Raw genomic sequence first — 56351 nt, 5'->3', positions numbered from 1 at the left:
ACACGGCGATCGGTGGCTACGTCCGCTGGCGCAACGCCCGTGCCCAACCAAAGACCAGCTTCGCCGCCACTTCACCTATCCGAAGCTGGACCAGTTACCCGGCCAAGGTTGCGTGACGGGCCACTAGCGGAGCGAGATGTGCAGGGCCTCGCCCACCTTCCGGTAGCCGACGCGGGCGTAGACCCGTGCGGCGCCGTCGTCGGCGGGGGTGAGGAACGGCGTCGTGATCCCGGCGTCCATGCCCGCGCGGGTCAGCAGCGCCGTGACCGCCCCCGCGATGCCCCGCCGCCGGTGTGAGGGACGCACCGCGATCCCCGCGACCTCGGCGACCCCCTGATGCGGGCTGCCGATCTGCCCGGCGCCGACCACGTCCCCGGTGGTGGTGTCCACGGCGGCGGCCACGAGCCCGCCGCCGTTCAGGACCCGCCGAAGCCGCGCGACGTCGTGCTCGTTGGCCTCCGGCGCCTCGAACGTCTCGCTCATCACCCGCGCGACGTGCCAGAGGTCGGCGTCATCGGTCACGAGCGCGACCCGGACGGCCGGGTCGACGGGCGCGACCCGGACGGTTGCGCCGATGGGCAGGTCCAGGACGACTGCGTCGACAGGTGCGTCCACCGCCTCGCCCGGCGAGCACACCAGGACCGGGTAGCGGCCCTCCGCCGTGAACCCGGCTTCGAGCAGCGCGTCCTCCACCTTCGGCGCCGCCTGCGGCAGGTACTCCAACCGTGGTGTCCGTGCCCGCTCACGGAACACCGCGACCAGCGCGGCGACCTCATCCGCCGTGGGGGCACTGTGGTCGTCGGGTACGGCGTAGTTGAACGGCAGCGCGTCGTCATGCTCATCGAACCGGATCACGAACGGCCCGGCCCGATGCGCCCGAGCCCCGGCCACCGACCTGAGATAGGCATGTGCGGCGGCGTCCAGCACGTAAGTGTCCTCTCCGCAGAACGATGATCACTACAAGCTAGGGGCGCTGTTGACGTTACGTCCAGTTCGGGAGACGGTCATTGATAAGGCCAGGTGGACCGGAGGCTTGAGGTGCGGTTCGGAATCTTCTACGAGCATCAGCTGCCCCGCCCCTGGGAGCCGGACAGCGAGCAGCGCCTGTACGCCGACGCGCTGGAGCAGGTCGAGATCGCCGACCGGGTGGGGTTCGACTACGTGTGGGAGGTCGAGCACCACTTCCTGGAGGAGTACTCGCACTCGGCGGCGCCTGAGGTGTTCCTCGCCGCCGCCTCGCAGCGCACCAGGAACATCCGGCTCGGCCACGGCATCGTGCAGGTGCCGCCACCGGTCAACCACCCTGCCAGGGTCGCCGAACGGGTCGCCACGCTCGACCTCGTCTCAGGTGGCCGGGTCGACTTCGGCACCGGGGAGGCGAGTTCGGCGGCCGAACTGGGTGGGTTCGGCGTGGACCGGGAGCGTAAGCGGGCCATGTGGCAGGACTCGCTCGACGCGATCACCCGGATGTTCGTCGAGGAGCCGTTCGCCGGGTGGCATTCGCCGTACCTGCGGATGCCGCCGCGCAACGTGATCCCGAAGACCGTCCAGAAACCGCACCCGCCGCTGTGGGTGGCCTGCTCGCGGCGGGAGACGATCCACCTGGCGGCGCGGAACGGGATCGGGGCGCTGTCGTTCGCGTTCGTGCATCCGGAGGACGCGGGGAAGTGGTCGCGGGACTACTACCGGCTGCTGGAGTCGGAGGAGTGTGTGCCGGCGGGGTTCGCGGTCAACGCCAACCTGGCGATCGTGCTGCCGATGATGTGCCACGAGGATCCCGCCGAGGCCCGGCGCCGGGGCGCTCTCGGGGCCGCGTTCTTCGCCTATGCTTTGGCGCATTATTACGGTCCGTCGAAACACACTCCCGGCCACAACAGCATTTGGGGAAATTTCACGAAAGATGGCCCTAAGATGGGGGCGCAAGGGACGGATCCGCTCGCGGGTGCGTTGGGTAGCCCGCAGCAACTCATCGACCTCATTACCCGGTACGAGGCGGCCGGCGTCGATCAAATGATCTTCGTGCTCCAGGCCGGGCCGAATCGCCACGACCATATTTGCGAAAGCCTGGAATTGTTCGGGAAAAAGGTCCTTCCCGCATTCACCGAAGGCCGCGAAGAGCGCGAGCGTGAGAAATCCTCGCGACTCGCCCCGGCCATTGAAGCCGCCCTCTCCAGACGGTCCCCGGCCAGGAGGCTGTCCCAGCCGTACGTGATCGACGAGGACGCGGAACTGTCCCGCCTCACCCACCGCCCGCCCCCAACCCCGGCGGATCTCCTCGCCGCGACCCGCAAACGAGCCCGCCTCATGGGCCGGCACCTCCTGTCCCGCTTGGTCGCGACCCGCTCGGACGAGGACCTGACCCGCTGGCTGACCCCCGGCCGGCAACGCCTCCTGTTCACCCTGATGGCCCGCTCCTTCCAACCGGACAAGGCGTTCGGCTTCCAGGGCACCCTCGAATTCCGCCTCCAACCCCGCTCCACCTGGACCATCGCCATCCGAGGCCCCCGAGCCCGCGCCTTCCCCGGCCCCGCCCGCACCCCGTCCCTCTCGCTCACCCTCCCGGCCGCGGACCTCCTCCGCATCCTCGCGGGCACCGCCAACCCGGCCGCCCTGCTGGTGTCCGGCCGCCTGAAGATAACGGGCGACGTGACACTGGCTTCCCGGGTGGCGGAGATGTTCGGCGGCCCTTCGCCGTACTAGCGGGGGACCTGTGAGCGGGGCCCCAGGGTTGACGTTCAGAAGCCCGCGAGCCCATCCGAGCGCCGCGTCGGCGGGAGCTGGTACGGCGGAACCCGGCGCCTGTCACGCCGCCCAACCCAATCCCGAAGAACACGGCCCATCATGCGCACGTCACGGCGCCCGGCCACCTCCACCGGAGGAGCGTGCCCCTGGACAGTCCCCAGCACCGGTCGGCGGGTGGGGCCCACCGGGCTGGCCGTACAAGATCGAAAAAGTGCTTATCCTAGGAGTTTCCTTGCCGCCTGCTCGATCTCTTCCTCGGACATCAGCACATGGCCGGCCGCGTCCCCCAGCGGAATGAAGCTGTCCGCCGACGTCACCCGCGCCACCTGCCCCGAGAACCCCGCGTCCACCAGCTCGGCCACGATCCCCTCGGACACCCCGCCCGTGTGCCGGGTCTCGTCGGCGATGAGCACCTTGCCCGTCAGCTCCGCCGCCCGTACCAGGTCCTCCACCGGCAGCGGCGCCAGCCACCGCAGGTCCAGCACCCGGCAGCCGAAGCCCTCCTGCGTGAGACGGACGGCGGCCCGCAGGCTCATCCGCAGCCCGTTGCCGAACGTGACGATCGTGAGATCGCGCCCGTCCCCATAGGATCGCGCCCGCCCGATCGGGACGTGCGTCTCGGGCCAGCGCGACGGCGGCGCGTACGGCGCCAGCCAGCCCCCGTCGCCCTCCTCGAACAGGTCGCGCGTGTGATAGAGCGCGATCGGCTCCAGGAACACGCACACGGACCCCTCCGTGCGCGCGGCCGCGAGGCAGGTGCGCAGCATGGCCGAAGCGTCGTCGGGACGCGACGGCGAGGCGATGACCAGGCCGGGGATGTCGCGCAGGGCGCCGACCGCGTTGTCGTTGTGGAAGTGGCCGCCGAACCCCTTCTGGTAGGCGTAACCGGCCACCCGCACCACCATCGGGTTGAGGTAGGCGCCCCGCGAGAAGAACGACAGCGTGGACGCCTCGCCCCTGAGCTGGTCGAGCGCGTTGTGCAGGTACGCCAGATACTGGATCTCGGGCACGGGCAGCAGCTTCGACACCCCCGACCCGAGCGCGAGCCCCAGGATGGACGACTCGTCCAGGTGCGTGTCGAACACCCGCCCGGCGCCGAACCGCTTCTGCAGCCCCCGGGTGACGCCGTAGACGCCGCCCTTCTTGGCGACGTCCTCGCCGAAGACCATCATCTCCGGGTGGACGGCCAGCGCGTCGGTCAGCGTGCGGTTGATGGCCTGGGAGAGCGTCAGCGGCTTCTCGGCCTCGGGCAGCGCGCCGGCGAACGCCCGCTCTCTGACCGACGCCTCGGCCGCCACCGGGCTGATCCTGGCGATCATCTCGGCGCGGCGCGGCGCGAGCGGCTCCATGATCTCCTTGGCCGAGCTGAGGCGCGGGCCGCGGCTGGTCTCCAGGGCGATCCGCAGCACGTGCTCGCGGGACGACTCGTAGTGCGTGAGCAGCTCCTCGGGCGTCGTCAGCCCCGCCTCGACCAGCAGCCGGGCGGTGGTGAGGAGCGGGTCGCGCTCCATGTCGGCGCGGATCTCCCGCTGGGTGCGGTACGCGGACTCGACGTCGGACCCGGCGTGGCCCATGAGCCGGACCGTGCTCAGGTGCAGGAACGCGGGGGAGCGGTTGGCCCGTACGTGCTGGACCGCCCGCGTTGCCGCGTCGTGGGCGTCGGCCAGGTCACAGCCGTCGGCGGCGAAGTATTCGATGCCGGGACGCCGCGCGCTCGCCGCCACCCAGCCCTTGGGCGTGCGGACGCTGATGCCGATGCCGTTGTCCTCGCACACGAACAGGATCGGCAGCGCCTGCCCCTGATGCGTGGCATAGGCGGCGGTGTTGAACCCCGACAGCGCCGTAGCGTGGTTGACGGACGCGTCGCCGAAACTGCACACGGTGATCGCGTCACGCGCCCACGGCGAGGGGACATCCAGCGCGCGGGCCCGCTCGATCGCGAAGGCGACGCCCACCGCGCGTGGCAGGTGGCTGGCGATCGTCGAGGTCTGCGGGATGATCGCCAGGTCGGGATGGCCGAACACCTTGTGCCGGCCGCCCGCGATCGGCTCCTCCGCCGAGGCGGTCAGCCCCATGAGCACGTCGCGGATGCCCTGCTCGGGCAGCCGCCCGGCCTGCTCGGACCTGGTCAGGTAGAAGGCGCCCGAGCGGTAGTGCAGCAGCGCGGGGTCGTCTGCCCGCAGCGCCGCGGCGACCGCCGCGTTGCCTTCGTGGCCGGCCGAGCCGATCGTGTAGAAGCTCTCGTTCTGCTCGCGCAGCCAGCGGGCCGCGATGTCGAGCAGACGGCTGTCGAGCTGGCGCTGGAAGAGGGTGCGGCACTGCTCGCCGGTCAGCGACGTGCCCTCGCGTACGGGCAGGCCGGGATCACGGGCCGCGCCCGTCCTCAGCGTCGTAACCGCTTGGGTGAAATGGGTCTCAACAGTGTCGCGCGCCACAAGGCGATTATGTCGTCCCGATACCGGGTTCGTCTGCCTGTCGGGAGGGACATGTTGTGGACCGGTCCGATTGACCCTGATCCATAACAGATTGTCAGATTGAGCCACTTTGTGGCCAACCTGAATGTTTACTGGGAGCGAATGCGTGGCACCCTCAATGCCGCGTTGAACGCAGGGATCCAGAAAGGAACCCGCATGTTACAACGCATCCGTGTCGCCGCCATCGCGCTCGCGACGGCCGCCGGGCTTCTCGCCCTGGCGCCGTCCGCGTCGGCCGCGGCCAAGGCCCCCTCCATCTCCGATGTGGACCTCAGCCCGGGCTCCCCGGTCGTGGTCTTCGACAAGCCGGTCACGGTGACGTTCACGTTCACCACCGGCGACGCCAAGACGGCCGAGCTCCAGCTCAAGCCGCCCGGCCTGAGCGTCGGCACGCCCGTCGAGCTCAAGCCGGCGCCGTTCGGCCTCCGGACCAAGTGGACCGGTACGAAGAGCTTCGAGGCGAAGGACGCCGGCAAGTGGAGCTTCCTCGCCATCGCCCACGGTGACGGCGAGAAGTCCGTCAGCGGCACCTTCGACATCCAGAAGGCCCTCGTCACCAAGATCGTCGACTTCGGCGCCAGCCCCGGCCAGGTGGACCGCGGCGACCTGATCAGGGTCTCTGGCCGGCTCCAGGCCGACGGCAAGGGATACGCCGGGGCGTCCGTGGCGATCACTTTCCGTGAGAAGGGCGCCGACGCCTACCGCGGTGTCACCTCGGTCACCACTGGCCGCGACGGCTGGTTCGCCACCAAGGTACGGGCCAGGGCCACCGGCTACTGGCGAGCCGAGTTCGCCGGGAACAAGGAGGCCCGGGCCTCGGTCAGCGACAGCGACAGGGTCGACGTCCAGGTCAGGCACGATCGCGACAGCAGGATCACCGGCTTCGACGCCGCACCCGATCCCGTCGACAAGGGCTCCCGGCTGAACTTCACCGGCACCCTGCAGGCCGAAGGCTGGCGGGCACTGCCCGGCCAGCGGGTCTCGATCTTCTTCAAGGCCGATGGGTCGCGCCGGTGGGAGTACGTCACCAGCGACGAGACGAACCGCGACGGCCGCTTCTGGGCCAGCGCGACCGCTGAGTCGTCGGGCTGGTGGCGGGCCGCGTTCGCCGGCACCAGCGGCGTCAGGGGCTCGGTCAGCGACGCCGAGCGGGTCACGGTCGTCGAGCCCACCCCGCCGCCGACGGCGGACAAGTCGGCCAGCCGCGTGATCAAGTTCAACGCCTACCCGGAGCCGGTCAAGCGCGGTAAGTACCTGAAGTTCAGGGGCAAGCTGCAGATCGACGACAGCGGATCCTGGGAGGGGTACGCGGGCAAGGTCGCGCTGTACTTCAAGCCGGTCGGCGCGCACAAGTGGCAGTACGTGAAGACCACGTCGTCGGGTGACAGCGGCAAGCTGTACGCCAGGGTCAAGGCGTGGAAGTCGGGCTCGTGGAAGTTCGTGTTCGGCGGGGATGACGATTTCTATGGCGACAGCAGCCGTAGGGACTATGTCCGCGTGAAGCGGTAACACGTCGGCACCGCTAGCTGAGGCCCGGGGCGATCTGCTCCGGGCCTCACGTGTTGCCGCTAGGACTCGGGAGCTTTGGCTCCGAGGCTGATGAGCATGCTCTTGAGCTCACCGAACCCGCCCTCGAGTCCGCCGAGCCTGCCTTCGAGTCCGTCGAACCTGCCCTTGAGCTCGGCCATGTCCTTGTCGAGGGCCTCGAACCGACGGGCCATGGACAACTCGAGGTTGTCGATCCTGGTGCCTTGCTGATCGAGGCGATGACTGACCTTTGCGATGTCTTGATTGACCCGGTCGAAGCCATCCATCATGTCGATGTTGAGCGTGTAGATCTTCTCGTCGAGCTGCTTTGTCCGGAGATCGATCTTCTGGTTGAGCTCTTTGGTCCGCTTGTCGATCTTGTCGAGGATGTTCTTCCCCATGGCGTCAGCGCGCACATGGTGGACATCGAACCGTTCGGCGATCGTCATGTCAGGCACACCGCTAACTGTACGTTCCTCGAGCACGGAGACCCGGTCCGTGAGCTCCATCACTGCCGCGTGCAAGTCCAACGCTGACGCTCCTTTGAAGGGGGGATTGCGCTTGCATCGGGAAAGCTACCCTCCGTAACGAGCCCGTCGCAGCCGGATACGAAAACCTGTGCGACCTACTCCGCCCGCCTGAACTGCGCGATCCCCACCCCCAGCAGCACCGCCCCCAGAAGAGCCACCACCCCCAGCTCCACCCCCACCGGCACCTGGAAGTCGAACCACCGAACCCCCGGGTTGAGCACCGCGTTCACCTGCGCCGGAACGTCGAGGTGGGAGAAGACCGCCTCCCGCATCGGGTCCACCGCGTACGTCATCGGGTTGATCACCGTCAGCAGGTGCAGCCACGACGGCAGGTTCGCCAGCGGGAACATCGCCCCCGACAGGAACATCATTGGCATGATCGCCATCTGCATCAGCCCGAAGAAGGTCTGCATGTTGCGCATCCGCGCCGCCAGCATCACCCCGAACGCCGTGATCGTGAACGCCGCGAGGAACATCTCCGCCAGCAGCGTGACGATCAGAGCCGGCGAGTACGGTACGCCGACCAACCCGGCCATCGCCAGGATGACGACGCCCTGCCCGGTGGCCACGAGGGCCCCGCCCAGGCACTTGCCGACCACGATCGCCCCACGTGAGACCGGGGCGACGAGCATCTCGCGCAGGAAGCCGAACTCGCGGTCCCACACGATGGACCCGGCCGAGAACATGCCGGTCATGATCACGGTCATCGAGATCATGCCGGGATACATGAAGGTGCGGTAGTCGATGCCCGGGATGGTGCCGCGCACCAGCGAGCCCAGCCCGGTGCCCATCACGAACAGCCACAGCACCGGCTGCAGCAGCATCGACAGCATGCGGGTGCGGTCGTTGACGAACCGCAGCAGCTCCCGGTGCAGGACCACCTTGATCGCCCGGAGATCGTGCCCGGCGCTGTGCACCGGCACCCGGACGCTGATCGCCTCTGTCGCCATGACTATCGCCTCGCCATCGCTCTCATCCACGCCCTGCCGCCTGACTCGGCGCCTTCCTCGGCGTCGCGGATCGTGGAACCGGTGTAGTTCATGAACACGTCGTCGAGGGAGGGCCGTGAGACGCTCACCGACCTGATCGGCATGCCGAGCTCGGCGAACAGCCGGGGCACGAACTCCTCGCCCGAGGCGACGGCGAACGTCACCGCGCCCTCGCGCACGGCCGCGTCCAGGTCGAACTTCTCGCGGAGCGCCTTGATCGCGGCGTCGTCGTCACCCGTCTGGATCTGCACCCGGTCCTTGCCGATGCTGGCCTTCAGCGCCTCCGGCGAGTCGATGACGACGATCTCGCCGTGGTCGATGATCGCGATCCGGTCGCAGTACTCGGCCTCGTCCATGTAGTGGGTGGTCATGAAGATGGTGATGTCCTCCAGGTGCCGGAGCTGGTTGATGTAGCCCCAGATGGCCGAGCGGGTCTGCGGGTCGAGGCCGACCGTGGGCTCGTCCAGGAACAGCACCCGGGGCGAGTGCAGGAGCCCCCGGGCGATCTCCAGCCGCCGCTTCATGCCGCCGGAGAACGTCATGACCTTGGCGTCCTTGCGGTCCCAGAGCGCGACCATCTCCATGACCTGCTTGATCCGGTCGCCGACGATGCTCTTCGGCACGCCGTACAGCTCGGCGTGGAAGCGCAGGTTCTGCTCGGCGCTCAGGTAGCCGTCGAGCGTCGGGTCCTGGAAGACCAGCCCGATGTTCCTGCGTACCTCGTCGCGCTCCCGCACCACGTCGTGCCCGGCGACCGTGGCGCTGCCGCCGGTCGGGTTGACGAGCGTGCAGAGCATGCTGATCGTGGTGGTCTTCCCGGCGCCGTTCGGGCCGAGGAAGCCGAACACCTCGCCAGGTGCCACCTCCAAGTCGACGTTCTTGACGGCCTCGACCTTGCCGTAGGTCTTCTTCAGGCCGTGTACGGCCACCGCCGCCGCTGTCATCGTCAGTCCTCCGCGAGGATCTGGAAAACGGACTTACGTGTCTGCCTGAGCAGCTTCTTGGCCTGGGTGACCTGCTGGTCGTTGGCCGTCCGCGCCAGGTGGCTGAACGCCTCGTTGAGCTGGGCCCACAGCAGCCGCAGCTCGTGCCGGTCCTCGGGCACCGAGCGCGCCACCTCGTCCCAGGGCGGCTCGCCGTCGAGGTGCCGTTCGGCCTGCTCGCGGCCCTGCTCGGTCAGGCGGTAGATGCGGGAGCCGCCGCTCTCGTCGCTGGCGACCAGGCTCTCGTCCTCCAGTTGCTGGAGTGACGGATAGACCGAGCCGGGGCTGGGCCGCCACACGCCGCGGCTGCGCTCCTCTATGTCCTGGATCATCTGGTAGCCGTTCTTCGGCCCCTCGCTGAGCAGGCTCAGCAGCGCGGCCCTGACGTCGCCGCGTCGTACGCGCGGAGCGTCGCCCTCCCAGCCCATCGGCGGCACGCCGGGCAGGCCGCCCATTGGCGGCGGGCCACCCGGGAAGGGCGGCATGCCCGGGCCCATCGGGGGTGGGGGTGCGCCGGGCGGGAACGGTGGTCCCGGCGGTAAGTGGGGATGTGGGGGTTCTGTAGCCGCTTGCAGGATGTCATCCCACAGATTGGGATCACGCATGATGCCTCCAACTATCGAGATATCGTGACGATATATCTAGATAGTTGGCGTGAAAAGCCCATGTTTTGCGGACATGGCGCTCTGTTAGTGAGCGTTAACTGAGGCCGTGATGGCGGCCCTGGCCATCGCGTGCAGGAGGGGGCGCATGGCCTGCGCGGGCAGTTCGCCGGCGCTGTGCGGGGTGGAGTTGAGCAGCCCGAAGACGGCGTGCGTGGCGGCCCGGAGCCGCGGAGGCGGGCACGACGGGTGCAGCTCGGCCAGCACGGTCACCCATTCCTCGACGTACAGCCGCTGCAACCGCCTGATCTGCCGCCGCTCGCGCTCGGGCACGTTGCCCAGCTCCCGGTCGTGCACGGTGATCAGCGCGGGCTGTTCGAGCGCGAAGGTGATCTGCACGTTCAGCAGCGCGTTGAGCGTCTCCTCCGGCCCGCCGGGCGAGGTGACCGCCGCTGCGGCCGACTCGCGCAGCCGCGAGCTGATGCCCAGCAGCATCTCGGCGAGCAGCGCCTCCTTGCCGCTGAAGTGGCGGTAGAGCGCCGGGCCCGAGACGCCGACCGCGCCGCCGATGTCCTCGATCGAGACGCCGTGGAAGCCGCGCGCGGCGAACAGGTTCGCGGCCGCGCCGAGGATCTCCAGGCGCCGGCTGCCACGGCTCCGCGTCGTCGTCACGTCTCACATGGTAGACGGTTACGTTAATGATGACTAACATCTGCCTCATGACGGAAGGGGGCACATGAGCGACTGGCCGGTGCTGAACTCGGCCGCGGACCCCGGCAGCGAGGCGTTCAAGCAGAACGCCGCGCTCAACGAGCGGCTCGCCGCCGACCTGCTGGAGCGGCTCGCCGTGGCCGCCGCGGGCGGCCCCGAGCGGTCGCGGCAGCGTCACGTCGAACGCGGCAAGCTGCTGCCGCGCGACCGCGTCGACGGCCTGCTCGACCCCGGCTCCCGCTTCCTGGAGCTGTCGCCGCTGGCCGCCAACGGCCTCTACGACGACCAGGCGCCGGCCGCCGGGATCATCACCGGCGTCGGCCGGATCGCCGGGCGCGAGTGCGTGGTCGTGGCCAACGACGCCACCGTGAAGGGCGGCACGTACTACCCGATCACCGTCAAGAAGCACCTGCGCGCGCAGGAGGTGGCGCTGCACAACCACCTGCCGTGCGTGTACCTGGTCGACTCCGGCGGCGCGTTCCTCCCCAAACAGGACGAGGTCTTCCCCGACCGGGAGCACTTCGGCCGCATCTTCTACAACCAGGCCACGATGTCCGCGCGCGGCATCCCGCAGATCGCCGCGGTGCTCGGCTCCTGTACGGCGGGCGGCGCGTACGTCCCGGCCATGAGCGACGAGGCCGTCATCGTGCGCGACCAGGGCACCATCTTCCTCGGCGGCCCGCCGCTGGTGAAGGCGGCCACCGGCGAGGAGGTCACGGCCGAGGAGCTGGGCGGCGGCGACCTGCACGCCCGGGTCAGCGGCGTCACCGACCACCTGGCCGAGGACGACGCGCACGCGCTGGCCATCGTCCGCGACATCGTCTCCACGCTGGCCCCGAGAGCCGAGCGGCCCTGGGACCGGGCCGAGCCCGCGGAGCCCCGGCACGACCCGCGCGACCTCTACGGCATCGTGCCCGCCGACACCCGCCGGCCGTACGAGGTGCGGGAGGTCATCGCCCGGCTCGTCGACGGCTCGCGGTTCCTGGAGTTCAAGGCCGAGTACGGCTCGACGCTGGTCACCGGCTTCGCCCACCTGCACGGGCACCCGGTCGGGATCATCGCGAACAACGGCATCCTGTTCAGCGAGTCCGCGCTGAAGGGCGCGCACTTCATCGAGCTGTGCGACCGCAGGCGCATCCCGCTGGTGTTCCTGCAGAACATCAGCGGCTTCATGGTCGGCAAGGCCTATGAGGCGGGCGGCATCGCCAAGCACGGCGCCAAGATGGTCACCGCGGTCTCCTGTGCCAGGGTGCCGAAGTTCACGGTGGTGATCGGCGGCTCGTTCGGCGCGGGCAACTACGCCATGGCCGGGCGGGCGTACTCGCCCAGGTTCCTGTGGATGTGGCCGAACGCCCGCATCTCGGTCATGGGCGGCGAGCAGGCCGCGAACGTGCTCACCACCGTCGGCAACGCCGACGCGGACGCCATCAGGGCCCAGTACGAGCACCAGGGCAATCCCTACTACTCCACGGCCCGGCTGTGGGACGACGGTGTGATCGACCCGCTCGACACCCGCACGGTCCTCGGCCTGGCACTCTCCGCGGCGGCCAACGCCCCGCTCGACCCCGTCGGCTACGGCGTCTTCCGGATGTGACTGTGTCCATGGCCCCACTGCCCAATCGCGTGCTCATCGCCAACCGGGGTGAGATCGCGGTCCGCGTCATCCGTACGCTGCGTGCGCTCGGCATCACGTCGGTGGCCGTTCACACCGCCTCGGACGCGGATGCCCGCCATGTCCGCGAGGCAGACATGGCCCTCCAGGTCCCGAAATATCTGGATATAGAGGCGATCGTGGCGGCGGCCGAAGCGTCCGGCGCGCAGGCCGTCCATCCCGGATACGGGTTCCTCGCGGAGAACGCCGAGTTCGCCCGCCGCTGCGCCGCGGCCGGGCTGGTCTTCATCGGCCCGCCGCCCGAGGCCATCGACGCCATGGGCGACAAGATCCGCGCCAAGGCCACCGTCTCGGCCGCCGGGGTTCCGGTGGTGCCGGGCGGCGCCGAGCCCGGCGACTCGCTGCTGTCCTGGACGGACTTCCCCGCCCTGATCAAGCCGTCGGCGGGCGGCGGTGGCAAGGGCATGGTGCTGGTCCGTTCGGCCGCCGAACTGCCCGACGCGCTGGAGTCGGCCCGCCGTACGGCCCGCGCCGCGTTCGGTGACGAGACCCTGCTGATCGAGCGCTACGTCGAGAACCCCCGCCACATCGAGATCCAGGTCCTGGCCGACACCCACGGCAACGTCGTCCACCTGGGCGAGCGCGAGTGCAGCCTGCAACGCCGCCACCAGAAGATCATCGAAGAGGCCCCGTCGCCCTTCGTCGACGCGGCGATGCGCGAGCGGATGGGCGCCGCGGCGGTGGAGGCCGCCCGCGCGGTGGGTTACGTGAGCGCGGGCACGGTCGAGTTCATCGTCGACGGCACCACCGGCGCGTACCACTTCATGGAGATGAACACCCGCCTCCAGGTGGAGCACCCGGTCACCGAGCTGGTGACCGACCTCGACCTGGTGGAGCTCCAGCTCCGGGTGGCGGCGGGCGAACCGCTGCCCATCGCCCAGGACGAGGTACGGCTCCGCGGCCACGCCGTCGAGGCCCGCGTCTACGCCGAGGACCCGTCGCGCGGCTTCCTGCCCACGGGCGGCCGGGTGCTGCGCCTGGCCGAGCCCGACCGCGTCCGGGTCGACTCCGGGCTGGTCGAGGGCGGTGTCGTGGGCAGTGAGTTCGACCCGATGCTGGCCAAGGTCATCGCCTGGGCCCCCACGCGGGAGGCGGCCTTCGGCCGGCTCGACAAGGCGCTGGCCGAGACCGCCGTGCTGGGCGTGATCACGAACGTGCCGTTCCTGCGGGCGCTCGCGGCGCACCCGGCCGTGCGGGCGGGCGAGCTCGACACGGGGCTGGTCGAGCGGGTCCTGCCCACGTTGGTCCCCGACGCCGGGCCGCCGGACGAGGTGCTGGCCGCCGCCGCGCTGGCCTTCCATGTCGCGCCGGTGGGTTCGGATCCGTGGGAGGTCGCGGACGGCTGGCGGGTCGGCGAGCGCGCGTGGACGTCCTGGCGGCTGGAGTCCCGGGACGGCGTCCACACGATCCAGGTACGCGGCCTGCCGGAAATATCCGCAGAAATCCGGATAAATGAACCAGGCGGCGGTGTGGTCGTCCCGGCCAGGATCCTGGTCAACGACGCCGAGCTGACCGTCACCCTCGACGGCCGTACCTCCCACTACACCCACGCCCGCCACGACGACACCCTCTGGCTGGGCAGAGACGGCCAGTCCTGGGCCCTCACCCGCCACCGCATCGGCGACCCCGGCGACCGCCCCGGCGCCGCGCACGCGGGCGACGGCGTGGTCAGAAGCCCCATGCCCGGCACCGTCCTGGTCGTCAAGGTCCAGCAGGGCGACCAGGTGAGCGCGGGCCAGCCGCTCCTCATCGTGGAGGCCATGAAGATGGAACACACCGTCACCGCCCCCTGCGACGGACAGGTCACCGAGCTGCCCGTACAGGCGGGCCAGCCGGTCGACATGGACGCCGTCCTGGCCGTCGTCACGTCAGGGGAGTCATGATGCGCACGCCGTACCCGATGGAGGGTCTTCCGCGCCAGGTCACCGTCTACGAGGTGGGCCCGCGCGACGGCCTGCAGAACGAGTCCGCGATCGTCCCGGTCGAGGTCAAGGCCGAGTTCATCGACCGGCTCGCCGACGCCGGCCACCGGGTGATCGAGGCCACCAGCTTCGTCCACCCCACGTGGGTGCCGCAGCTCGCCGACGCGCAGGACCTGCTCACCAGGCTCGACCGGCGGCCGGGCGTCCGTTACCCGGTGCTCGTCCCGAACGAGCGCGGCCTGGACCGGGCGCTGGCGCACGACGTCGAGGAGATCGCCATCTTCGCCAGCGCCACCGAGACGTTCGCCGCCAAGAACCTGAACCGCGGCCTGGAGAGCCAGTTCGAGATGTTCGAGCCGGTCGTGGCCAGGGCGCTCGACAACGGCGTCAAGGTACGCGCGTACGTGTCGATGTGCTTCGGCGACCCGTGGGAGGGCCCGACGCCGATCGCGCAGGTCGTCGCGGTCGGCGAGCGGCTGCTCGGCCTGGGCTGCCACGAGCTGTCGCTCGGCGACACGATCGGCGTCGGCACCCCCGGGCACGTCACCGCGCTGATCGAGTCGTTCCGCGATCCCGACCGGCTGGCCGTGCACTTCCACGACACCTACGGCCAGGCCCTGGCCAACACGCTGGCCGCGCTCCGCTCGGGCGTGCACGTCGTCGACGCCTCGACCGGCGGCATCGGCGGCTGCCCCTACGCCGAGTCCGCCACCGGCAACCTCGCCACCGAGGACCTCGTGTGGATGCTGCACGGACTCGGCATCGACACCGGCCTAGACCTCGACAAGCTCGTGGCCACGAGCACCTGGCTGGCCGAACGGCTCGGCCGTCCCAGCCCGTCCCGCGTCGTCCAGGCTCTCGCGAAAGGCTGACCCACCATGCTCACCGACGAATACGAAGAGCTGCGCAAGACCGTCGAGGCGTTCGCCCGCGACGTGGTGGCGCCGGTGATCGGCGACTTCTACGAGCGGGAGGAGTTCCCGTACGACATCGTGCGCCGGATGGGCGCGATGGGCCTGTTCGGCCTGCCGTTCCCCGAGGAGTACGGCGGCATGGGCGGCGACTACTTCGCGCTCTGCCTGGCCCTGGAGGAGCTGGCCCGCGCCGACTCCAGCGTGGCGATCACGCTGGAGGCCGCGGTGTCGCTCGGCGCCATGCCGATCTACCGATTCGGTACGCCCGAGCAGCGGGCGGCCTGGCTGCCGGCGATGGCGGCGGGCGAGACCCTCGGCGCGTTCGGCCTGACCGAGCCCGGCGGCGGCTCCGACGTGCCCGGCGGCATGCGCACCACGGCCACGCTCGACGGCGCCGAATGGGTGATCAACGGGACCAAGGCCTTCATCACCAACTCGGGCACCGACATCACCGGCGTGGTCGGCGTCGCCGCGCTCACCGGCGAGCGGCAGATCTCCACCATCCTCGTGCCGTCGGGGACGCCCGGCTTCACGGTCTCGAAGAAGTACTCCAAGGTCGGCTGGAACGCCTCCGACACCAGGGAGCTGTCCTTCTCCGACTGCCGCGTCCCCGCCGAGAACCTGCTCGGCGAGCGCGGCCGCGGCTACGCCCAGTTCCTGCAGACGCTCGACGAGGGCCGCATCGCCATCGCCGCCGTCGGCGTCGGCCTGGCCCAGGGCTGCGTGGACGAATGCCTGCGCTACGTCAGGGACCGGCGCGCGTTCGGCCACGCGATCGGCCACTACCAGGCCATCCAGTTCAAGATCGCCGACATGGAGGCCCGCGTCCACACCGCCCGCCTGGCCTACTACCACGCGGCCGAGAAGATGCTGGCCGGCGTGCCGTTCAAGAAGGAGGCGGCGATCGCGAAGCTCGTCTCCTCCAACGCCGCCATGGACAACTCCCGCGACGCGACGCAGATCTTCGGCGGGTACGGGTTCATGAACGAGTTCCCGGTGGGCCGCTTCTACCGCGACGCCAAGATCCTGGAGATCGGCGAGGGCACCAGCGAGGTCCAGCGCATGCTGATCGCCCGCCAGCTCGGCCTGGGCGACCTCTAGTTCGACGTGCCGAGTTTCTCGGCGACCGATCTGGCCACGTCCAGGGCGCCCTTGGTCAGCCGGCCCGCCGGGTCCTCGGTGACGTGCCGCTGGTAGGCGACCTGGATCACCGCGTTGCTGACCCGGACGCCGACGGTCGCGGTGGTCGGTCCCTTGCCCGTGTCGCCGGGCAGTGTGTACAGGGTGGTCCAGGAGGCGTCGCCGATGGGCGGCTCGGCGGGGGTGGAGGTTCTGGCGAGCAGGACGGCCTCCTGACGCTGTCCCAGGAACTGCTCCTGCGCCGCCGCCAGATCCCCCGGGAAGACCTTCACGTACACCTCGAGCCGGTACTGCATGTTGCCCGGCATCCCCGAGCCGGGCGCGAGCGTCGACCACACGCACTCCTCGGCCTTGATCTGCGACTTGTCCGGGAACAGCGTCAGCTTCTTGACCAGGTCCTCGTCGGTGACCGCGCAGGGGTCGACGGTCTTGGTGAACGTGGCGGTCCCGGTCGGCGCTGGCTCGCTCGTGGTGGCCTGCTCGGTGGGTGAAGCCTCGGTGGGTGCGGGCTCGGCCGTGCGCGTGGTCGCGACGGCCACGGGCACGGCCGGCTTGTCCGGCTGCCGGGTGAGCAGGAACAGGACGGTGAACAGCATGAGCACGACCACGGCCGACGCCCCGCTCAGGATCGCGGGCGTCACCCGCAGCCCGGGGCGGGACTGCTGGGTGGGAGCGGTGTGCCGCACAGCCGCGGTCGGGAAGTCCTGCTGCTGGTAGTCGTTCATCGCGCCTTCTGGAGGGTGTCGGCCACCGCGCGGGCGGTCCTGAGAGCGGTGTCCCGGAGCTGCGGGGTCACCTTCGTTCGCTTCGGATGGCTGACCGCCACCTGGATGATCACGTTGCTGATCCGCATCCATATGGTGGTGGTCGAGGTGTGGATGATGCCGGCTTCCTTGTCCTGGGCGGCCGCCTCGTCGCCCGCGCTCACCGTTCTGATGCGCGAGGTCGTCACCGTCTGCTCGCTGCCGGCCTCCCCGTCGCGAGCCTGTACGGCCTTCGTGTAGGCGTGTTCGGCGGCCTTGACCTCGCTGGAGTGCTTGACCTTGAGGTTGATGGAGGTGGTCTCGAAGAGCCCGCCGAGCCCGACCGACCAGTAGCACTCGCTCTCGTCGTAGAGGCGGGGCTGCCGGGAGCGAGAGCCGGGCAGGACACGCTGCGCCTGCTCGTCGGTCAGGAGCGAGCACGCCTTCGGCGGGCGGCCGAACGCGCCGTCCCCCCTGGCCGGGCTGGTCGGGGGCGCCGTACCCGTCGTCGTGCTCGTCGTCGTGCTTGTCGTCGGAGAGGGCGCCGCGGTCGAGGCGGGCTGGGCGATCTGGGTGGCCGGCGTCGTGACGGCGGGGGAGCCCCCGGAGCCGCCGGAGCCATTGAGGAGCACGACCGCCGTGACCGCGATGGCCGTGGCCGCCGCCAGGCCGCCCAGCACGTACGGTGTGCGGCGCCGGCGCGCCCGCACCGGGACGGTGGCGGGCGCGGTCTCGCGCGGCCGGACGGGCAGCGGGACCGCCAGCGACTCCAGGTGCGCCCTGATGCCCTGCGGGTGCGGCCGGACCGCCGGGTTCCGGTCGAGCATCGCCAGGAGCAGGCCGCCGAGCGGGCCCGCGTTGACGGGCGGCGGCGGGGGCATCGTGAGCACGGCCGCGACGATCGCCATCGCCGAGTCGCGCTCGAACGGCGCCCGGCCCTCGGCGGCCAGGTACAGGGTGGCGCCGAGCGACCACAGGTCGGCCATCGGGCCCGACGGCTCGCCGCGCAGGTGCTCGGGCGCGATGTAGCCGGGGGAGCCCGCGACGCCGCCGGAGTGCGCCGCGGCGGCTGCCGTACCCGCGCCGGGGACGTCACCCGTATGTGCGGCGATGCCGAAGTCGGTCAGGACGACCTCGCCGAGATCGGTGATCATCACGTTGCCCGGCTTCACGTCCCGGTGCAGGATGCCGCGGCGGTGAGCGGCCTCCAGGGCGTCGAGCACGCGCAGGCCGATCGTGGCGACGTGGCCGGGCGGCAGCGGGCCGCGTTGCTTGACCAGCTCGCCCAGGGATCTGCCCGCGAGCAGGTCCATGATGATCCAGGGCTGGCCGCCCTCGGAGATCACGTCGTGCACGGTGATGATCGACGGGTGGTTCAGCGCCGCCGCCGCCCTGGCCTCGCGCAGCGTGTCGACCAGGGCCCGCTGCTGGTCCTGGCCGGGCGGCAGCCGTACCTCCTTGACCGCGACCTCGCGGTGCAGCAGCTCGTCACGCGCCCGCCACACCGTGCCCGCGCCGCCCGCGCCGAGCGGGGCGAGCAGCTGGTAGCGTCCGGCGATCACGCGCATGGTCAGGAGGACTTGGCGTCGAGGTTCGCGGCGAGGAACTTGGCGGCCTGCGCGGCCTTGTCCCGCAGGGCGGCGTCCTTGGCCACGTCGTGCACGAAGCGGAACTCACCCACCATGTTGCCGGTGCGGAAGAGCACATGCACCTCGACCTCGTGCTTGTTGTTGAACTTCACCCTGGAGATCTCGTACGCGATGGCCTCCTCGCCCGCGCCGGGGATCTCGAAGACCTCGCCCTGCTTCTCGCCGGTGCCGCCCCTGCCCGCCTTGTCCTCGGCCTCCTTCTTCGCCCCGGCGATGTGCTCCTGCGCGAGCGTGGTCTCGTAGCCGTCGCCCTGCGGCGGGTACAGCCAGAGCGTCAGGAAGACGCTCAGCTGCTTGCCCGCCGGCGGGAAGCCCGCGGTCGCCCACGCACACCTGAAGGTCGGGTCGGTCGACGAGGTGAGGAACGTGCCGACGAGCCGGGTGGCCTGCTCCTTGGTGAGCAACTGACAGGGCCGGGGCATCTTGGAGAACTTCCCGGCCGGCAGTGTGGCCGCGGGGGAGGAACTGGTCGAAGGCGAAGCCGACGCGGTCGGTGCCGCGCTGGTCGGGGCCTTGCTGGGCGCCGGTTTCGTGGTACGCGCCGCCACCGGTGTGCTCCGCGGCGACGGCGTGGCGGAGGACCCCGTGGTGAGGATGAGCGTGACCGCGACGACGAACGCCACGACCACGGCCGCCGCCGAGCCGTACGCGGCCCCGCGCGAGACCACCCACGCGGGCGCGGGCGTCCTGACGGTGGCCGCGTGGCCCGCGACCCGCTCCAGCCCCCGGCGCAGCGCGCGCACGTCGGGCCGGTGTGCGGGGTCCTTGGCCAGCAGGCCGAGCAGGAGCGGGGCGAGCTCGCCCGCGCGCTGCGGCGGCCGGGGAGGCTCGGTCATCACCGCGCCGAGCGTGGCCATCGCCGTGTTGCGCTGGAACGGCTGTACGCCCTCCACCGCCGCGTAGATCGTCGCGCCGAGCGAGAACAGGTCGGACGCCGGCCCCGGCGCGACGCCCTCGGTCAGGCATTCGGGCGCGGTGAAGCCGGCCGTGCCCACCGGTACACCGCCCTGCTGGGCGGCCGCACCCGTCGGAGCGGCGATGCCGAAGTCGGACAGCAGGATGCGGCCGTCATCGGCGAGCAGCACGTTGCCTGGTTTGACGTCGCGGTGGAGCAGGCCGCGCGTGTGCGCGGAGGCCAGCGCCGACAGCACGAACAGGCCGATCGAGGCCGCCCAGGCCGCCGACATCGGCCCGCCGGTCTTGACTGCCTGGTCGAGCGAGCGCCCACGGACCAGCTCCATGACGATCCACGGCTGGCCGCCGTCGTCGATCACGTCGTGGATGCCGACCACCGCCGGGTGCCGGATCCCGGCCGCCGCGCGGGCCTCGTACAACGTACGGTCGCGCAGCGCGGCCTGGTCGGCGGGGGAGAGGTTCGGCGGGATCAGCACCTGCTTCACCGCCACCTCGCGGCCGATCATCGTGTCGTGCGCGCGCCAGACGATGCCCATGCCGCCGCGGCCGAGCTGTTCGAGCAGTTGGTAGCGGCCGCCCACGAGTCGCGGTTGGTTCATTGCCTCACTCCTGGCGGTTCAATGCCTCGGCCAGCCGGCGCGCGGCGTCGCGCGCTCCCTTGCGCAGGGCGGCGTTGTTGCCGATCTTGTTGACGTTGACATAACCGATCTCGACGTTCACGTTGCTGAGCCGGAAGATCACGGTGACGTTCTCGGCGTTGCCCTTGGGGCTGACCAGTTCGTAGCCGAACGCCTCGTCGCCGATGCCGTCGATGTCCTGGACGTTCCTGCGCTGCTGTTTGATCGGCTTGGCGAGGCCGATCTCCGGCCAGGACCACGTGATCTCCGCGTCCTGGCCGCGAAGGTTGCGCAGGTTGACGTAGTGTTCCTCGGCGTCCTCCGGAACCGCGCTCCACTTGTCGCTCCCGGCGGAACCGGTCAGCACCGCTGCGGACAGTCCCGTGCCACGGGTGGTCCACTCGCACGAGTCGCCGTCGCGCCTGCCCTTGCCCACGCCGGGCGCGAGCTTGGCGACCTGGGCGGGGGTGAGCAGGGTGCACAGATTCACGGCGGCGGTGAACTTGGGGGTCTTCTCCGGCTCCGGTTCCCTGGTGGGGGTGGGCGTGGGGGTCGAGGCGGCCGACGTGGTCGGCGCCTGCTGCTTCACGGGCTCCGCCACGGGTTTCGCGGGGGTGTCCGCGGGCCGCAGGGCCACGAACGCGACCGCCGCCACCGCCGCCGCGACGACCGCGCCGCCGACGACGATCGGCAGCCGGTTGGCGCGCCTGGCGATCGGCTGCGTGGCCGCCAGCGCCGGCCCGCCCTCCGCGACCCGCCGCAGCAACTGCTCGGCCGCCTGCGGGACGGGTCGCTGGTACGGCTCGCGGGCCAGCATCAGCATCAGCACCGGCCCGAGGTGCCCGGCGCGCTGGGGCGGCCGGGGCGGCAGGGTCAGGGCGTCACGCAGCACCGACATGGGAGAGGTGCCGACATAGGGAGCCTGGCCCTCCACGGCCGCGTAGAGCGTGGCGGCCAGCGACCACAGGTCCGACTCGGGCCCGCCGCGCTCGCCGCGTAACCGCTCCGGGGCGATGAACCCCGGTGACCCGATCAGCAGCCCCGACTCGGTGATCGTCGCCTGGTCCTCCAGCTTGGCGATGCCGAAGTCGGTCAGCACCACCCGGCCGTCCTCGGTCAGGAACACGTTGGCGGGCTTGACGTCGCGATGTTGAATGCCGTGCGCGTGGGCGACGGACAGCGCCTCCAGCACCCGCAGCCCGAGCGCCGCGGTGCGCTCCGGCGACCACGGACCCTCGGCGGCCACCGCGTCCTTCAGGTCGCGACCCCTGAGCAGCTCCATGACGATCCACGGCCGCCCGTCCTCGGACAGCACGTCGTGAATGGTGATGATGCCCGGGTGCCGCACCTGGGCAGCCGCCATCGCCTCGCGCATGGCCCGCTGGAGCGCCTCGGCCCGCTCGGCCGGCGCAAGAGACTGCGGGAGCAGCACTTCCTTGATGGCGACCTGGCGATCGAGCAGCTCGTCGTGAGCGAGCCAGATCGTGCCCATGCCACCCTGACCGAGCGCCCGTAGCACCCGATAGCGGCCTGCGATTTTGGAATCCCCCAGACCAGGCACGCTGGAGACCATAGTGTTCCGCACTTTCGGTTCGCTATATTTCCGTCCCGTACGCGGTAACAGCAGCCCATTTGTAATGATCGTCGAGTTTAGGGGTGGCCATGATCCAGGGCCCGCAGGCACCGCAGGCGCCACCCGTACCTCCGGCCTCGTACTGGCCGGACGGGGGCGGCGAGCGGCCCGTCACGTCGAAGGCGCCAGGCTGGGCCAAGGCCGTCCTGGCGGGGGCCGCGGCGGTGGCGGTGCTGGGCGGGGGGCTCATCGCGGTACGTAACGTCGGCCAGGAGGCCACTCCTGTCGCGCTGCCGTCACCCTCGTTCGACCTTCCGTCCGACCTGCCCTCCACACTCCCGTCCACGCTGCCTTCCACGCTGCCGTCGTCGCTCCCCTCGTCGTCCGGGCTGCCCTCGTCGGCGCCCTCGTCCGACGCGGCGGAGACGCCCGCGGCCACCTCCACCTTCCCGCCGCTGAAGGCGGTGCCCGAGGTGTGCGACCTGCTGCCCGCGAGCCTGACCACGCGGCTGGCGCCCAAGTCGCAGTCCGAGCCGGGCGTCCAGAAGGACGGGTACGGCGCCCTGCGCAAGGGCTGCGAGTGGACGCCGAAGGCCAAGAACATCAAGAACGGCATTCTTGAGTCGCGGACCATCTTCCTGGCGGTCAACGTCTGGCCCAGCGTCGAGGACGCGCGGGAGGACGCCGACTTCAACTTCGACTCGATGAAGGACATGGCGGGCACCAAGGAGGAGAACCCCGGCCTGAAGTACCTGAGCACGTACGGTGAGATGAAGGACCTCGACGGCATCGGCGACGAGACCCACGCCATGTACACCCAGAACCTCAAGGGCACCACGAACGTCTGGGCGTACATCGTGATGGGCAACACGACGATCAACGTCCGCTACTTCGGCACCGACAACAAGGACGGCCAGATCACCGCCCAGGGCGCGAACACCAAGCCCGTCGCCGAAGACGTGCTCATGAAGGGCGCCCAGGAGGTCGCCGAACAGACTGTCAAGGCGCTGACACGCTGAGGTGATTGGACGGCGGCCACGCCACGACCTAAGGTCGTACGACATGACGTCAGACGATCTCCACATCAGGAGAGCGGAGGAGGCCGACGCGGACGAGTTGTTCGCCTTGGCCAGGGAGTTCGGGCTGACCTTCAGGCCCGAGCGCAAAGCCTTCGACGCGGCGCTGCCGCAGTTGCTGCGCGACGACGACGTCATGCTGATCGCGGCCGTGGTGGGTGGGCGGGTCCAGGGTTACCTGCTGGGGTTCGTGCACCTCACGCTGTTCGCGAACGGGCCCATCGCCTGGGTCGAGGAGGCGATGGTGCAGAGCGGGTCGCGCCGGCAGGGCATCGGCCGGGCGCTGCTGGTGGAGTTCGAGACCTGGGCCCGCTCGAGAGAGGCCGGTTACGTGGCCATGGCGACGCGGCGGGCGCCCGAGTTCTACCACGCGCTGGGCTACGAGGCGTCGGCGACCATGTTCAGGAAGGTCCTGCGCTAGCGGCAGGTCCCGCCGTCGGTTTCTGTCACCGCCGGATGGCATTCTTGGGGCGTGAGCATCCACGCGGTGAGCCCGCTGTTCGTCGGTCGCGCCGCGGAGCTGGGCGCGCTCGACGGGGCCCTGACCGGCGTCCGGACCGGCGCGGCGGCCACCGTGCTGGTCGGCGGCGAGGCGGGAGTCGGCAAGACGCGCCTCATCAGGGAGTTCGCCGATCGGGCGGGCGAGGCGATGGTGCTCGTCGGCGGCTGCCTGGAGCTGGGCACCGAGGGCCTGCCGTTCGCCCCCTTCACCGCGGTGCTGCGTGGCCTGGTGCGCGAGCTCGGCCGCGACGGCGTGGCGGCCCTGGTGCCCGGTGGCACCACGCGCGGGCTGGCCCGGCTGCTGCCCGAGTTCGGCGAGCCCGACGGCGACGGCCCCGAGGCCCGGGCCCGGCTCTTCGAGCAGCTGCTCGGCCTGCTGGAGCGGCTGGCGGAGGACCGGCCGGTCGTCCTGGTCATCGAGGACGCCCACTGGGCCGACCGCTCCACCCGCGACCTGCTCTCGTTCCTGGTCCGCTACCAGCGTTCCGACGTACGGCTGCTGATCGTCGTCACCTACCGCTCCGACGAGCTGCACCGCACCCACCCGCTGCGCCCGCTGCTGGCCGAGCTGGGCCGCGTCCACTGGGTGGCCAGGCTGGAGCTGCGCAGGCTCACCCGCAGGGAGGTCGTGGAGCAGGCGGCGAGCATCCTGGAGCGCGAGCTGTCCGACCTCGACCTGGACCTGGTCTACGCGCGCAGCGAGGGCAACCCGCTGTTCGTGGAGGCGCTGCTCAGTGAGTCCGGCGCCGGCGAGGCGCTGCCGGAGTCGCTGCGCGACCTGCTGCTCGCCAGTGTCGAGCGGCTGCCCGACGACACCCAGGAGCTGCTCCGCGTGGCCAGCGCGGGCGGCCAGCGCATCGAGCACGCCCTGCTGTCCGCCGTCGCCGGGATGGACGACGGGGCCCTGTCCAACGCGCTGCGGCCCGCCGTGGCCGGCAACGTGCTCGTCGTGGACGGCGAAGGCTACTCCTTCAGGCACGCGCTGATCCGCGAGGCGCTCCACGACGACCTGCTGCCGGGCGAGCACACCCGCCTGCACACGCGCTTCGCCGAGGCGCTGGAGCACGACCTGTCGATCCTGCCCGCCCCGCGCGGCGCGATCGAGCTGGCCCACCACTGGCACGCCGCCCACGACACCACCTGGGCGCTGGTCAGCGCCTGGCACGCGGCCGCCGCCGCCCGCCGCTCCACCGCCTACGACGAGCAGCACAGGATGCTGTCCCGGGTGCTGGAGCTGTGGGACCAGGTGCCCGACGCCGCGGAGCGCATCGGCATCGACCGCGTCAACGTGCTCCGGCAGACGGCCACGGTCGCCCACCTGACGGGCGAGTACGAACGCGCGATCGCCCTGGCCGGCGCCGGGCTCGCCGAGATCGACGAGGCGGCCGAGCCCGCCACGGCCGCGAGGCTGCTGCGGCAACGCGGTCTCACCGCCTACGACCTCAGCCGTCCCGGCCACGTCGACGATCTGCGCCGGGCGGCCTCGCTGGTGCCCGACGACCAGCCCGCCCTGCGGGCCCAGGTGCTGGAGACCCTGGCCCGCATGCTCTACGACGGCTGGCAGGAGAAGATCTCCACGGCCCGGCTGGCCATGGAGATCGGCCACGAGGTGGGCGACGCCAACACCGAGGCGCACGCGCTGATCACCCTGACCTGGGCACGCTGCCAGTTCTCCGACGTCGAGGCCAACCTCGGCGGGTTCGCCGAAGCGCGCCGCATCGCGGCCTCGGCCGACGCCTACAACGCGATGCTGCGCGGCGCCATCTCCGAGTCCGACGTGCTGGAGGGCGCCGGCCGGCACGAACGTGCCGCCCAGGTCGCCCGCGACGGCGTCGCCGAGGCCGCACGCTACGGTTTGGCGCGCACCTCGGGCACGTTCCTGTCGATCAACCTGGCCGAGCCCCTGATGTCGCTCGGGCGCTGGGACGAGGCGCTGGAGGTGATCGAGCACGCCCTGGAGCTCACCCCACCGCCGCCCTACCGGGCCAGCCTGCAGGGGATCGCCTCCGACATCGCGCTCGCGCGCGGGCGGATCGATCGGGCCGAGGAGCTGTTCGTGGCCTCGCGCAGCGTGCTGATGCGCGGGCGGTTCCGCGACCAGAACGTGCTGCCGCACGCCTGCAGGGAGGTCGAGCTGCTGCTGGCGCGGGGGCGCCTGGACGAGGCGCGGGAGGCGGCGGCTCGGACACTGCGCGAGCAGGATCTGCTGGCCAGTCCGCGATACGCGTGGCCGGTGCTGGTGACGTTCGCGCGGTTGGGCGGGGAGATCGGGGCGGAGCTGCGGACGGTCGCGGGGTGGCTTGAGGCGGCGGGCGACTACCAGCAGGCTCTGCGACTCACTTACCTGGCTTTGGCGGGCCTGTCCGAGGCTGAGCTGGGGTCCGGCTCGGGCTCGGGGGCTGAGTCCGGCTCGGGCTCAGGTTTTGGCTCAGGTTTTGGCTCAGGTTTTGGCTCGGGCGCTGGGTCCGGCTCGGGTGCTGGCGCGGGGCCCGGTCCTGGGGTCGTCGGCGGATCCGCGGCTGATTCTGCGGCCGATTCTGTGGCCGGGCTCGATGGTGCGCGGGTCAAGGCGTGGGACGCGGCCGTGGAGGCTTGGGCGGGGCTGCGGCAGCCCTACTCCGAGGCTCAGACGCTGGAAGGCGCCGCCCGGGCGGCGCTGGAGGCCGGTGATCGGCAGGGGGCGGGGGTCAGGCTGGCCAGGGCCCGTGAGCTGGCCGAGCAGCTCGGGGCGACGCCGCTGGTCGAGCGGCTGGACGCGGTCGCGCGGCGGGGCCGGGTCGCGGTCGCCGACGAGCCCGCGCCCGACGGGCTGCCGTTGGGGCTGACGGCGCGTGAGCTGGAGGTGCTGCGCTACGTGGCCGAGGGGCGCAGCAACCGGGAGATCGCGGGGGAGCTGTTCATCTCGGTCAAGACCGTGAGCGTGCACGTCTCCAACATCCTGGCCAAACTGGGCGTCGCCTCCCGTGGCGAGGCCTCCGCCGTCGCCCATCGGATCCGGCTCTTCGCCGGGGAGTGATCAGCTCGTCGGTCGTGCGGTCAGCCGGTGAGCTGGGCTTCCAGGCGGTAGCCGTCGACCGTGACGTACACCTGGTCGCCGGCGCGGGCGTTGAGGCGCATGAGGACCGGCTGGAGCGAGTCGAACACCGGCTGGTGCCCCTGCCAGACCAGCACGATGGCGTTGTCTCCCGGGCCCGTGACCGACAGGAGGGTGCCGGGGCGCATGCCGAGCTGCGTGGCGTACCCCTCGGGCACCGGGACCGGGCCGCCCCGGAGGTGCTCGTTGGTGACCTCGATGCGCTGCCAGCGGCGCGGGTCCGACGAAGGGCCCGGCAGCGGGGGCGGCGGGGTGGCGGGAGTGCCCGCGAGCGTGCCCGGCAGCATGGCGGACCGCCCGCCCGAGAGGGCGGACAGCGTGGCGAGGGCCGCCGAGGGGTCAATGGACTTGCTCTCGGCCGCGGGGATGGGCTGGCCGCCTCTGTGGTGGTGGCCGTTGGCTCCGGGAGTACGGCGGGGGAGCGGCTGGGCCGGTGACGGGGCGGAGGCGACGGGGTCCTCTGACGTCTCCGGCAGCGCGTCGTACCAGGCCTTGGCCGAGTGCGCGCGGATGCCCAGCTCGCTGAGCAGTTCCACGACGTCGGCGTCGGCGGGCTGACCGGCCAGCAGCTGCCTGGTACGGGCCTGCAGACCGTGCAGGTCGCCGACCACCAGCCAGCCGTCCTGGAGGCGACGGTCGGGCATCAGCGTCACGAGCACCCGCCAGAGCGGCGTACGCAGCGACGGCACCATCACCGGGTGGGCCGGGTCGGCGCCGATGAGCTGGTCCTGGGTGGCGGCCGCGCCGAGCCACTCCGTCAGCCGGAACATGTGCCCGGTGACCGGCGCCGACTCCGACGAGCGCAGCCAGTGCAGCACGCGTTCCTCGGCCGTCCGCTGTGCCTGGGAGAGAAGGTCCCGGTCGACGAGCATCTTGTGGGCGAGCGTACGCAGGCTGACGGGGTCTTCGGCGAACAGGCGGTGTACGGCCACCGCGAGGGCCAGCTTGTCCAGGCTGCGGAACAGGCTGTCGACGACCCTGACCATGGCGTGGTCGGTCTCGGAGGGGGCGGGCGTCGCCGGTGTGGCGTTGCCGGCCGGTGCAGGGGCGCCGTACGCGGTGCCGTTGCCCGGAGCGCCTGCCGCCGGGGCGGGGTCCGCGTTCGGCGTGCGGGGTGTTTTGCCCAGGTCGCCGGGGAAGCCGCCCGTGGTGGGTGAGCCGTTGCCGGTGGGCGTTCCGGTGCCCGCGAGTGGCCCGACCGCGGGGAACTGCCCGGTGCCTGTGACAGATCCGGGGGCGAACAGCCCGGCGGCCGGGAGTGGCCCGGTTTGGGGCTTCCCACCGCCTTCGGCGCCCGGGAGAGGACCCTGCTGGGTCGTTCCGGTTCCGTCGGGACGGTCGGCGGCGGGCCCGGTGTGCGGGCCGTCGGGGGCGATCGGGCTGCCTGGGGTGAGCGGGCTGCCTGGCGTGGCCGGACTGCCTGGCGTGGCCGGAGCGCCGGGGGTGAGCGGGCTGCCGAGGGGCGGCGTGCCGGCCTGAGAGCCGGCGGCGGGGTGCGGCCCGGCGGTGGAGTGCGGACCGGTGTGCGGTCCGGCGGTGGGATGCGGACCGGTGTGCGGGCCGGTAGCAGCGTGCGGGCCGCCGGTGGTGGGGTGGGGGCCGGTCCGATCGGGGCTCGCGTTGCCTGGGGCGTTGGCGCTTGGGACTCCGGGGCCGGGGAGGCCGGTGCCCGGGAAGCCGCCGCCCTGCTGGCCGGCGCCGGGAGGATTGGTGCCGGGAGAGCTCGCGTCCTGGCGGGCCGCCTGGGGGCCGGACTGGGGCTGCGGAGCGGCCAGCGGCTGCGCGCCGGTCCTGGGCGAGCCGTCCTTGTTGAGCGCCGGGAACGAGCCGGTCTGCGGCGGTCCGCCCGAAGCGGGGAACGAGCCGGTCTGAGCAGGTCCGCCCGGTACAGGGAACGAGCCGGTCTGGCGGGCGGCCCCGCTCTGAGCGGCGAAGGAGCCTGTCTGGGGTCCACCTTGATCGGCGAAGGGACCCGTCTGGGCGGCGGCCTGGCCGGGGAAGGAGCCGGTCTGGCGTTGAGCGGTGCCGTTCTCGTGGGCCACGGGCTGCGGGCCGGTGTGTGCCGGGCCCTGGACCGGGCCTCCGTCGCGCTGGCCGGGGACCGTGCCGCGCTGGAGCGGGCGGGTCACCTCTGGGTGACCCTGCGCCGGGTGGACCGGCTGCTGGCCCTGTCTCGGGTGAGCGCCGGGCCGGGCCTGTGCCGGGCCGGGCTGCTGGGCGGGCTGGCCGGGTTCGCGTTGGATCGGGATGCGGCTGAGCACCTCGCGGAACACCGAGCCGATCACCACTTCAGGCGTGGCCGACGGGGTGCCCAGGTCGCCGGGCGAGAGGCGGCGCAGTCGCTGCCAGCCCCCCAGGCCGGTGATCGCCGTCCGGGTGGCCTCCGGCCAGCCGGGCAGCGCCGGGTCGATGTGGTGCACGGTCAGCGCGGGCAGCAGGTCGGCGAGGGCCATGTGGTCCCAGCGGGACGAGGCCAGCAACGCGAGCCGGTCGCAGATCCAGTCGAGTCCGGCCGTACTCAGAGCCCTCGACAGGGCGACGGACGACCACCACCCGGCGGGCAGGCGCGGGTCGCCCAGCGCCTCCGCGACTTGCTGGGGACGGCTCCAGCGCAAGGCAGGGACCAGGTCGCTCAGGCAGATCGATGACTCGACTTCCATCGGCGGACCTTATCCTCCCCAGTGAGCCGCGTGTTGCTACTCAATACGCATGTGGTTAATGGTGCAGCCTACGCGGCAAGCTATCAATCGGTGTGAATAGGGTAAAGAAGGTTCAGCTCCAAACCGTACCGTGGCCGACCGCCCACCAGGGCCACACACTCGGCTCCGGCCCGGCATCCGGCGTCCAAAGACTGCCCTTCACCGGCACCCTTCAATCTTGCTGTGAGATATCCCGCAGCGAACGCGTCGCCCGCTCCTGTCGAGTCCACGACGTCCGCTGGAACCCCAGCTGTCACGGCCGTCACCGTGCCGTCCGAAGCTACCAGAGCGCCCTGGGGTCCCAGCTTGACGATCGCGGTGCCGTACCTCTCACTGAGCAGTTCGGCGGCGCGCTCAAGGGTCGGCGCTCCGGTGAGCAGGAGGGCTTCGTCCCGGTTGGGGATGATGAGGTCGGCGGGGGCGGATTCGCGGAGGAAGCGGGCGATGCCGAACTCGCGCAGGAAGCCGGTCGAAGCGGGATCCATGCTGACGGCCACCCCGGCGGCGCGGGCCTCGGCCATGGCGAGCCTGGCCAGCCGCAGCCCCGGCTCGGCGAAGAGCGTGTAGCCGGACAGGTGCAGGCGGCCCACCCCGTCGAGCAGGGAGCCGTCCCAGTCCTCGGCGGAGATCCGGCCGCCCGCGCCCCGGTTGGTGAGGAACGAGCGTTCGCCGGTCCGGTCCACCATCGCGATCACGATCGCCGTCGGATGGTCGGGGTCGACGCGTACGTGCGGGCGCACCCCGATCTTGATCAGCTCGCTGGTGTGCCACTCACTGCTGTCGTAGCCGAGCCTGGCCAGCAGCCGTACGTCGGCGCCCAGGTGGGCGGCCCAGGAGGCGGTGTTCGCGCCCGAGCCGCCGGGACGGAGCACGATGTCGGCGGCCGTGTCGGTGCCCGACATGACCGGCGTGTCGTGCAGGGCCACCACATCGGTGACGACGTCGCCGATGACCAGGAGGCCGGTGCCGGTCACGCTCGTGACCAGGAGAGCGCAATCTGGGCCGCGAGGGTGACGTTGCCGCGGACCGCGGCCAGGTTCGCCTCCAGGGAGGCGCCGCCGGTGCCGTCCACCAGATAGCCGAGGAGGAACGGGGTGATCTTCTGCCCGGTCACGCCCTCGCGGTCGGCGGCGGCCAGCGCCTCGCCCAGCACGCGGTCGTGCAGGGCCGGGTCGAGCTGCTGGTCCACCGGGATGGGGTTGGCGACGATCAGCGCGCTCTCCTGGCCGCCGAACGCGTCCTGGCCGCGCATGATGGCCGCGGCCTCGTCGGCCGACTCGATCCGCCAGTCGATCGGCTCGCCGGAGGAGTGCAGGTAGAAGCCGGGGAAGGTATCCGTACGGTATCCCGCCACGGTCACGCCGCGGGTCTCCAGGCGCTGGAGGGTCGCGGGCACGTCCAGGATCGACTTGACCCCGGCGCACACGATGGTGATCCGGGTACGCGCGAGCGTGTCGAGGTCGGCCGACTCGTCCTGTTCCTGGATCCAGCCCCGGTGCACGCCGCCGAGCCCGCCGGTGGCGAAGATCCGGATGCCCGCGCGGGCCGCCAGGAACGAGGTGGCCGAGACGGTCGTCGCACCGCTCGCCTTCAGCGCCGCCGCCACCGGCAGGTCGCGCTGGCTCAGCTTGCGCAGGTCCGACTCGGTCGCGATGCGTTCGAGCTCGACGTCGTTCAGGCCCACGTGGGCGACGCCGTCGAGCACCGCGATCGTGGCCGGCACGGCACCCGCCGCCCTGACGATGTCCTCCAGCTCCCGGGCGACCTCCAGGTTGCGCGGCTGCGGCAGGCCGTGCGAGATGATCGTGGACTCCAGGGCCATGACGGGAGCGCCGGTGGCGAGGGCTTCGGCGACCTCGTCGGACGGCCGGAGGATGGGGTCGGCGGCGCGGTGCATGCGGGCTTCGTGCTCCTTCGTAGGGCGGCTAAGTGGAACGCTCTACTTTACGAAGTTTGTTCAGATTAAGCACGTCCATCGATGATCACACGAGGAGCATGACACCCGCGAGCGAGACGGCCCCGACCAGGCCGGTGGCAATGGCGCCGAGCAGCAGTGCGCGTCCGCCCTTGACCAGTATGCGGGCGTCGATCCCCGTACCGAGGCCGAACAGGGCGGCGGCCATGAGGATGTTCGTGACCTGGGGGATCGCGGTGGTCACGGCGCCGGGGACCAGGCCGGTGCTACGCAGCGCCACCATCGCCAGGAAACCGGCCACGAACAGCGGGATGATCGGCGGCTGCTTGGGCCGGCCGGGGGCATCGGGTCCGGTGTGGCGGCGGCGGTAGGAGGTCAGGGCGACGATCGGGGCGAGCAGGATGACGCGCCCCAGCTTGACGGTGACGGCGGTGACCAGCACACCCGAGGCGGCCCCGATCGCGGCCACCTGGGCCACCTCGTGCACGGCGGCCCCGGCCCACACGCCCAGCTGCGTCGGTGACAGCCCGAGCCAGGACGCAGCCAGCGGTACGAGGGCGATGGCGGTGGTGCCGTACAGGACGACCACGCTGAGCGCGCTGGCCGCGTCATCGTCGGAGGAGTCGTCGGTGCTCTCGCGCATGGCCGCGATCGCGGCGGCGCCGCAGATCGAGACGCCGGTGGCGACCAGCAGTGACGTGCCCGGCGTGAGACCGAGGCGGCGGCCGATCAGCGGGGTCAGCGTGAACGTGACGCCGGTCGCCAGCACCACGACGGCCACCGTCCGCCAGCCCAGCGCCAGCACCTGCGGCACCGCGATCTGCAGGCCGAGCAGCACGATCGCGGTACGCAGCACCCGCTTCGCGACGAACCGCAGACCGGGCTTGAGCCGCTCGCCGACGCCCACCAGGTTCGCCAGCGCCGCGCCCGACACGACGGCGACGACCGCAGGGCTGAGCACGGGCACGAAGTGGTTCACGACCAGCGCGAACACCACCGCCAGCGCCGCCGCGCCGATGCCAGGTAGCCGACCGTCAAGCTGACGGCCGCTGTCGGGACGATCGTGCGGCAAGCGGGCGGTGAGGGTCATGATCCCAGTGTTCTGAGTGCCGCGAGGGCTCGGTAGCCATCCGTTGCCTGGTAGGTCATAGCCTGTGGCTATGAGTACGCTGCCGGATCTCGACTCGCTGAAGCTTCTGGTCGACGTGGGCGAGCTGGGCAGCCTGGGGCAGGCGGCCAAGGTCGCGGGCATCGCCCAGCCGTCGGCCAGCAAGCGGATCGCGCACCTGGAGCGCCGTCTGGGCCTGCCGCTGCTGGAGCGTACGCCGCGCGGGTCGACGCTGACCGCCGAGGGCAAGATGGTGGCGGGCTGGGCCGCGCAGGTGCTCGCCGCCGCCCAGGAGCTGATGCGCGCCGCCCAGGCGGTACGGCACAGCGGGGCGGCCCATCTGCGGGTGGCGGCGAGCATGACGGTGGCGGAATACCTGGTGCCGCGCTGGCTGGGCGAGTTGCAGAACCGGGAGCCGGGCGTCCAGGTCGGCCTCGACGTGGTGAACTCCGCCGACGTCGCCGCCCGGGTGCTGGCCGGGGAGGTGGAGCTGGGCTTCGTCGAGGGGCCGAGCGTGCCCGAGGGACTGGCCAGCCGCGTGGTGGGCACCGACCGGCTGGTGGTCGTGGTGGCGCCGGGGCATGCCTGGGCGCGCCGCCGTACCGCGCTCAAAGGGGCGGAGCTGGCCGCCACGCCGCTCGTCGTGCGCGAGCCCGGGTCGGGCACGCGGGAGACGCTGGACGTGGCGTTCAAGAGCCTGCACCGCGCCAGCCCGCGGCTGGAGCTGGGCTCGAACTCGGCCGTCAAGGGCGCCGCCCAGGCCGGGTCGGCGCCCGCGGTGCTCAGCGGATACGCCGTGGAGGCGGAGGTGGCCACGGGACGGCTGGTCGAGGTGCCGCTCGCGGGCCTGAACCTGGTCAGGAACCTGCGCGCGGTGTGGCGCCGCGGCCGCTCACTCGCCGCCCCGGCCGCGACCCTCTTGGCGATCGCCAGCCGCCCATGAGCCGTTTTGCCGTTACGGCACGAGAGCTTGTCAATCCATCGGACACCGGCCGATGCTGTCCGGTCCCGACAGGAAAGGCACCCTTTCGATGCATGTCTTCGTCACCGGCGCGAGCGGCTACATCGGCGGCACCGTCGCCGCCCACCTCCTTCAGGCCGGCCACCTCGTCACCGGCCTGATCCGCGACCGGGCCAGAGCCGAGGAGCTCGCCCGGCTGGGCATCCGGCCGGTGGTGGGCACCCTGGACGACACGGCTGTGCTCGCCGAGCAGGCCCACCGTGCCGACGCCGTCGTCAACGCGGCCAGCAGCGACCATCGCGGCGCCGTCGAAACGCTCATCGCCGCTCTGGCCGGGTCCGGCAAGCCGCTGATCCACACCAGTGGTTCCAGCATCGTGGCCATCGGCACCCAAGGGGAGGCGTCCGAAGAGATCTTCGGCGAGGACGTTCTCGATGCGGGCTCCGCCTGGGAGCCCGACCATCCCATCCGCAAGGCACGCGTCGCCATCGACCGATTGGTCCTGGGCGCCGCGGAGAAGGGCGTGCGCTCCGCGGTCCTCTGCAACAGCCTGATCTACGGGCCCGGACGGGGCCTGGGCCGCGACAGCGTCCTGATCGCGGCACTGGTGCGTCAGGCACGTTCCGGCGGGGTGGTCCGCCACGTCGGGACCGGCCGCAACATCTGGTCCAACGTCCACGTCGACGACGTGGCCGAGTTGTATCTGCTCGTCCTGGAGAAGTCGCCCCCCGGCACCTTCTATTTCGTCGAGAACGGTGAGGAGTCCTTCGCCGCGATGACCGGCGCCATCGCCCGCTCCCTCGGCCTGCCCGGCCCACAGCCCTGGGACCCCGGCTCGCCGGACAACGTCTGGGATCCCCAGTTCGCCGGCCATGCCCTGGGCTCCAACAGCCGCGTGCGCACCACCCGTACGCGCGATCTTCTCGGCTGGAGCCCGCGGCACCGCTCCGTCACCGACTGGATCACCGGCACCGACCTGGTAGTAAGGCACGAGACGAAGCACCCGAAAAGAGAGACGCGCTCATGACGAGTCAGTTCACCGACGCGAGGATCGCGGTGACCGGTGTCACCGGCAACCTCGGCGGGCGCGTCGCACGGCGGCTCGCCGCCGCCGGCACCCCGCAGACCATGGTGGTCCGCGACCTGGATCGGGCCCCGCGGCTGCCCGGGGCCACCGCTGTCCGTGGCGGGTTCGGCGAGCGTGAGGCCATCCTGCGGGCCCTGGACGGCGTCGACCGGGTCCTGATGGTGTCGGCCTCGGAAACGCCCGACCGCCTCCAGCAGCACCGCACCTTCGTCGACGCCGCCGCCGAGGCCGGCGTCGCCCACCTGGTGTACATCTCGTTCTACGGCGCCGCCCCCGATGCCACGTTCACCCTCGCCCGTGACCACTGGGCCACCGAACAGCACATCCGCGCCAGCGGCCTGGCCTTCACCTTCCTGCGCGACAACCTCTACGCCGACTTCCTGCCGGCCATGGTCGGTGACGACGACGTCGTACGGGGCCCCGCCGGACAGGGGCGAGCCGCGGTCGTCGCGCAGGACGACATCGCCGACGCCGCCACCGCCGTACTGCTCCATGCTCCCGAACACGCCGGCGCCACCTACGACCTGACCGGCCCGCAATCCCTCACCTTGGCCGAAGTCGCCGCGATCCTGTCGCGGGCCACCGGCCGCGACATCACCTACCATCCCGAGACGGTGGAGGAGGCCTACCGATCCCGCGCCTCCTACGGCGCCCCTGACTGGCAGGTCGACGCCTGGGTCTCCACCTATACCGCCATAGCCGGGGGCGAACTCGACGGGGTCAGCGACGCCATTCCCCGGCTGACCGGCCGGCCCGCCACCCCGCTGGCCGATGTCGTCCGCGCTTCTTAGGCGATAGGCGGTCTCCTCCAGGACGGCGGCCCCGATGCCGTCGGCCTCGACCTTGCCGCCGACGGACCTCGACGTTCACACGAACACAGGCTGTGTGGTCGTTCGCCATGCCTCGGCACCTTACGGCGGCGATCACTAGGTATGGTGCGGATATGGGGTCCTATGACGTCGTTGTCGCGGGTGGCGGGCACAACGGGCTGGTGGCGGCCGCCTACCTGGCGCGGGCCGGGCGGCGGGTGCTGGTGCTGGAGCGGCTCGGGTACGTGGGCGGCCTGGCGATCTCCGCGCGGCCCTTTCCGGGCGTGGACGTACGGCTGTCGCGCTACTCCTACCTGGTCAGCCTCCTGCCCACCGAGATCGTCCGCGACCTGGGGCTCCGCCTCGACCTACGCCGTCGGCGCTACTCCTCCTACACGCCCCACGGCGACACCGGCCTGCTCGTGGACGACGGCGACGAAGGCGCCACCGCCGCCTCGTTCAGGGCCGTCACCGGAGGCGACGCCGACCGCCGGGCGTGGGAGGAGTTCTACGGACTGACCGCCAAGGTGGCCCGGGTCCTGGCGCCCACGCTGCTCGAACCCCTGCGTACCCCCGCCGAGATCGAACGCCTGGTGGGCGCCGAGGCGTGGCGGGACCTGTTCCAGCGGCCGATCGGGCAGGTCGTGGACGAGCGGTTCGGCGACGACACCGTGCGTGGCGTGGTGCTGACCGACGCGTTGATCGGCACGTTCGCCGATCCCGCCACGGACCTGCTGGCCAACCGGTGCTTCCTCTACCACGTGATCGGCGACGGGACAGGCGACTGGAACGTGCCGGTCGGCGGGATGGGCGCGGTGTCCGGGGCGCTCGAAACGGCCGCCAGGCAGGCGGGGGCCGAGATCAGGACCGGGGCGGAGATCATCGGGATCTCGCCGTCGGGTGAGGTGGCGTTCCGCACGGACGACGGCGAGCACACGGTCACGGGGCGGCACGTGCTGGTCAACCTGCCGCCGGCCGTGCTCGACCGGCTGCTCGGCGCGACGCCGGAGGTGCCCGAGGGTGCCCAGCTGAAGGTCAACATGGTGCTGAGCAGGCTGCCGCAGCTCAAGGACGCCTCGGTGGACCCGCGAGCGGCCTTCAGCGGTACGTTCCACATCAACGAGAGCCGCGACCAATTGGCCATGGCCCACGCGCAGGCGGCCCGGGGCCAGATCCCCGATCTGCCGCCCGCCGAGGTCTACTGCCACTCGCTGACCGACCCGTCGATCCTCGGCCCCGAGCTGCGGGGGCGGGCGGAGACGCTGACGTTGTTCGGGCTGCACATGCCCGCCCGCCTGTTCCGGGAGAATCCAGACAAGGCGAGGGCTGAGGCGCTCAAGGCCACCCTGGCGTCCATCGACAGCGTGCTGGCCGAGCCCATCGAGGGCTGCCTCCTGCGCGCCCCTGACGGCACGCCCTGCATCGAGGCCAAGTCGCCGGTCGACCTGGAGAACGAGGCGGGCCTGCCCGGCGGGCACATCTTCCACCGGGACCTGAGCTGGCCGTACGCGGAGGAAGGCGGCTGGGGAGTGGAGACGGCGCACGAGCGGATCCTGCTGTGCGGCGCCGGCGCCCGGAGGGGCGGCGGCGTCAGCGGCATCGGCGGCCACAACGCGGCGATGGCCCTACTGACCTGAAGGCTCGTGGTCCGCGACCAATCGGACGGCCACGGTCATGGCCGCGGAGGCCAGCTCGGCCGGCGGCAGGTCCATGCCGAACACCTCCGGCACCGAGCCCAGGATCAGCGCGAACACCGCCAGCCGCGCCTCGAACTGCACGACCACGTCGCCCCCCGGCCGGCTCAGCGCCGACAGCAACGAGATGATGCGCTCCTGCATCCGGTCGCCCACCGACGTCTCGGCGAACGCCCCCTGGTTCATCTGGGCGAAGCGCATCAGCGGCCGCCACTTGTCCTCCAGCAGCCCGGCGATCCGCCGCAGGATCTCCTGCCGGGCCTCGAACGTGTCCGGTTGCGCCCGCGCCCACTCCCCGAGCTCGTCGAGCGAGGAGATGAACCCGTCGGCGATGCTGGTGAGGATCTCCTCCTTCGTCCGGAAGTGGTAGTAGAGCGCCGGCCTGGTGATCTCCAGCCGCTCCGCCACCTCCTGCAACGTGGTCTTGTCGTAGCCCCGCTCGGCGAACAGCTCCATCGCGACCCGCTGGATCCGCTCACGTGTGTCGGTCCGCCGCCCAGCCATCCCGCTCCCGTCCACTTGACGTCAAGCCCCCGCATTGCTTACTTTCGCGTAAGTAAGCAATGCGAATCCGGCTTTGTAGGGAGCAAGACTATGACCCCATCCTTCCCCGTCCCGCGCACCTGCCCGTATGCCCCGCCCCCCGAGTACGAGCGGATGCGCGAGGAGGCGCCGCTCGTACGGGCGTCCCTGCCCCACGGCGACGTCTGGCTGGTCACCCGGTACGCCGAAGCCAGGCAGGTGCTGAACGGCCAGGGCATCAGCACCAGCCCCGCCACCCCCGGCCACCCGAACAACGCCTTCACCGCCGAGGAGCCCACCCAGGAGCAGCGGGAGGTCATGGAACGGTTCAGGGTCGGCCAGTTCATCGACATGGACCCGCCCGAACACGGCCGCTACCGGCGGCTGCTCATCCCCGAGTTCACCGTCCGGCGGGTCAAGGAGATGCGGCCCGGCATCCAGCGGACCGCCGACCTGCTCATCGACGACATGCTCGCCAAGGGCCCGGACGCCGAGCTGGTCGCCGACTTCGGGCTGGCGCTGCCGTCGCTGGTCATCTGCCAGCTGCTCGGCGTACCGTACGCCGACCACGAGTTCTTCCAGTCGCGTACCCGCACCATGGTGTCCAGCGACGACCCGCAGGCGAGCTTCGCGGCGATCATAGAGATCAAGAACTACCTCGCCGACCTGGTCGCGGAGGCGGCGCGGCAGCCGAAGGACGACCTGCTCGGGCGGCTGATCACGGCGGGGGAGGTGAACCACGACGAGATCGTCGGCATGATCTCGCTGCTGCTCATCGCGGGCCACGAGACCACCGCCAACATGATCCCGCTCGGCGTCCTCACCCTGCTGCGCCACCCCGGCCAGCTGGCCCGGCTGCGGGAGGACCCGGGACTGTGGCCGATGGCGGTCGAGGAGCTGCTGCGCTACCTGTCGATCGTCGACTGGGTGGCCTTCGACCGGGTGGCCGTCGAGGACCAGGAGATCGGCGGTCAGCTCGTCAGGAAGGGCGAGGGCATCTTCGTGCTCGGCGCCTCGGCGAACCGGGACGAGCGTGCCTTCGAGCGGCCGGACGACTTCGACATCGACCGCGGCGCCCGCCACCACGTCGCCTTCGGTTACGGCGTGCACCAATGTCTCGGCCAGAACCTGGCCAGGGCCGAACTGGAGATCGCCTACCGGACGCTGTTCGAGCGCATCCCGTCGCTGCGTCTCGCGGTGAACGAGGAGGAGGTTCCGTTCAAGTACTGTCAGGTCATCTTCGGGGCGAACGCCATGCCCGTCACGTGGCGGCACTCATGAAACAACCCCGAAACCGTTCATAGCGTTTTCATGATGGGGCCTTAGCTTAAGAGCATGAGTGAGCCTGCACGGTTGCTGGTGGTGGACGATGAGCCCGCGTTGCGCGAGGCGTTGCAGTCGAGCCTCGAATTCGAGGGCTACAAGGTCGTCACGGCGAACGACGGGCAGGCGGCGCTCGACGAGCTGGCGCGCGAGACGTATGACGCGGTGCTGCTCGACGTCATGATGCCGCGCCTCGACGGGCTGACCGCCTGCCGCAGGCTCAGGGCAACGGGCAACCACATCCCCGTCCTCATGCTGACCGCCCGCGACGCCGTCGGCGACCGGGTCTCCGGGCTCGACGCGGGCGCCGACGACTACCTGGTCAAGCCGTTCGAGCTCGACGAGCTGCTGGCCAGGGTACGCGCCCTGCTGCGGCGGGGCGCGCTGCACACCGGCGCCCCCGAGGTCACGCTGAGCTACGGCGACCTGCGCATGGACCCCGACACCCGCGAGGTGACCAGGGGCGAGCGGCGGCTGGACCTCACCAGGACCGAATACTTGCTGATGGAGCTGTTCCTGTCGCATCCGCGTCAGGTGCTGACCCGTGAGCAGATCCTGGGCGAGGTGTGGGGGTTCGACTTCGAGCCGACGTCCAACTCGCTCGACGTGTACGTGATGTATCTGCGGCGAAAGACCGAAGCCGGTGGCGAGGCGCGGGTGATCCACACGGTGCGCGGGGTGGGGTACACGCTGCGAGCTGCGCCGTGAGAAAGGGCAGTCTGCGCTCCCGGCTGACCCTGCTCGTCACGCTCGCCGTGGCAGTGGCCATTGCGGCCTGCGCGACGCTGTCGTGGTTCATCGTGCAGAACCAGCTGGTACGCCAGCTCGACCAGACCATCATGGACCCCGAAGGACCGGGGGATAAGAAGTATCTGACCGACCATTGCACCCCGCAGGGCACCGCCGACAAGTTCGGCGGGATAGTGACTCTGATGGACGCCAACGGCACCACCTGCTCGCTGGGCTCGCCGATCGTGGCGACCGACGAGGACAAGGCGGCTGTCGGTCACCCTTGTCCGCCGATCTACCGCGATGGCGTCGCCAAGGACGGCACACCGATGCGCGTCGTCACGACGAACTTCGCGCCCGGCCTGGCCGTACTGGAGGCCAGGCCGCTGTTTCACCTCCAGTACACACTGCGCAACACCGCCCTCGCGCTGGCGGCTGTCGCCGCGCTGGGTGTGCTCGGCGCCGGATGGGCCGGCCTGGCCATTTCCCGTACGGCGCTGCGCCCTGTCGGCCACCTCACAGAGGCGGTCGAGCACATTGCCAGAACGGAGGATCTCAACACCCGCATCCCGGTGCGGGGCAATGACGAGATCGCCCGCCTGAGCGCCTCCTTCAACGCCATGACCACGGCCCTGACCGGATCCCGTGAACGCCAGCAGCAGCTCGTCGCCGACGCCGGACACGAGCTGCGAACCCCCCTGACCACCCTCCGTACCAACATCGACCTGCTGCTGCGCAGCGAGCAGACCGGCCGCAGCCTCGACCCCGGCGCCAAGGAACGGCTGCTCGTCAACGTCAAGGCGCAGTTCGCCGAGCTGTCCACGCTGGTCGGTGACCTGCTCCAGCTCGCTCGCGGCGACACCGACCACGAGCCGCACATCGAGCTCGAGTTCAGCAACGTGGTCCGGGCCGCCGCCGAGCGGGCCCGGCTGCGCGGGGCCGCGGTCGCCACCGATCTGGCCCCCTGGTACGTCGTCGGCGGTCCCGCCTCGCTGGAACGTGCCGTGCTCAACCTCATCGACAACGCCGCCAAGTTCAGTCCGGACGGCGAGGTCCAGGTGACCTTGCGCCAAGGCGAGCTGACCGTACGCGATCACGGCCCCGGCATCCCCGAAGAGGACCTGCCGCATGTCTTCGAGCGCTTCTGGCGTTCGCCGGCGGCGCGCGGCCTGCCCGGCTCGGGACTCGGGCTTTCGATCGTCGCGCAGGCCGTGGCCGAGGTGGGGGGAAAGGTACGCCTGGAGAACGCCCCCGGCGGCGGCGCGATCGCGATCCTCGAACTGCCCGGGAATCTCACCCCGCACTCATAATCGGCTAAGTCGCGTTAAAGACCTGAACGAGAGATTCGGGTCATGCACACAACACTCAAGACCCGCCTGGTCGAGGTGGTCGTCCCGGTCTACAACGAGCAGCGGGCCCTGCGTGACAGCATCGGCCGGCTGCACGCCTACCTGTCGGGGACCTTCCCGTACGACTACCGCATCACGATCGCCGACAACGCCAGCACGGACAACACCTGGCAACTGGCCATCGAACTGGCCGCCGAGCTACCCCACGTGCGCGCCGTACACCTGGACGGCAAGGGACGCGGGCGGGCGCTGCGCCAGGTGTGGTCGGAGAGCGACGCGGACGTCGTCAGCTACATGGACGTCGATCTGTCCACCGACCTCGACGCGTTCCTGCCGCTGGTGGCGCCGCTGCTGTCGGGCCACAGCGACCTGGCCATCGGCACCAGGCTGGCGAGGGCGTCGCGGGTGGTGCGCGGGCCGAAGCGCGAGTTCATCTCCCGCTCGTACAACCTGCTGCTCCACCTCATGGGCGCCCGGTTCTCCGACGCCCAGTGCGGGTTCAAGGCCGTACGCACCGAGATCGCGCAGGCGCTGCTGCCCGCCGTCGAGGACGAGCAGTGGTTCTTCGACACCGAGCTGCTGCTGCTCGCCGAGCGGCACGGGCTGCGCATCCACGAGGTGCCCGTCGACTGGGTGGACGACCCCGACAGCCGGGTGGACGTCTTCCAGACCGCCAAGGACGACCTGCGCGGCCTGTTCAGGGTGGCCCGCAAGACGCTGTCCGGCGCGGCCCGCATCCCGGTGCCCGCCCGGGTGTCGCAGGCCCAGCTGCCGCGCGGCATGGCGGCGCAGCTGCCCAAGTTCGCCGTCGTGGGCGTGGTGAGCACGCTGGCGTACCTGCTGCTGTTCTCGGGGCTGCGGCAGATGATCCCAGTGCTCGTGGCCAACGCGATCGCGCTGCTGGTGACCGCCGTGGCCAACACCGCCGCCAACCGCCGCTTCACCTTCGGCGTGACCGGGTCGGCCGGGGCCATGCGGCAGCAGTTCGAGGGCCTGATGGCGTTCCTGGTCGGGCTGGTGCTGACCACCGGCAGCCTGGCCCTGCTGCCCGACACCGTCTCCCACGGCGTGGAACTGGTCGCGGTCGTCATGGCCAACGCGCTGGCCACGCTGGTCCGCTTCCTCCTGCTGCGGGTCTGGGTCTTCAACCCGAGCCGGAGGACCTCATGACCATGACCCTCGACCAGCCGAGCCACCGCCGCTCGGTTTGGCGCGGCGCTGTTTGGCGCGGCGCTGTTTGGCGCGGCGCCCCGGAAGATCCTCGCTGGTCCCGGCCCGCGCTCTGGATCGTGCTGGCCGTCGCCTTCGTCCTCTATACGTGGGCGCTGAGCGGCAACGCCAACGAGTACTACTCCGCGGCCATCCTGTCGGGCACCAAGAGCTGGAAGGCGTTCTTCTTCGGCGCGCTCGACTCCGGCTCGTTCATCACGGTAGACAAGCCGCCGCTGGCCCTGTGGGTGATGGGGCTGTCGGCGCGGGTCTTCGGGTTCTCGACCTGGAGCATGCTGATCCCGCAGGCGCTGGCCGGTGTGGCCTCAGTCGGGCTGGTCTACTCGTCGGTACGGCGTGCCTTCCCCGTTCTTCGGCCCGCGACTGCCCACTCGGAGGTAGGGCAGGCGCACGTGGCCGCCCTGATCGCGGCCGTCGTCATGACGCTCACGCCTATCACGGTGGCGATCAACCGGGACAACAACCCTGACACCATCCTGGTGTTCCTGCTCGTGCTGGCGGCCTGGTTCTGCCTGGAGTCGCTGCGGACGGGGCGGTTGCGGTCGCTGTTGGTGTGTGCGTTGTTCGTCGGGTTGGCGTTCAACGTCAAGATGCTTCAGGCGTATGTGGTGGTGCCCGCCTTTGTGCTGGCGTACCTGTTGTGTGCTCGGGTCTCCTGGGGCAAGCGCGTTGGTCACCTGCTGGCCGCCGGTGCCGTGATGGTGGTGTCGAGCGCCTGGTGGATGGTGATCGTGGACCTTCTGCCTGCGGACTCGCGGCCTTATATCGGTGGTTCGACCGACAACTCCGTGTGGGACCTGGTCATCGGGTACAACGGGCTAGGGCGCATCTTCGGTCAAGGTGGCGGCGGCCCGGGTGGCGGTGGGGGCGGGTTCGGCGGCGGTGGTGGGGCCTCGTTCGGCGGTGCCGCCGGGGCCGACCGGCTGTTCAACGAGACGATGGCGGGGCAGATCTCTTGGCTGCTGCCGTTCTGCGGGCTGGCCCTGGTGTTCGCGCTGACCGCGCGGTGGCGACGCGCCAAGCTCACTGCGCCGCAGGGGGCTGACACGGCCACGAGCGCCGCCGCTAAGCCTGAGGCGACCACTCCTTGGGTCGGCCTGGTCACGCCCGAGGGTGGCACCGCGGCTGGCGCCGGTTCCAAGGTCGGCACTGCGCCCGAGGTCACTGCCCCGCCCATAGCGGTTGGCGCTTCGGGGGCTGTCGGCACTTCGGGGACCGCCGGTCAGCCCGGGGCAAGCCTCGCCGCGTGGCTGGTCTGGGGCGGCTGGCTCGTCGTGCACTTCATGGTGTTCAGCTTCGCCAGCGGCACCTTCCACCCCTACTACACGACCGCCATGGCCCCGGCCGTCGCCGCCGTCACCGCCTTCGGCGGGCTGGCCATGTGGGGCGCCTACCGGCGCTCTTCCCAGGTGTGGGCCTGGGCACTGCCGCTGGGGGTCGCCGTCACGGGCGCATGGTCGTTCGTGGTGCTCCGCCGTACTCCCGACTTCGTGCCGTGGCTGGCCTGGGCGGTGCTCGCCGCGACCGTGGTCGCGGTGGCGGGGCTGGTGCTGGCCAAGTTCCGCAAGGAGATCGCGGTGAAGGCGGCCGCGGTCGCGCTGGTGGCGACGGCGATCGCCGGGCTCGCCGGACCGGCAGCGTTCGCGGTGTCGCCTCTCGGTTCGCAGGTCAACGGCAGCAACCCCACCGCAGGACCGTCTAGCGGCGGGATGGGCTTCGGCCCTGGGGGCGGCGGCTTCCGCGGCCAGATGCGGCCGGGCGAGATGCCGCAGGGCCAGTTCCCGCAGGGGCAGATGCCTCAAGGCCAGATGCCGCAGGGCCAGGACGGGCAGGGCCAATTCCCGCAGGGTCAGGTCCCGCAGGGCGATGGTCAGGGCCAAGATGGCCAGGGTCAGGACGGACAGGGGACGGAACGGCGGTTTGGGCGGATGGGCGGCGGCGGTCCCGGCGGCGGGATCAGCAGCTCCATGGTCTCCTACCTGGTGGCCAACCAAGGCAAGGCCGAATGGCTCGTCGCCGTGAGCAGCGCCATGCAGGCCTCCTCGACCATCCTGTCCACCGGCAAGCCGGTCCTCGCCATGGGCGGCTTCACTGGCAGCGACCCCGCCATGACCGTCACCAAGCTCAAGGACCTCGTCTCATCCGGCAAGCTCCGCTACGTGATGGCCGGCGGCGACGACCGCGGCGGCCCCGGCAGAGGCAACAGCGAGGTCACCACCTGGGTCCAGGCCAACTGCAAGAGTGTGACCGGCCAGGACGGGCTGTACGACTGCTCCTCATGATCCAGCCAAGGGGCTCCGCGTTTTGCAGCGACGCGGCGCCCCGGGGGGCTACAGGAAGCGGAGAGAGCTTCCAAGGGGCCGAGGCAGAGGGTGCGCGTCGTGGACCGCCACGATCGACTCCGGCGAACGCGGTGACGAACCGACGAGGCTCATCGATTTCTCGCAGGACAAGCCCGAGATCCTTCGCAGAGGCGCCGGAACCCGTCCCTCTTCGAGTAGTGATCGAGACGTGGGTCAGGCCGCTGGCCTTGCACCGGCGGTGCTGGGACGACGGCCGCACCCTGGTGTGATCACGCGTTGACCGATCAGGGGGACCGTGTCAAGGCAAGATCATCGAAAGACGCTGCCCGGCGGCGGCAGGGCCGGGCAGCGCTGTCGGTCACCTGCTCGGTTCGTCAATCTTGACGGCCTGACTGGCCTGTGCTGGTCCGGTCCTGCTGTCGCCGGGCCACAGCACGGTGTAGGTATATTCACCCGCCTCCGGCGTGTCGACGAAGAGGTACGATCCGTTGTTGATCCTCGCCGACCACCGACGGAGGCCGCTGCCGTCGGTGGTGAGAGTGCGCTGGACGGTGACCCGGGAGCCGATCGGCACAGTGGTGCCCTCGACCTGAAACACTCCGCTGAACACCAGTTGCTCGCCTGCGACCGCACTCGTCGGCCCCGTCAATGTCAGCGCTGTGCCGTACCTGACCGCAGTAGTGACCGAGGCCTTGCTCCACCGGTGTTCCTCGTCGCCCTTCCAGCGCACGGTGTAGGTGAGCTGCCCGCCGATCGGTGGCGCGTCCGTGATGGAGAAGGTTCCGTCCGCTGCGGTCGTCACGCCGGGCAAGTCCGCGCTGGTTCCGTCGGGCAGGGTACGGGTCACCGCGAGCTGCTGCGCGCCCGGGGCCGTCCCATCGGCGAACGCCAACTGGCCTGTCATGGTGAGCGGTTGGTGCGCCGTCCCGCCGGGCGCTGCCGTCAGTGTCAGCGTGGAGCGCGGCAGAGTCATGTCGTGCAGCCGCCACAGGTAGAGCTGCTTCGTGCGCGACCTCACCAGGCTGAAGATGTCCCGGCCCGAGAATGCGACGCTCCCGCCGACCACCTGACCCACTGTGGTGTTCTCGGTGTGCAGATTCGCCTTCGAGTCCGCGTCGTACAGCGTCATCGTCGCCACCCCCTGGCCGTTGTCGCGCCCGCCCGCGACGTAGGCACCGTCCGGACTGATGGCGACGGCCGTCGCCCACGCGGGCCCGTCATAGCCACCTACCTTCGACAAGGTGGTGGCATCCCACACATCGAACGAGTACGGGAGGGCGAACGCCGAGATCACGTGCGAGCCGTCCGGGGTTACGGTAACGTCCATCAGCTGGCCGTTTCCGGTGACGTGCCCGTCGATCTCGCCGCGCAGGACGGGAGCGGTGCCGCTGATGTCGTAGACGAACAGATCGGTCGGATAGCCCGCTCCTTCGCCGACCACCAGCGTGTTCCCGGCTGCGGCGATAGACGGGCCCGACTTAAGGAGAGAGGTGTCGAACGGCTCCGGCTCCGGCTCCGCCACCGACAGGTCGAGGCCGAGGACGCCGTACCCGGTGCCGCAGCCGTAGTATCCGACCCACAGCCGCTCCCCGGTGAGCGCCAGGCTCTCCGGGCATGGGTAGTCGGCGAGGTCGATGCGCCGGGTGATCTCCAGTGTGGCGGTGTTGATCTCGGCTACCTCGTTCGAGCCGTACAGCGCCGCGTAGAGGCGGGCGCCGTCGGGCGTGATGGCCAGGCTGTCGGCACCGGACAGGCCGGTCACAGCGCCCTCGATCTCGCCGGTGGTGTCCGCGACGACGATGCGATCGCCGGCGGCGACGGCGACCTTGTCGCCTCCGACGACCAGGTCACCGCTGTAGGTGAGAACGCCGAGGTCGGTCATGGAGTCCTTGGCCGAGGCGGTGGGTGCCAGAGCGATGAGGATGCCGGCGGTCAGGGTCAGAACGCCGCCGAGGGCGGCCGGCCATGATGCGGCGGGTCTGCGACGTTCCGCGGATAAGAGACGCACGTGGATCTCCGCTCGGGAGGGGTGGGGGAGCGATGAAGCGCCCTGATCAAGCCACACAAGCGCATCTCTGGTCAAAATCTACGATCAGTAGTCACTGATGATCAGCGACCAGAAGGCGATCACCTACGGTGACCTCAGCAGGTCGCAAGCCCCGGTAAGTGACGTCAAACCGTGATTATGCGCACGTCTGGCCCGCGTCACCGCTCTGATCAAAGAGTTGTTCCGTATCGGCTACACCCCGCGCGGGGTGCCCTATCTGCTGCACCTGGATGAGGCGGAGCCCGCAGGTGCCTGCACGCCGCGCTGCCGAACGTGATCTTCGAGTACCTGGAGATCTGGCACAATCGGCAACGACGGCACAGCAGCCTCGGCATGCTCACCCCGATACAGTTCGAGAACGCGTCCACCGTGGCATGACGATCCAGAAACGCGACTCCATCGGACCCAGGGCACACCCAAGTCTCCCCCAAAGTCGGGGCGGTTCAGCCGGTGCCCGAACGCGGGTCGTGGATAGGCGGCTCATCGGCCTGAACTTGCAATCGGCCTGTCCTGCACGCCTTCCCTGTTCAGCGAAGCAGCACGATCTACCACCCCTTGGCCGGGCATGCTCATATATGTCGCTATGTCGGACTGATCGTGTGGTAAGTCGCATTCCGTGACTATTGATCACGAAAATCGATCTTGTGTCCGTTTTATGCGCAGCTTACGCTCGGTCCGTTTGGCAATCTTGCTCCGAACCGCGCGGTCTCGTGCCGGGGGGTGGAGCTTCGTCCGGCGTCGTGAGGCGTCCTGCGTAGTTCGGAGTGTGACGGCGTATGCGCCGGTTGCTGGCATGGTCTCGTTCTGCACGCGTGCGGTCCAGCCTCGTGGGTATCACGTTGATGGCGGCATTGCCGGGCCTTTTGACGTTGCAGGCGCAGCCGGTGGTGGCCGATTCGGGGAGGCCGGTCGTCACGGCGGCGGCAGATGGCATGCCGGACACGCCTAAGCAGATGATGGGCAGCGGGGCCGGCCTTTCGTCGTCTGTTTCTGCGGATGCGACACGCTCGACGGCCGATCCGGGGACGCCGAAGGCGAAGGCTGCGCCGGTGGGAGCGGTGCCGCAGGAACTGCGCAAGGGTGTGGTCCGTACCAAGCAGACCGGTTCTCTTTCGCGGTTGTTGACGGCCAAGGCAACGTCCGGCACGACCTCGGCGCCCACGATCACGTCGATGTCGCCAGCCAATGGCGTGCAGGTGATGACTACGGAGCCGACGTTGTCGGTGACGGCGACGACGTCGCCGGGCGGGTCGATCGGCTATCGATTCGAGGTGTGCACCAACCCGTCGATGTCGACGGGTTGTGTCACCGCGATTCCGTTGTCCAACAGTTGGACGGTGCCCAAGGACACGCTCGGGTGGGGCCGCCAGTATTGGTGGCGGGTGCTGGTCAGCGACGCTTCGACGACGGGCGGGGAGAGCGTGATGTCCTCGACGTACACGTTCGTGATCGGGGTGCGGCAGCCGACGATCACTTCGCAGTTGTCGATGCGTGGCATCAACGGTCAGGAGTTCAACCAGGCCTCCGGCAACTACACGACCACGTTCACCGATGCGCAGGTGGCGACGGTGGGTGCGCCGTTGTCGGTGGTGCGGACCTACAACAGCATGGATCCGCGCCGGGACGGCGCGTTCGGGGCGGGTTGGTCGACCCGGTGGGACATGCGGCTCGTGGCCGAGAGCGTGCGCGGGCGCGAGGCTGCGCTGGTCACCTACCCGGACGGCCGCCAGGCCCGCTTCGCCAAGAAGGATGACGGCACGTTCCAACCGCCGCCGGGCATGTACGCCACGTTGGCCAAGAACGCCGACGGTAGCTGGCGGTTGATGGACAAGTCCTCCACCTCTTATGCCTTCGATGGCACCGGCCGGTTGCTGAAGCTGACCGACAGTCGCGGCCGCGGTCAGGAGTTGACGTACGGCAGCGACGGGAAGCTGGCCAAGGTGACCGCGACCGGCGGCCGGTCGCTAACCTTCTCTTGGACTGGCGCGCATGTGACCACCGTGGCCACCGACGCTGTGGACGGCAAGGCGCTGTCCTGGACGTATACCTACAACGGTGATGCGCTGGAGAAGGTGTGCGACCCGACGACGAGTACGGCCTGCACCGTGTATCAGCTCAACAACGGGTCGTTGTATCGCAGCACGGTGCTCGATTCCGACCCGATGGGCTACTGGCGGCTGGGTGAGAGCACCGGGTCGACGTCCAAAGATCTGGGCTGGATGGGCGCGGACGCCCATTACAACATCGGCTACACGCTGAACAAGCCGGGCGCGCTGGCGGGTACCACGGATGCCGCGGTGCAGATCGCCGCCTCCAGTACCCCGAACATCAATCTGGCCTCTGACGCGATCTCGCGGATCGGCGCCTGGGGGTCGGTGGAGACCTGGTTCAAGACCACGGCCACTGGCACGCTGATGTCGACCAGCTACGAATTCCCCAGCGAGATCATTCCGCTGCTGGAGGTGACCAGTGCGGGCAAGCTGTCGGCGACCTACCAGGAGGACTCCACCCCGATCGTGTCGGCCGCCTCGGTCAAGGACGGCCAGTGGCACCACGCGGTGTTCACTGTCGGCGGCACCGTGCAGACGCTGTATCTGGACGGCCAGCAGGCCGGAACGGTGACCGAACCGGTCGCCGCGATCAACCAGGACGATGGGCTGGACATCGGTGGCGGCATCGCCGCCACGGTCGATGAGGCCGCCGTCTACGATCGGCCGCTGTCGGCGGTGGAGGTGGCCCGGCACTACGCCGCGAGGCTGGCCGCGCCGCACGAACTGGTCAAGATCACCCTCCCGTCAGGCCGGATCTGGGCCGCCAACACCTACGACGCCTCGACCGAGCGGATCAAGACCCACACCGACCAGCACGGCGGCACCTGGCAGCTGGCCGAACCGGTCCTGGACCGCACAGCGGGAACCTCCACGGTTCAGGTGACCGACCCGAAGAACAAGAAACTGACGGCCGTTCACGACATCTGGCGTGGCTACCGGCTGATCTCCAAGACCGACCAGCGGCCTGCGACGACTTACTACGACTACGACACCAACGGGTTTTTGTCGGAGATAGCGGACGCCAACAACAACACCACCACCTGGCGCAACGACAAGCGCGGCAACACCATCTCCACCCACACCTGCCATACGTCCAACAGTTGCCAGCTCTCCTACACCGAGTTCTACCTCAACAAGAACGACCAGTTCGACTCGCGCAACGACCGCGTGACCAAGGTTCGCGACGCTCGCTCGGCTAGCGCCACCGACAACACCTACGCCACCACCTTGGAGTACAACTCCTACGGCGAGCAGACCAAGCAGATCTCCCCAGCGACCGTAGACTTCCCCAGCGGCCGTTCGGTCAGCGTCACCTACACCGACGGCAGTGAGGCGGCGATCGGCGGTGGTTCCACCCCTGCCGGTTTGATCGCGTCACAAACGGATGCGCGGCAGAACACCTGGACCTATCGCTACACCGCCGCTGGAGATCTGGCCGAGCAGAGCAGTCCGGCCGGCCTGCTGGTCAAGCTGAGCTACGACGCTCTGGGGCGGCTGCGTGAGAAGTCGGAGGTGTCACAGGCTCATCCGGACGGGGTGAAAACCGCCTTCACCTATGACGGGCTGGGCCGTCCGGCGACACAGACCGAGCCCGGTGTGAAGAACGAGGTCTCCGGGGTTACCCACACCCAGCGCACCACGTTCGCCTACGATCCGGACGGCAACAAGCTCAGCGACACCATCGCCGACCTGACCGGCGGCGACGCCGAGCGGGCCACCGTTTACACCTATGACACCCATGGCAAGCTCGAAACGACCACCGACCCCGAGGGCGGCGTCGTCCGGCAATCCTGGAACACCACCGGCCAACTGGCCACCGTCACCGATGCCCGGGGCGCGGTGGTCGAGTACGGCTACGACGGGCGCGGACTGCTCACCTCGCGCACGTTGAAGGGCTGGACCGACAGCCCGGTCAACCCGAAACCGGCCAAGGACGAGGTGCTGGAGTCATTCACCTATGACCCAGGCGGTCGCCTTGAGACGCAGACGGACGCGATGCAGCGTACGACCTCCTACAGCTACTTCAATGACAACCTGCTGGAGAAGAAGACCGCCGTAGGCGTCTTGCTGAACAACTCCACCACCACCACGGATGTGGTGCTGGAGAATCACACCTATGACGCGGCAGGCAACCAGACCCAACTGGTGACCGGCGGGAACGAATCGATTACTACCGACTATGTCTATGACGCCGCTGGCCGCCTGACCTCGCAGACTTTCGATCCCGAAGACTTGGCCCGCAAGACGACCTTCGTCTACGACGCCAATGGCAACGTGCTCAAGACGACACGTACTGGCACCGGATCTACTCGCGCCGAAATCACCGAGTACGCCTACAACAAGGTCAACCAGCTCACCACGACCACGGTGGAGAACGGTGATCAGGACCTGGTCTCCACCACCCTCTACGACGACCGCGGCCTGGCCACCGCCAGCATCGACCCGCGCGGCAACGCCACCGGAGCGAACGCGGCTGACTTCACCACCACCATGCGCTACGACGCCCTCAGCCGACTGATCGAGGCGAGCGGCCCGCAGGTCAAGGTGGACAAGGCCGGCACGTCCAATGACGCCCACCCCACCGCCCACTACGGCTACGACACGTTCGGCGCCAAGACCCACGCGACGGATGCCGAAGGGCGGACGGTCACCTCGGTCTTCGACAAGGCCGACCGGTTGACCAGCCAGAGCGCGCCCAGCTACACCCCGCCCGGCGGTACCGCCGTCACTCCCACCACCGCATATGGCTACGACACGGCCGGTCAGCTGATCACCACCACCGACCCGCGCCGCTACGTCACGACGTTCGAGTACGACAAGCTCGGCCGCCAGGTGCGCATCACGGACCCCGCTCCGGCCGGGCAGACCCCCGGCCAGTCGATCATCGAGTACTACATGGACGGCTCGAAGCGGGCCACCGTTGATGCGACCGGCGCCCGCAGCGAGGCCACTTACGATGGCCTGGGCCGTCAGGTCACCCAAACCCAGATCGAACGCAAGCCCACCGCGGCCGTCTACACCACCAAGCTGACCTACAACCAGGCGGGCTTCCTCACCAAGACGGAGGCGCCCGGCGCCAAAACCGTCACCACGGACTACAAGCCGAACGCCGCCGGCGAAGTGAGGTCGCAGACTGTCGCGTCGGGCACCAGCACGGCGATCACCACCACGATGGACTACGACCTGGCCGGTCGCCTGATCAAGACCGCCGACGGGCGAGGCAACTCCACCACCACCGAGTACGACCTGGCCGGCCGCAAGATCGCCGCCAAGGACCTGGAAGGCTCGACCATCCGGCGCACCACCAGCGCCGGCTACGACCCGGCCGGCAACCAGACCAGCCTCACCTCCGGCGAGAGCCACACCACCCGGCAGACCTTCGACGCGCTCAACCGCGTCACCTCACTGATCGAGCCCACCTCCGCCACCGACTCGATCACCACCAGCTTCGGCTACGACGCCACCGGCGCCCGCACCCGCCTCACCGACGGCCGCGGCAACGCCACCTGGACCACCTATAACAGCCTCGCCCTAGCCGAAACGGTCACCGAACCGGCCACCAACACCCACCCGAACGCCGCCGACCGCACCTGGACCACCGGCTACGACGAGGCCGGCAACCTCAATGTGGTCATCCAGCCCGGCGGGGTACGCATCGACCGCACCTTCGACCACCTCGGACGACTCACCAAGGAGACCGGCGCGGGCGGTGGTGCCGCCACCGCGGAACGCACCTTCGGCTACGACCTGGCCGACCGCCCCACCACCATCGGCGACCTCACCGTCGACTACAACGACCGCACCCTGCCCCTGTCGATCAAGCGCGGCACAACCCAGCTGACCGGCTACACCTACGACGGCCTCGGCAAGCCCACCCAGCGCGTGGACGCCGCCGGTACCGCCACCTTCACCTGGGACGCCAACAACCGGCCCGCAACGGCCACCGAACCGGTCACCGGCCGCAAACTCACCTACGGCTACGACGCGGCCGACAACCTGTCCTCTCTGACCGCCACCACCGGCACCACCACGGTCGACACCCAGATCTTCACCTACGACTACGCCGACCGGCTGGAAACCCAGACGCTGCGCAAGGGCAGCAGCACCGGCACCCAACTCGCCAAGATCACCTACGGCTGGGACAAGGACGACAACCTCACCACCAAGACCACCGCAGGCCTGGCCGGAGCGGGCACCAACACCTACGGCTACGACCACGCCGGCCGCCTCACCTCCTGGACCGCCCCCGGCGGCGCAGTCACCGCCTACGAGTGGGACAAGTCCGGCAACCGCACCAAGGCCGGCACCAAGACCTACGCCTATGACGAACGCAACCGCCTCACCTCAGGCGACGGCGCCAACTACACCTACACCCCGCGCGGCACCCTGGCCACGGAATCCAAAGCCGGTGTCACCACCAACTACACCTTCGACGCCTTCGACCGCCTCATCGCCGACGGCGACTCGCTGTACAGCTACGACGCCTTCGACCGCGTCAGCTCGCGTATAAATGGGGCTGCCAAGCAGAATTTCGCCTACGCCGGACTGACCAACGACCTGGCCGCCGCCACCGACAGCAGCGGCGCTGTCCAGGCCAAATACGGTCGCGACGCAGGAGGCACGCTCCTCGGCCAGCAAGAGGGCACCAACCCCGCCCTGGCCACGCTGACGGACCTGCACGGCGACCTGGTCGCCACCTACAGCACCACCGCGCTGGCCACCACCACCGCATATGACCCGTTCGGCACCGTTACTGCCCAAACTGGCGTCAAGACCACCCTTGGCTACCAGGGCGAATACACCGACCCGGACACCGGCAAGGTCAACATGCACGCCCGCTGGTACCAGCCCGGCACCGGAGCCTTCACCAGTCGCGACACCGCCACCCTCAACCCCAACCCGTCGGTCCAAGCCAACCGCTACACCTACGCCAACGCCTCCCCCCTGACTGGCACCGACCCCACCGGCCACGCCACCGTCGTCTCCGGCGACGCGGTCGGCGGCACCTGGGACTCGCCCTACACACCAGGCATCGACTACCAGACGGCCGTCGATTACTACGCCCAACATGGCATGGTGATTGGAGGCGGCGGTAGCGGAAGCGGGCTATGCATCGGAAAGCCATGTTCGATAGGCGACATCGACGGCGGCGCCATAGCTTGTGACATATGGGGGTGCTATGCAGCGATCTACGCGCCACCATCAGAGATCGTCATGTCTGATAAAGAGGCCAAGCAGCGTGGACTGATGCCTAACGGTCGGTCCGCGCCAGCGGGATACTGGAAAGAAAAGAAGGACGCCCGAGAGGCGTACATGTTCGCTTATGCCATGGGCATGGACGACGAGAGCCTGGCCAAACTTTGGGATGTGCTCCGTTCCAAAGGCCTGAAAGGGGCATGGGGGGGCTCATCAAGCGGAGGCAGTTCCGCAGTACCTGCAAAGGGCGGATGCTACACTTGGAAGGGTATCCCCGGGTGTATTACTAAAGGCCATCGAGATATTCTGGTCGCGGCCATGAATAACAACACCAAGAATGGCCCTGTGTGGACCGAAAGGATGGCGGCGCACTATGGCTACCTGAAGGCGACCGGCCAAGCAAAGGAGGCCAAGGCTTATGTGGAGGCATTCAAGAAGAAATTCATAACGAGCTACAAGAGTACTATCAAGGCTGCCGCGCAGATGTTCAACATACCTGCTTACCTGCTTGCCGCAATTCTCTACGCAGAAGCCGGTGGTAAACCGGAGTCCGCAAACCTAGCAGCAATGACTTGGCGTGAGGGATTCGTGGGTAAGTTGACTGGGGAACGAGATTGGGTAACGACGTGGGGCGTCGGATCGATCAATATGAGAAATGCGGCAAAGTCGTTGGGGTATAAGCCTGGCGATATGACCGACGCTCAATATGGATTCCTTAGGGCGACTATTCGAGACCCTAATGTGAGTATATTTGTAACCGCTGCATATATGGCTTATATCAGAGCTGGGTGGCCTAACTCATGGAATGATCCATGGCTGCAGCGCCGGGTTGCATTCGAGTACAATGGATCCGGAGCGCACGCAAACACCTACGCCGACCTGTATATGGGCTACCTGCCGACAGTGAAAACTTTGATGTAATTCTTCTTGGCGCGAAGGAATCGATGATGCGTCATGCGGCGCTCGCACCGCTGAAAGGTAGGGCTGTGGAACCGTTGAATGAATCCTTCGATGCGGATCTCCCATGGATTCAGGAGGGGCAACGCCCTTCTTCAAAGGCGCAGGAGAACGCCAGGACTGCTCGTCTTGCGATGGGGGCCCTTACGGCGGGAGTCGGGCTGCTCGCGATGTTGGTGAGCTTCATGCCGACGAACTATGACTGGGATAACTCTATGCCCGACTACAGCGATGTCACCATGGTGATGGTCACTACAGTGGCATCGGGCTTTGCTGCCGTCCTCACTGTGGCGGCCACGGCGTTCTTCTGGAGAAGCAAGGCTTTGGTGCTCACGCTTTCTCTTCCTCTGGCCGTGGATATTTATCGACTCATCACCCTTCTGCCCCACTACGAGGGCTGACATTACTGCACCTTAAATGTCGTACTGTCTTTGGTTCGTGGCGGGTTGCTCTCGGTGCGGTACGGCGGGGTATGCGGTATGGGTACCTTGACCATTCCCGTCATCGCCGACCTGGCCGGACTCGTGTGGATCCTGAACGCAGGCTGAAGAAGATCGACTACCGGCCCTGCTACTCACTCTCTGTCTGGTCCAAACTGGACTGATAACCCTCGACACCCTGGCAGACCACAGTTGCACTGCGGCCAGGTCCTTGTCGTACTTGGCATAGACCGTGTAGTCATCGCGTACCAGGTGCTGCGGTCGTCGGGCAGAATCCCGAACCCTATCCAGGGCGTCATGGCCGCGGTGGTCGGCAGCGCCGAACCAGACCAGCCGGTCGGCGCGGGCGGTGGAGACATACAGCAGCCGATCCCCGTTGTCGGCGGCGACGCGGGCGGGGGTCTCGTTGTGGTGCAGCACCAGCGCGGCCCGCAGCGCATTCTTGAGCGCGCTTTCGAAGGTGGCCAGCCGCGAGGACACGCGCTTGACCAGGCCACCAACGAACCCGGTCGAGGCCGGCGCGTTCAGCAGCACTCATCAGGTCGGCGGACCGGCTGATGCTCATGTTCCCGTTTCAGGCCAACATCGCGGCCAACATCGCGGTGGGTGCGCGTACGTTCGGGCCGTAACGGCGCGGCCCCGGCCAGTGGCCGCCCGGGATCCCGCCGACAAGCCGGACAGGTGACCTTGACCATCCGATATTCGGTGAGCTGGAGTTTCATCGGAGGTGTGTCGAACACCTGCACCCGGGCGGCAATTCTTGCCTCGATGCCGGCCAACCTCTGACCGCATCCGGCGCACTCCTCGGGGACCACGACGGTGACCTGGTCTGGGTCAGTCCGCCAAGCTTGCGCATGCCCCTCGTGCCCGGCCTGCCCGCCCCGTGGCCGAGGTGAACGCTTCTTGGGCTGCTTGGCTCGCGCCGCCGACCCGTCCGACCCTGGTGGCATCGACGAGTTGGAGGAATTCATGCCCACGCGCCGTTTCAGCTGCTCGGTCTCGTCCAGCAGCGCCGCGATCAACGCATCCTGCTTGGCCAAGGCGGTCAGAACACCTCACGACTGAGCGTTGACTGTCGGGGCCTCTGGACACACTCGCCTATAGCTGTCGGGGACAGCGAGGAGGCGCTGTCTACGGACTGTCCCCTTTGCTTGGATGTGTTTCCACAGGCCCAGACTTCGGGTAGGGAGGGACGCGGGAGCGGGCGTGTAGAGCCTTTCAGGCAGATCAGGTCATATGACTTTGGCAGGGTCCTTCGACGAGAGCGTCCCAGAGGGGGCGTGCTTCGCTGTAACGCCCTCTGCCGGGGTTGCGTCCACGGGAGTGGTGTACGAGTTTGACCTGGCCACAAGCGTGGCGTCGTGAAATGACGACGGCCATCGCGTGATCCTTCGAGTAGCAAGATCAAGATCGAAGGAGATCAGACGATGGCCGCAGACAACAGTGTGACGCCCGCGCAGTGGCTGGCACGGCAGATCGAGACCGACGACCCCGACATGTTGCGATCCATGGTGAAGACCATGGCCGAAGCGTTGATGTCGGCCGAGGCCGACAACC

The 56351-nt window shown here is 69.7% G+C and carries 40 protein-coding genes and 1 pseudogene; 22 read left to right on the top strand and 19 right to left on the bottom strand.

The window, feature by feature from the left end; all coding sequences use genetic code 11:
- Positions 1-123: 123 nt before the first annotated feature.
- Entirely contained in the window at positions 124-927 is an 804-nt protein-coding gene (locus KME78_RS59115; RefSeq protein WP_219539068.1) for a GNAT family N-acetyltransferase, read from the bottom strand.
- A 111-nt stretch (positions 928-1038) separates the two neighbouring features.
- On the opposite strand from KME78_RS59115, the gene KME78_RS59110 reads away from it, so the two are divergent.
- Positions 1039-2700 carry an LLM class flavin-dependent oxidoreductase gene (locus tag KME78_RS59110; RefSeq protein ID WP_219539067.1) on the top strand — a complete coding sequence of 554 codons (1662 nt, stop codon included), beginning with the start codon at positions 1039-1041 and terminating at the stop codon, positions 2698-2700.
- Positions 2701-2957: 257 nt separating this feature from the next.
- Here KME78_RS59110 and KME78_RS59105 read toward each other — a convergent pair whose 3' ends face one another.
- Positions 2958-5177, bottom strand: coding sequence for a thiamine pyrophosphate-dependent enzyme (locus KME78_RS59105; protein ID WP_219539066.1), 2220 nt, complete (start codon positions 5175-5177; stop codon positions 2958-2960).
- A 195-nt stretch (positions 5178-5372) separates the two neighbouring features.
- Here KME78_RS59105 and KME78_RS59100 point away from each other — a divergent pair, with 195 nt between their 5' ends.
- Entirely contained in the window at positions 5373-6725 is a 1353-nt protein-coding gene (locus tag KME78_RS59100; protein WP_219539065.1) for a hypothetical protein, read from the top strand.
- Positions 6726-6784: 59 nt separating this feature from the next.
- Here the strand turns inward: KME78_RS59100 and KME78_RS59095 are convergent, their stop codons facing one another.
- The 5 genes from KME78_RS59095 to KME78_RS59075 form a co-directional block, all read right to left on the bottom strand.
- Complete coding sequence (locus tag KME78_RS59095; protein WP_219539064.1) at positions 6785-7273, bottom strand: hypothetical protein; 489 nt, start codon at positions 7271-7273, stop codon at positions 6785-6787.
- 95 nt (positions 7274-7368) lie between these two features.
- Entirely contained in the window at positions 7369-8223 is an 855-nt protein-coding gene (locus KME78_RS59090; protein WP_219539061.1) for an ABC transporter permease, read from the bottom strand.
- Positions 8224-8225: 2 nt separating this feature from the next.
- Positions 8226-9206: an ATP-binding cassette domain-containing protein gene (locus KME78_RS59085; RefSeq protein ID WP_219539059.1), complete on the bottom strand. Its 981-nt coding sequence runs from the start codon at positions 9204-9206 to the stop codon at positions 8226-8228.
- Between the two features lie 2 nt (positions 9207-9208).
- Positions 9209-9730 (bottom strand): PadR family transcriptional regulator, encoded by a 522-nt coding sequence (locus KME78_RS59080; RefSeq protein WP_219539057.1) that lies wholly within the window; start codon positions 9728-9730, stop codon positions 9209-9211.
- A gap of 204 nt (positions 9731-9934) precedes the next feature.
- Positions 9935-10519, bottom strand: coding sequence for an SACE_7040 family transcriptional regulator (locus KME78_RS59075; protein ID WP_219539055.1), 585 nt, complete (start codon positions 10517-10519; stop codon positions 9935-9937).
- 64 nt (positions 10520-10583) lie between these two features.
- On the opposite strand from KME78_RS59075, the gene KME78_RS59070 reads away from it, so the two are divergent.
- From KME78_RS59070 to KME78_RS59055, 4 genes are read left to right on the top strand one after another with little or no spacing between them, the layout of a single operon-like run.
- Entirely contained in the window at positions 10584-12152 is a 1569-nt protein-coding gene (locus KME78_RS59070) for a carboxyl transferase domain-containing protein (protein ID WP_219539053.1), read from the top strand.
- An 8-nt stretch (positions 12153-12160) separates the two neighbouring features.
- The gene (locus KME78_RS59065; protein ID WP_219539052.1) at positions 12161-14113 is read left to right on the top strand and encodes an acetyl/propionyl/methylcrotonyl-CoA carboxylase subunit alpha; all 1953 of its coding nucleotides are present in this window, start codon (positions 12161-12163) and stop codon (positions 14111-14113) included.
- On the top strand, positions 14110-15024 hold the full coding sequence (locus KME78_RS59060; RefSeq protein WP_219539050.1) for a hydroxymethylglutaryl-CoA lyase: 915 nt from the start codon (positions 14110-14112) through the stop codon (positions 15022-15024). The genes KME78_RS59065 and KME78_RS59060 overlap by 4 nt, the downstream gene beginning before the upstream one ends.
- A gap of 6 nt (positions 15025-15030) precedes the next feature.
- On the top strand, positions 15031-16167 hold the full coding sequence (locus KME78_RS59055; RefSeq protein WP_219539049.1) for an acyl-CoA dehydrogenase family protein: 1137 nt from the start codon (positions 15031-15033) through the stop codon (positions 16165-16167).
- Here KME78_RS59055 and KME78_RS59050 read toward each other — a convergent pair.
- The 4 genes from KME78_RS59050 to KME78_RS59035 are packed head-to-tail and all read right to left on the bottom strand — an operon-like array spanning position 16164 to position 21703.
- A complete protein-coding gene (locus KME78_RS59050) occupies positions 16164-16931 on the bottom strand; it encodes a hypothetical protein (RefSeq protein ID WP_219539048.1) in 768 nt (255 codons plus the stop codon). The genes KME78_RS59055 and KME78_RS59050 overlap by 4 nt on opposite strands.
- Positions 16928-18517 carry a serine/threonine-protein kinase gene (locus tag KME78_RS59045; protein WP_219539047.1) on the bottom strand — a complete coding sequence of 530 codons (1590 nt, stop codon included), beginning with the start codon at positions 18515-18517 and terminating at the stop codon, positions 16928-16930. Before KME78_RS59045 ends, KME78_RS59050 begins: the two co-directional genes overlap by 4 nt.
- A gap of 2 nt (positions 18518-18519) precedes the next feature.
- On the bottom strand, positions 18520-20112 hold the full coding sequence (locus KME78_RS59040) for a serine/threonine-protein kinase (RefSeq protein ID WP_219539046.1): 1593 nt from the start codon (positions 20110-20112) through the stop codon (positions 18520-18522).
- A 4-nt stretch (positions 20113-20116) separates the two neighbouring features.
- Positions 20117-21703 carry a serine/threonine-protein kinase gene (locus tag KME78_RS59035; protein ID WP_281429199.1) on the bottom strand — a complete coding sequence of 529 codons (1587 nt, stop codon included), beginning with the start codon at positions 21701-21703 and terminating at the stop codon, positions 20117-20119.
- 89 nt (positions 21704-21792) lie between these two features.
- On the opposite strand from KME78_RS59035, the gene KME78_RS59030 reads away from it, so the two are divergent.
- The 3 genes from KME78_RS59030 to KME78_RS59020 are packed head-to-tail and all read left to right on the top strand — an operon-like array spanning position 21793 to position 26296.
- Positions 21793-22722, top strand: a complete 930-nt coding sequence (locus KME78_RS59030; protein WP_219539042.1) for a hypothetical protein — start codon at positions 21793-21795, stop codon at positions 22720-22722.
- Positions 22723-22765: 43 nt separating this feature from the next.
- Positions 22766-23200, top strand: a complete 435-nt coding sequence (locus KME78_RS59025; RefSeq protein ID WP_219539041.1) for a GNAT family N-acetyltransferase — start codon at positions 22766-22768, stop codon at positions 23198-23200.
- A gap of 51 nt (positions 23201-23251) precedes the next feature.
- On the top strand, positions 23252-26296 hold the full coding sequence (locus KME78_RS59020) for a helix-turn-helix transcriptional regulator (protein WP_219539040.1): 3045 nt from the start codon (positions 23252-23254) through the stop codon (positions 26294-26296).
- A gap of 20 nt (positions 26297-26316) precedes the next feature.
- Here KME78_RS59020 and KME78_RS59015 read toward each other — a convergent pair whose 3' ends face one another.
- The 4 genes from KME78_RS59015 to KME78_RS59000 all read right to left on the bottom strand — a co-directional run bounded on the left by KME78_RS59015 (position 26317) and on the right by KME78_RS59000 (position 32078).
- A complete protein-coding gene (locus tag KME78_RS59015) occupies positions 26317-29034 on the bottom strand; it encodes a hypothetical protein (RefSeq protein WP_219539038.1) in 2718 nt (905 codons plus the stop codon).
- Positions 29035-29117: 83 nt separating this feature from the next.
- Positions 29118-30047 (bottom strand): carbohydrate kinase family protein, encoded by a 930-nt coding sequence (locus tag KME78_RS59010; protein ID WP_219539036.1) that lies wholly within the window; start codon positions 30045-30047, stop codon positions 29118-29120.
- The gene (locus KME78_RS59005; protein WP_219539034.1) at positions 30044-30970 is read right to left on the bottom strand and encodes a pseudouridine-5'-phosphate glycosidase; all 927 of its coding nucleotides are present in this window, start codon (positions 30968-30970) and stop codon (positions 30044-30046) included. The genes KME78_RS59010 and KME78_RS59005 overlap by 4 nt, the downstream gene beginning before the upstream one ends.
- Before the next feature lie 85 nt (positions 30971-31055).
- The gene (locus KME78_RS59000; protein ID WP_219539032.1) at positions 31056-32078 is read right to left on the bottom strand and encodes a YeiH family protein; all 1023 of its coding nucleotides are present in this window, start codon (positions 32076-32078) and stop codon (positions 31056-31058) included.
- Positions 32079-32148: 70 nt separating this feature from the next.
- Here KME78_RS59000 and KME78_RS58995 point away from each other — a divergent pair, with 70 nt between their 5' ends.
- From KME78_RS58995 to KME78_RS58980, 4 genes are all read left to right on the top strand, one after another.
- Positions 32149-33039 (top strand): LysR family transcriptional regulator, encoded by an 891-nt coding sequence (locus KME78_RS58995; RefSeq protein WP_219539029.1) that lies wholly within the window; start codon positions 32149-32151, stop codon positions 33037-33039.
- A gap of 88 nt (positions 33040-33127) precedes the next feature.
- Positions 33128-34084, top strand: coding sequence for an NAD-dependent epimerase/dehydratase family protein (locus KME78_RS58990; protein ID WP_219539028.1), 957 nt, complete (start codon positions 33128-33130; stop codon positions 34082-34084).
- Entirely contained in the window at positions 34081-34935 is an 855-nt protein-coding gene (locus KME78_RS58985) for an SDR family oxidoreductase (RefSeq protein WP_219539024.1), read from the top strand. Before KME78_RS58990 ends, KME78_RS58985 begins: the two co-directional genes overlap by 4 nt.
- A 152-nt stretch (positions 34936-35087) precedes the next feature.
- The gene (locus KME78_RS58980) at positions 35088-36590 is read left to right on the top strand and encodes a phytoene desaturase family protein (protein WP_219539022.1); all 1503 of its coding nucleotides are present in this window, start codon (positions 35088-35090) and stop codon (positions 36588-36590) included.
- On the opposite strand, the gene KME78_RS58975 is transcribed toward KME78_RS58980, so the two are convergent.
- Complete coding sequence (locus KME78_RS58975; RefSeq protein WP_219539020.1) at positions 36579-37151, bottom strand: TetR/AcrR family transcriptional regulator; 573 nt, start codon at positions 37149-37151, stop codon at positions 36579-36581. The two genes, KME78_RS58980 and KME78_RS58975, sit on opposite strands and share 12 nt — an antisense overlap.
- Before the next feature lie 90 nt (positions 37152-37241).
- Here KME78_RS58975 and KME78_RS58970 point away from each other — a divergent pair, with 90 nt between their 5' ends.
- From KME78_RS58970 to KME78_RS58950, 5 genes are read left to right on the top strand one after another with little or no spacing between them, the layout of a single operon-like run.
- Positions 37242-38450 carry a cytochrome P450 gene (locus KME78_RS58970; RefSeq protein WP_219539019.1) on the top strand — a complete coding sequence of 403 codons (1209 nt, stop codon included), beginning with the start codon at positions 37242-37244 and terminating at the stop codon, positions 38448-38450.
- A 54-nt stretch (positions 38451-38504) separates the two neighbouring features.
- On the top strand, positions 38505-39200 hold the full coding sequence (locus KME78_RS58965; RefSeq protein ID WP_219539017.1) for a response regulator transcription factor: 696 nt from the start codon (positions 38505-38507) through the stop codon (positions 39198-39200).
- Complete coding sequence (locus KME78_RS58960) at positions 39197-40531, top strand: sensor histidine kinase (RefSeq protein ID WP_219539015.1); 1335 nt, start codon at positions 39197-39199, stop codon at positions 40529-40531. Before KME78_RS58965 ends, KME78_RS58960 begins: the two co-directional genes overlap by 4 nt.
- A gap of 42 nt (positions 40532-40573) precedes the next feature.
- Entirely contained in the window at positions 40574-41740 is a 1167-nt protein-coding gene (locus tag KME78_RS58955; protein ID WP_219539013.1) for a bifunctional glycosyltransferase family 2/GtrA family protein, read from the top strand.
- Complete coding sequence (locus tag KME78_RS58950) at positions 41737-44082, top strand: glycosyltransferase family 39 protein (RefSeq protein ID WP_246654860.1); 2346 nt, start codon at positions 41737-41739, stop codon at positions 44080-44082. The genes KME78_RS58955 and KME78_RS58950 overlap by 4 nt, the downstream gene beginning before the upstream one ends.
- A gap of 379 nt (positions 44083-44461) precedes the next feature.
- Here the strand turns inward: KME78_RS58950 and KME78_RS58945 are convergent, their stop codons facing one another.
- Positions 44462-46111, bottom strand: coding sequence for a hypothetical protein (locus KME78_RS58945; RefSeq protein ID WP_219539009.1), 1650 nt, complete (start codon positions 46109-46111; stop codon positions 44462-44464).
- A gap of 312 nt (positions 46112-46423) precedes the next feature.
- On the opposite strand from KME78_RS58945, the gene KME78_RS58940 reads away from it, so the two are divergent.
- The 3 genes from KME78_RS58940 (at position 46424) to KME78_RS58930 (ending at position 54755) form a co-directional block, all read left to right on the top strand.
- Positions 46424-46528, top strand: coding sequence for an IS3 family transposase (locus KME78_RS58940; protein ID WP_372455130.1), 105 nt, complete (start codon positions 46424-46426; stop codon positions 46526-46528).
- A 449-nt stretch (positions 46529-46977) separates the two neighbouring features.
- Positions 46978-54318: an RHS repeat-associated core domain-containing protein gene (locus tag KME78_RS58935; RefSeq protein WP_219539008.1), complete on the top strand. Its 7341-nt coding sequence runs from the start codon at positions 46978-46980 to the stop codon at positions 54316-54318.
- 23 nt (positions 54319-54341) lie between these two features.
- On the top strand, positions 54342-54755 hold the full coding sequence (locus KME78_RS58930; protein ID WP_219539006.1) for a hypothetical protein: 414 nt from the start codon (positions 54342-54344) through the stop codon (positions 54753-54755).
- A gap of 12 nt (positions 54756-54767) precedes the next feature.
- On the opposite strand, the gene KME78_RS58925 is transcribed toward KME78_RS58930, so the two are convergent.
- Positions 54768-55328, bottom strand: a complete 561-nt coding sequence (locus KME78_RS58925) for an IS66 family transposase (protein ID WP_219539003.1) — start codon at positions 55326-55328, stop codon at positions 54768-54770.
- Positions 55319-55834: a DUF6444 domain-containing protein gene (locus KME78_RS58920; protein WP_219539001.1), complete on the bottom strand. Its 516-nt coding sequence runs from the start codon at positions 55832-55834 to the stop codon at positions 55319-55321. The genes KME78_RS58925 and KME78_RS58920 overlap by 10 nt, the downstream gene beginning before the upstream one ends.
- Positions 55835-56221: 387 nt before the next feature.
- On the opposite strand from KME78_RS58920, the pseudogene KME78_RS68490 reads away from it, so the two are divergent.
- A pseudogene (locus KME78_RS68490) lies at positions 56222-56351 on the top strand (IS256 family transposase); the annotation flags it as partial.

Origin of the sequence: Nonomuraea guangzhouensis (assembly GCF_019396345.1) — a bacterium.
In the GTDB taxonomy this organism is placed as follows: domain Bacteria; phylum Actinomycetota; class Actinomycetes; order Streptosporangiales; family Streptosporangiaceae; genus Nonomuraea; species Nonomuraea guangzhouensis.
This window is presented reverse-complemented; position numbering and strand designations above follow the sequence as displayed.

Bases quoted from the DNA above. Each gene is read 5' to 3' on its own strand.
- KME78_RS59100 (WP_219539065.1), top strand. From the start codon at position 5,373: ATGTTACAACGCATCCGTGTCGCCGCCATCGCGCTCGCGACGGCCGCC.
- KME78_RS59090 (WP_219539061.1), bottom strand. From the start codon at position 8,223: ATGGCGACAGAGGCGATCAGCGTCCGGGTGCCGGTGCACAGCGCCGGG.
- KME78_RS59085 (WP_219539059.1), bottom strand. From the start codon at position 9,206: ATGACAGCGGCGGCGGTGGCCGTACACGGCCTGAAGAAGACCTACGGC.
- KME78_RS59080 (WP_219539057.1), bottom strand. From the start codon at position 9,730: ATGCCGCCCTTCCCGGGTGGCCCGCCGCCAATGGGCGGCCTGCCCGGC.
- KME78_RS59070 (WP_219539053.1), top strand. From the start codon at position 10,584: ATGAGCGACTGGCCGGTGCTGAACTCGGCCGCGGACCCCGGCAGCGAG.
- KME78_RS59065 (WP_219539052.1), top strand. From the start codon at position 12,161: ATGGCCCCACTGCCCAATCGCGTGCTCATCGCCAACCGGGGTGAGATC.
- KME78_RS59060 (WP_219539050.1), top strand. From the start codon at position 14,110: ATGATGCGCACGCCGTACCCGATGGAGGGTCTTCCGCGCCAGGTCACC.
- KME78_RS59055 (WP_219539049.1), top strand. From the start codon at position 15,031: ATGCTCACCGACGAATACGAAGAGCTGCGCAAGACCGTCGAGGCGTTC.
- KME78_RS59050 (WP_219539048.1), bottom strand. From the start codon at position 16,931: ATGAACGACTACCAGCAGCAGGACTTCCCGACCGCGGCTGTGCGGCAC.
- KME78_RS59045 (WP_219539047.1), bottom strand. From the start codon at position 18,517: ATGCGCGTGATCGCCGGACGCTACCAGCTGCTCGCCCCGCTCGGCGCG.
- KME78_RS59040 (WP_219539046.1), bottom strand. From the start codon at position 20,112: ATGAACCAACCGCGACTCGTGGGCGGCCGCTACCAACTGCTCGAACAG.
- KME78_RS59035 (WP_281429199.1), bottom strand. From the start codon at position 21,703: ATGGTCTCCAGCGTGCCTGGTCTGGGGGATTCCAAAATCGCAGGCCGC.
- KME78_RS59030 (WP_219539042.1), top strand. From the start codon at position 21,793: ATGATCCAGGGCCCGCAGGCACCGCAGGCGCCACCCGTACCTCCGGCC.
- KME78_RS59025 (WP_219539041.1), top strand. From the start codon at position 22,766: ATGACGTCAGACGATCTCCACATCAGGAGAGCGGAGGAGGCCGACGCG.
- KME78_RS59015 (WP_219539038.1), bottom strand. From the start codon at position 29,034: ATGGAAGTCGAGTCATCGATCTGCCTGAGCGACCTGGTCCCTGCCTTG.
- KME78_RS59005 (WP_219539034.1), bottom strand. From the start codon at position 30,970: ATGCACCGCGCCGCCGACCCCATCCTCCGGCCGTCCGACGAGGTCGCC.
- KME78_RS59000 (WP_219539032.1), bottom strand. From the start codon at position 32,078: ATGACCCTCACCGCCCGCTTGCCGCACGATCGTCCCGACAGCGGCCGT.
- KME78_RS58995 (WP_219539029.1), top strand. From the start codon at position 32,149: ATGAGTACGCTGCCGGATCTCGACTCGCTGAAGCTTCTGGTCGACGTG.
- KME78_RS58990 (WP_219539028.1), top strand. From the start codon at position 33,128: ATGCATGTCTTCGTCACCGGCGCGAGCGGCTACATCGGCGGCACCGTC.
- KME78_RS58985 (WP_219539024.1), top strand. From the start codon at position 34,081: ATGACGAGTCAGTTCACCGACGCGAGGATCGCGGTGACCGGTGTCACC.
- KME78_RS58980 (WP_219539022.1), top strand. From the start codon at position 35,088: ATGGGGTCCTATGACGTCGTTGTCGCGGGTGGCGGGCACAACGGGCTG.
- KME78_RS58975 (WP_219539020.1), bottom strand. From the start codon at position 37,151: ATGGCTGGGCGGCGGACCGACACACGTGAGCGGATCCAGCGGGTCGCG.
- KME78_RS58970 (WP_219539019.1), top strand. From the start codon at position 37,242: ATGACCCCATCCTTCCCCGTCCCGCGCACCTGCCCGTATGCCCCGCCC.
- KME78_RS58965 (WP_219539017.1), top strand. From the start codon at position 38,505: ATGAGTGAGCCTGCACGGTTGCTGGTGGTGGACGATGAGCCCGCGTTG.
- KME78_RS58955 (WP_219539013.1), top strand. From the start codon at position 40,574: ATGCACACAACACTCAAGACCCGCCTGGTCGAGGTGGTCGTCCCGGTC.
- KME78_RS58950 (WP_246654860.1), top strand. From the start codon at position 41,737: ATGACCATGACCCTCGACCAGCCGAGCCACCGCCGCTCGGTTTGGCGC.
- KME78_RS58930 (WP_219539006.1), top strand. From the start codon at position 54,342: ATGATGCGTCATGCGGCGCTCGCACCGCTGAAAGGTAGGGCTGTGGAA.